The sequence below is a fragment of the Myxococcus sp. CA051A genome, assembly GCF_013336705.1.
In the GTDB taxonomy this organism is placed as follows: domain Bacteria; phylum Myxococcota; class Myxococcia; order Myxococcales; family Myxococcaceae; genus Myxococcus; species Myxococcus llanfairpwllgwyngyllgogerychwyrndrobwllllantysiliogogogochensis.
Map to the genome: position 1 here is coordinate 114,434 of NZ_JABUMS010000010.1, position 57,671 is coordinate 172,104.

The 57,671-nt window shown below is 69.8% G+C and carries 38 protein-coding genes (2 of these 38 running past the window's edge); 18 read left to right on the forward strand and 20 right to left on the reverse strand.

Features of this window, described 5'->3' with window-relative positions:
- Together treZ and HUA74_RS27490 are read right to left on the reverse strand one after the other, a co-directional pair.
- Positions 1–155: the 5' end (the start) of a malto-oligosyltrehalose trehalohydrolase gene (gene treZ / locus HUA74_RS27485; RefSeq protein WP_174456932.1), read on the reverse strand. 1,708 nt of this gene lie to the left of the window's left edge; only the first 155 of its 1,863 coding nucleotides appear in the window; its start codon is at positions 153–155; its stop codon lies off the left edge, out of view.
- 130 nt (positions 156–285) lie between these two features.
- Positions 286–783: a hypothetical protein gene (locus HUA74_RS27490; protein WP_174456933.1), complete on the reverse strand. Its 498-nt coding sequence runs from the start codon at positions 781–783 to the stop codon at positions 286–288.
- Between the two features lie 214 nt (positions 784–997).
- Between HUA74_RS27490 and HUA74_RS27495 the strand changes: the two genes are divergently transcribed.
- On the forward strand, positions 998–2,143 hold the full coding sequence (locus tag HUA74_RS27495; RefSeq protein ID WP_141648846.1) for an AAA family ATPase: 1,146 nt from the start codon (positions 998–1,000) through the stop codon (positions 2,141–2,143).
- Between the two features lie 132 nt (positions 2,144–2,275).
- Complete coding sequence (locus HUA74_RS27500) at positions 2,276–2,659, forward strand: DUF5335 family protein (protein WP_141648847.1); 384 nt, start codon at positions 2,276–2,278, stop codon at positions 2,657–2,659.
- Positions 2,660–2,796: 137 nt separating this feature from the next.
- Here the strand turns inward: HUA74_RS27500 and HUA74_RS27505 are convergent, their stop codons facing one another.
- Positions 2,797–3,618, reverse strand: coding sequence for a matrixin family metalloprotease (locus tag HUA74_RS27505; RefSeq protein ID WP_174456934.1), 822 nt, complete (start codon positions 3,616–3,618; stop codon positions 2,797–2,799).
- A 491-nt stretch (positions 3,619–4,109) separates the two neighbouring features.
- On the opposite strand from HUA74_RS27505, the gene cls reads away from it, so the two are divergent.
- Entirely contained in the window at positions 4,110–5,564 is a 1,455-nt protein-coding gene (cls, locus tag HUA74_RS27510; protein WP_141648850.1) for a cardiolipin synthase, read from the forward strand.
- Positions 5,565–5,577: 13 nt separating this feature from the next.
- Here the strand turns inward: cls and HUA74_RS27515 are convergent, their stop codons facing one another.
- Together HUA74_RS27515 and HUA74_RS27520 are read right to left on the reverse strand one after the other, a co-directional pair.
- Entirely contained in the window at positions 5,578–6,972 is a 1,395-nt protein-coding gene (locus HUA74_RS27515; protein WP_174456935.1) for an MBL fold metallo-hydrolase, read from the reverse strand.
- Between the two features lie 435 nt (positions 6,973–7,407).
- On the reverse strand, positions 7,408–12,588 hold the full coding sequence (locus tag HUA74_RS27520; protein ID WP_254625279.1) for a DNA topoisomerase 3: 5,181 nt from the start codon (positions 12,586–12,588) through the stop codon (positions 7,408–7,410).
- A gap of 401 nt (positions 12,589–12,989) precedes the next feature.
- Here HUA74_RS27520 and HUA74_RS27525 point away from each other — a divergent pair, with 401 nt between their 5' ends.
- Positions 12,990–13,355, forward strand: a complete 366-nt coding sequence (locus tag HUA74_RS27525) for a hypothetical protein (protein ID WP_174456936.1) — start codon at positions 12,990–12,992, stop codon at positions 13,353–13,355.
- A gap of 292 nt (positions 13,356–13,647) precedes the next feature.
- On the opposite strand, the gene HUA74_RS27530 is transcribed toward HUA74_RS27525, so the two are convergent.
- Positions 13,648–15,114, reverse strand: coding sequence for a hypothetical protein (locus HUA74_RS27530; RefSeq protein WP_174456937.1), 1,467 nt, complete (start codon positions 15,112–15,114; stop codon positions 13,648–13,650).
- A gap of 57 nt (positions 15,115–15,171) precedes the next feature.
- Here HUA74_RS27530 and HUA74_RS27535 point away from each other — a divergent pair, with 57 nt between their 5' ends.
- Positions 15,172–16,722, forward strand: coding sequence for an ATP-binding protein (locus HUA74_RS27535; protein WP_174456938.1), 1,551 nt, complete (start codon positions 15,172–15,174; stop codon positions 16,720–16,722).
- Positions 16,723–16,728: 6 nt separating this feature from the next.
- On the opposite strand, the gene HUA74_RS27540 is transcribed toward HUA74_RS27535, so the two are convergent.
- The 3 genes from HUA74_RS27540 to HUA74_RS27550 form a co-directional block, all read right to left on the reverse strand.
- On the reverse strand, positions 16,729–17,916 hold the full coding sequence (locus HUA74_RS27540) for an NAD-dependent epimerase/dehydratase family protein (protein WP_141649001.1): 1,188 nt from the start codon (positions 17,914–17,916) through the stop codon (positions 16,729–16,731).
- Between the two features lie 90 nt (positions 17,917–18,006).
- Positions 18,007–19,302: an NTP/NDP exchange transporter gene (locus HUA74_RS27545; protein ID WP_141649002.1), complete on the reverse strand. Its 1,296-nt coding sequence runs from the start codon at positions 19,300–19,302 to the stop codon at positions 18,007–18,009.
- 96 nt (positions 19,303–19,398) lie between these two features.
- A complete protein-coding gene (locus HUA74_RS27550) occupies positions 19,399–20,697 on the reverse strand; it encodes a pyridoxal phosphate-dependent aminotransferase (protein WP_141649003.1) in 1,299 nt (432 codons plus the stop codon).
- A gap of 410 nt (positions 20,698–21,107) precedes the next feature.
- Between HUA74_RS27550 and HUA74_RS27555 the strand changes: the two genes are divergently transcribed.
- Both HUA74_RS27555 and HUA74_RS27560 read left to right on the forward strand, forming a co-directional pair.
- Complete coding sequence (locus HUA74_RS27555) at positions 21,108–22,115, forward strand: DUF1028 domain-containing protein (RefSeq protein WP_174456939.1); 1,008 nt, start codon at positions 21,108–21,110, stop codon at positions 22,113–22,115.
- A 155-nt stretch (positions 22,116–22,270) separates the two neighbouring features.
- Positions 22,271–23,074, forward strand: a complete 804-nt coding sequence (locus HUA74_RS27560; protein ID WP_174456940.1) for a hypothetical protein — start codon at positions 22,271–22,273, stop codon at positions 23,072–23,074.
- Positions 23,075–23,467: 393 nt separating this feature from the next.
- On the opposite strand, the gene HUA74_RS27565 is transcribed toward HUA74_RS27560, so the two are convergent.
- The 8 genes from HUA74_RS27565 to HUA74_RS27600 all read right to left on the reverse strand — a co-directional run bounded on the left by HUA74_RS27565 (position 23,468) and on the right by HUA74_RS27600 (position 39,717).
- The gene (locus HUA74_RS27565; protein WP_174456941.1) at positions 23,468–25,432 is read right to left on the reverse strand and encodes a 4-alpha-glucanotransferase; all 1,965 of its coding nucleotides are present in this window, start codon (positions 25,430–25,432) and stop codon (positions 23,468–23,470) included.
- Between the two features lie 125 nt (positions 25,433–25,557).
- Positions 25,558–28,746 (reverse strand): efflux RND transporter permease subunit, encoded by a 3,189-nt coding sequence (locus HUA74_RS27570; RefSeq protein WP_174456942.1) that lies wholly within the window; start codon positions 28,744–28,746, stop codon positions 25,558–25,560.
- 39 nt (positions 28,747–28,785) lie between these two features.
- Positions 28,786–30,033, reverse strand: a complete 1,248-nt coding sequence (locus HUA74_RS27575) for an efflux RND transporter periplasmic adaptor subunit (RefSeq protein ID WP_174456943.1) — start codon at positions 30,031–30,033, stop codon at positions 28,786–28,788.
- Between the two features lie 186 nt (positions 30,034–30,219).
- The gene (locus HUA74_RS27580; protein ID WP_174456944.1) at positions 30,220–31,233 is read right to left on the reverse strand and encodes an ADYC domain-containing protein; all 1,014 of its coding nucleotides are present in this window, start codon (positions 31,231–31,233) and stop codon (positions 30,220–30,222) included.
- A gap of 192 nt (positions 31,234–31,425) precedes the next feature.
- Positions 31,426–35,235 carry an SUMF1/EgtB/PvdO family nonheme iron enzyme gene (locus tag HUA74_RS27585; protein ID WP_371817319.1) on the reverse strand — a complete coding sequence of 1,270 codons (3,810 nt, stop codon included), beginning with the start codon at positions 35,233–35,235 and terminating at the stop codon, positions 31,426–31,428.
- 119 nt (positions 35,236–35,354) lie between these two features.
- The gene (locus tag HUA74_RS27590) at positions 35,355–35,825 is read right to left on the reverse strand and encodes a response regulator (RefSeq protein ID WP_141646727.1); all 471 of its coding nucleotides are present in this window, start codon (positions 35,823–35,825) and stop codon (positions 35,355–35,357) included.
- Between the two features lie 173 nt (positions 35,826–35,998).
- The gene (locus HUA74_RS27595) at positions 35,999–37,747 is read right to left on the reverse strand and encodes an Ig-like domain-containing protein (RefSeq protein ID WP_174456946.1); all 1,749 of its coding nucleotides are present in this window, start codon (positions 37,745–37,747) and stop codon (positions 35,999–36,001) included.
- 281 nt (positions 37,748–38,028) lie between these two features.
- Positions 38,029–39,717 (reverse strand): carboxypeptidase-like regulatory domain-containing protein, encoded by a 1,689-nt coding sequence (locus tag HUA74_RS27600; RefSeq protein ID WP_174456947.1) that lies wholly within the window; start codon positions 39,715–39,717, stop codon positions 38,029–38,031.
- A 257-nt stretch (positions 39,718–39,974) separates the two neighbouring features.
- Between HUA74_RS27600 and HUA74_RS27605 the strand changes: the two genes are divergently transcribed.
- Together HUA74_RS27605 and HUA74_RS27610 are read left to right on the forward strand one after the other, a co-directional pair.
- A complete protein-coding gene (locus HUA74_RS27605) occupies positions 39,975–40,418 on the forward strand; it encodes an HIT family protein (protein WP_174456948.1) in 444 nt (147 codons plus the stop codon).
- A 60-nt stretch (positions 40,419–40,478) separates the two neighbouring features.
- Complete coding sequence (locus tag HUA74_RS27610; RefSeq protein ID WP_174456949.1) at positions 40,479–45,320, forward strand: AAA domain-containing protein; 4,842 nt, start codon at positions 40,479–40,481, stop codon at positions 45,318–45,320.
- A 3-nt stretch (positions 45,321–45,323) separates the two neighbouring features.
- On the opposite strand, the gene HUA74_RS27615 is transcribed toward HUA74_RS27610, so the two are convergent.
- Positions 45,324–45,905, reverse strand: coding sequence for a Uma2 family endonuclease (locus HUA74_RS27615; RefSeq protein ID WP_174456950.1), 582 nt, complete (start codon positions 45,903–45,905; stop codon positions 45,324–45,326).
- 180 nt (positions 45,906–46,085) lie between these two features.
- On the opposite strand from HUA74_RS27615, the gene HUA74_RS27620 reads away from it, so the two are divergent.
- The 9 genes from HUA74_RS27620 to HUA74_RS27660 all read left to right on the forward strand — a co-directional run bounded on the left by HUA74_RS27620 (position 46,086) and on the right by HUA74_RS27660 (position 57,119).
- Entirely contained in the window at positions 46,086–48,935 is a 2,850-nt protein-coding gene (locus HUA74_RS27620) for a TonB-dependent receptor domain-containing protein (RefSeq protein ID WP_174456951.1), read from the forward strand.
- Positions 48,936–48,938: 3 nt separating this feature from the next.
- A complete protein-coding gene (locus HUA74_RS27625; RefSeq protein WP_141648674.1) occupies positions 48,939–49,388 on the forward strand; it encodes a GNAT family N-acetyltransferase in 450 nt (149 codons plus the stop codon).
- Positions 49,389–49,534: 146 nt separating this feature from the next.
- Positions 49,535–50,761: a nitronate monooxygenase family protein gene (locus HUA74_RS27630; protein WP_254625280.1), complete on the forward strand. Its 1,227-nt coding sequence runs from the start codon at positions 49,535–49,537 to the stop codon at positions 50,759–50,761.
- Positions 50,762–50,875: 114 nt separating this feature from the next.
- Positions 50,876–51,286, forward strand: coding sequence for a hypothetical protein (locus HUA74_RS27635; protein WP_174456952.1), 411 nt, complete (start codon positions 50,876–50,878; stop codon positions 51,284–51,286).
- Between the two features lie 199 nt (positions 51,287–51,485).
- Positions 51,486–53,801: a hypothetical protein gene (locus HUA74_RS27640; RefSeq protein ID WP_174456953.1), complete on the forward strand. Its 2,316-nt coding sequence runs from the start codon at positions 51,486–51,488 to the stop codon at positions 53,799–53,801.
- Positions 53,802–53,857: 56 nt separating this feature from the next.
- The gene (gloA, locus tag HUA74_RS27645; protein WP_141648671.1) at positions 53,858–54,244 is read left to right on the forward strand and encodes a lactoylglutathione lyase; all 387 of its coding nucleotides are present in this window, start codon (positions 53,858–53,860) and stop codon (positions 54,242–54,244) included.
- Between the two features lie 142 nt (positions 54,245–54,386).
- Entirely contained in the window at positions 54,387–55,223 is an 837-nt protein-coding gene (nudC, locus tag HUA74_RS27650) for an NAD(+) diphosphatase (protein ID WP_141648670.1), read from the forward strand.
- Between the two features lie 77 nt (positions 55,224–55,300).
- Entirely contained in the window at positions 55,301–56,239 is a 939-nt protein-coding gene (locus tag HUA74_RS27655) for an oxygenase MpaB family protein (protein WP_174456954.1), read from the forward strand.
- A 187-nt stretch (positions 56,240–56,426) separates the two neighbouring features.
- Entirely contained in the window at positions 56,427–57,119 is a 693-nt protein-coding gene (locus HUA74_RS27660) for a radical SAM protein (protein WP_141648668.1), read from the forward strand.
- Positions 57,120–57,127: 8 nt separating this feature from the next.
- Here the strand turns inward: HUA74_RS27660 and HUA74_RS27665 are convergent, their stop codons facing one another.
- Both HUA74_RS27665 and HUA74_RS27670 read right to left on the reverse strand, forming a co-directional pair.
- Positions 57,128–57,568 (reverse strand): hypothetical protein, encoded by a 441-nt coding sequence (locus tag HUA74_RS27665; RefSeq protein ID WP_371817315.1) that lies wholly within the window; start codon positions 57,566–57,568, stop codon positions 57,128–57,130.
- A 43-nt stretch (positions 57,569–57,611) separates the two neighbouring features.
- Positions 57,612–57,671: the final stretch of a hypothetical protein gene (locus HUA74_RS27670; RefSeq protein ID WP_141648231.1), read on the reverse strand. It continues 222 nt past the right edge of the window; 60 of the gene's 282 nt are visible here — the last part of the coding sequence; its start codon lies off the right edge, out of view; the stop codon is at positions 57,612–57,614.

Genomic DNA, 57,671 nt, shown 5'->3' on the forward strand with positions numbered 1-57,671 from the left:
CCCGGCTCGCCGCGCGCGTCGTGCAGCACCACCTCCACGCGTGGGTGTCCGGGAGCCCAGACCCGCCACCTCACCCTCGGGCCCGCTTCCACCCACGCACCCAGCGAGGGAACCTTCGCCTGCTTCGCGTCCGCCTTCTCCGCCAGAGCACCCATGTTCGTGTTCCTGTAATGCGCCCGCACGCAGCAGGGGAGCACTTGTGCGCGGACGAGGCCCACTCTCCCATGAGAGATGTTCACGGGTGGGCGTTCACGCGATGAGGGGACCCTCACGTCGGCTGCCCGCTCAAGCGGGCGAGGGCTCGCGGTGCAACAGGAAGGGGAACGTGAGGCGGCGCAGCACCGGCAACTCCAAATGTGTCATCGCCAGCAGCGTGCGTCCCTCCAGCCAGCGCAGTTCGTCCACGAAGGGACGCCACTGCCACCCCACCTCCGGCGTGTACTCCACCTGGAGCGAGGTGCGCCCGTCCACCCGCGACGTCCCCTCGCGCAGCACCAGCGGCACGGCCCGCCACACGCCGCCCACGCGGTTCACCAGATTGGCCCCCTCGCGTCCCCCAGGGGCGATGTCCTTGCCCCACCAGCCGCGCATCCCCAGGACGCCGAGCAACCGGTGCGCGAAGCCCTGGAACCAGGCGGGCCCCAACAGCTCCGCCCGGTAGCGGCCCGGCAGCGAGTCCCGGGTGGGAGTGGGAAGGCGGGTGAACAGCAAGCGCCACTCGCGCAGCTTGCGGCGCTCCGTCACGAGCGCGAGGGGGGTGGTGACTGGCGTCGAAAGGCTCATCCCCGGACGCTATGCAGCCTGTCCCGGCGCGCGCAGTCGTCCGTGCCCGCTCGCCCGTCCCGCGAGGGGGCCCTCCGTGAGTCGCTCCACGGGCCGGTGTCGCGAGCGCGTGAGACACGAGGTCGTCGGCCTGCTTGTGGACGCCGCGGGCCGCCAGGATGATGCGGCCCGGCCCGGAAGCCTTCCGGTCCACCCTCCCTTGGAGCCGTCTGGAATGACTGTCGCCCGCCATGGCCTGGAGTCACGGCCCGTCCCTCGCGGTGAGGATGTCCGCGAGCGGGTCGCGGCCATCGAGGTCCTGTCCCCCCGCGAAATCGACGCGCGGCTCACGGACCTGGGCTACCGGGGGCAGGAGGAGGCGCGGCGCGCGGCCTCCGTGCTGGCCTACCGCCACCTGCGCCGCATCCGCAGGCTGCACCTGGAGGGGCTCGCGCCCGAGCCGGGCATGCGGGAGAACTGCATGTTCCTGGGGCCCACCGGCTCCGGCAAGACGTTCCTCGTGGAGCTGTTGTTCCGCGAAATCCTCGCCGTGCCCACGGTGCTGGCGGACGCCACCCAGTTCTCCGAGACGGGCTACGTGGGCGACGACGTCAACACGCTCCTGTCGCGCCTGTATGAAGTCGCGGACAAGGACTCGGACTGGGCCGCGTGCGGCGTCATCTGCATGGACGAGTTCGACAAGCTCGCCACCAGTCGCTCCGACAGCCGCTTCGCGGGGCAACAGACGACCAAGGACGTCAGCGGCTTCGGCGTGCAGCGCAGCCTCCTGCATCTGCTGTCCGCCGCCAGCGCGGACTTCCCCCCGGACTTCGGCTTCACCAGCCGGCTCCAGCCGGACACCCTGGAGCTGTCCTGTCTCACGTTCATCGCCTGCGGCGCCTTCAGCGGGCTGCGCGCCACGGCGGAGGGCATGACGCGCACCGAACACCTGGGCTTCGGCCGTGAGCCCCAACATGCGCGCGAGGAGTCCATCGCCGTGGCCGTCACCCAGGAGCAACTGGAGCAGACGACGGCCTTCGCGCGCTACGGCTTCATCCCGGAGCTCATCGGCCGCTTCAACCGGCTGGTCTCCTTCACGCCGCTGGACGCGGCCACGCTGGGCGACATCCTCCAGAACCACGTGCTGCGCTCCTACGAGCGCGAGTTCGAGCAGGAGGGCCTGCGCCTGCTGGTGGAGCCCTCCGTGCGCGAGCACATCGTGGCGCGCGCGCTCAAGCGCGAGACGGGTGCGCGCGGCCTGCGCACCACGCTGGGCCCGCTGCTGGAGCAGACCGCCTACGAGCACTTCGGCCGACAGGGCACCGCCTCCACCGTGCGCCTGGTGTTGGAAGGCGACGCGGTGCGCTCCCTCACCGAGTAGCGCGTTCGGGGCCAGCGGGCCACCGGGAGCCCGACGGCGGCTCGTGTGGCGAGCAGGAAGGCGGGCCTGCCTCTCATCCGGCCCGCACGCGCCTTACGGTCTACCGGGAACGCCAACACCGGAGGGCCACACATGGCGCACACGGACCACACGCGAGAGATTCCCCGGGAGGGCTGGGCGGACTATCTGGCCCTGCTCTCCACCATGGAGAAGGAGCACCCGGTTCGCATCGAGGTGGAGGGCATGGAGCTGGGGGACCAGCCGCTCGCCGAGGGGCTTCCGCTCGTGGAAATCAGCCTCGAGGAGAAGGGCAGCGACAAGGGCGTCGTCGAAATCATCGTGGGCGGCCCGGGCGGCGAAATCACCCACCGCATCCAGAAGCCAGAACGCATCTACGCGGACGAGAGCGAGAGCGGCGAGCTGGAGTGCCTCGACATCGAGAGCAGCGAGGACAACACCAAGACGCTCATCTACTTCGGCGAGGCCCTCACGGCCGGCGCGCGAAACATGGACTGAGCCCCGTCCTACACACCACACAGAAAGGCCGGAAGGCACCCCCCTCCGCGGGAGAAGGAACCTTCCGGCCTGGGGCCTCGGCCCCCACCGCCACTCACGTGACGAGGGGAGCCTTGGCCGGGTGAGTCGAAGTCAAATCACGGGTACAGCGCGCGAGCGCCCGTCTTGTCCAGGCTGGTCAGGATGAGGTCGCCCGTCTGCGTGCCGTTGCACTGGGGGTAGTGCATGACCGACGAACGGTCATACGCCGTCAGCGCGCGCCAGTTGTTGTCCTCGAAGCAGGGAGTGGACTGGCGGGTGTGCTCGTGACGGAAGCCGAGCACGTGGCCCAGCTCGTGGCGCAGGATGCCCGCCAGCGTCCACGGCGCGATGCTGCCGAAGGCCGTGTTGTCGACGAGGACGTTGCGGCCCGAGCGAGCCGAGCCGGGGAAGAACGCGCGCGCCAGGTACTGGCCACCGGAGTTCACCGGACGCACGTCGAACAGCACGCCCGCCTGCGACGCCGTGCAGCTGGCGTCGTAGCTGGTGCTGTGGATGAAGTTCACGCTGGCGGTGGCCTCCCAGGCCGCCGTCGCGCTGTTCATCGCGGTGACCAGCTTCGCCTTGTTGGTCGTGCCGAAGGTGTTGCTGATGCAGTAGGTCAGGTTGCCCTTCTGCGTGGCGCTCCACTTGCGGTCATTCGCCGCGCCACCACCAACGTTGTACACGGCCAGACCCTCGTGGCTCTTGCCCTGGTCCGGGGTGACGTTGTTGTCGAAGTAGGCGCGCAGCTCCTCCTCGTTGTCCACGGACTGGTCCATGTCGAAGATCCACTTGCCTTCTGGATCCTGCACGGCACTCGCGCGGAACTCCTCCCACGTCATCTTCGGCGCCTGCGTCTCGGAGGCCTCGGGGCCACCACACGCGGTACCCAGAAGAGCGACACCAGCCAGCAACGCCATGGAGCGGAACTTGAGCATCGGTATTTCCTCGGAACGAGCAACTGCGGGGGATGCGCCGTCCGCCTGGTTCCTCCACCAGCCGCGGCCCGACGCGACCCGGCCTTGAGCAACTGTCGGGCCAAGAACGGCCCATAGTGGCAAAAGCTGCTCTCAAGGTTTAATCTGGAGTATCCGCACTCCAGGTCGTGAAACCCGAACGTAAACGGACCTGACACGCAGCCGTGGAACCTGCTGTCTGGATTGGGTTTTCCGCTCGCGACGGGGACTGTTCAGGAATCGGACAGTGCTGTCCGCGAATCAGTCAGCTGCCCTGGGGTCGTATCAAACCTGGACAGGTCGCCTCGCACTCGCATCGGGAGCGGAAAGGGTCAGCGAGGATGCACCCGCCGTCAGGCTGCGTCAAGCGGGCCCAACGCAGCGCGCCCCGCGAGGGGAGTCCGCACCGCGCTGCGCCGTGGCGGGCGTCCCGTGTATAGCCGGAGCGGTCCGTGTCCCCTCTCCCGTTCGACATGTCCGCGGTGCTCACCTGGCTGGAAGCGGCGTGGCCGCATGTGGCGGCGGTGCTGACGGTGCTGGTGAGTGTGCTGGCCAGCACGCACGTGGTGCTGCGCAAGCGGGACGTGCGCGCGGCGGTGGGTTGGGTGGGCCTGGTGTGGCTGGTGCCGGTGCTGGGCGCGGTGCTCTATCTGTTGTTGGGCATCAACCGCATCCGTCGTCGCGCTCGCTCGCTGTCGCCTCGGCGTGAGCACGGGTTGTTTCCGCCCATCCGCGGCGTGGAGGCCGTGGTGGCGGAGGGCGTGTCGCGGGTGAAGCCAGAGGTCGCGCACCTGGCACCGCTGGCGCGGCTGGGGGACGCAGTGCTGCACCGGCCGCTGTTGCCTGGCAATCGCGTCACGGTGCTGGAGTCCCGGACGGACGCGTACCCGGCCATGCTGGAGGCGATTGAGGGCGCGCGCACGTCCATCTCCCTGTGCAGCTACATCTTCGACAACGACGTGGCGGGCCGGCACTTCGCGGGGATGCTGGGCGCGGCGGTGCGGCGTGGGGTGGAGACGCGGGTGTTGGTGGACGCGGTGGGCGCGCGCTACACGTGGCCCACGATTCTGGGCCGGCTCAAGCGCGAGGGGGTGACGGCCGCGCGCTTCCTGCCCTCGTTGATGCCCTACCGGCTGCCCTTCATGAACCTGCGCAACCACCGCAAGGTGCTGGTGGTGGATGGGCGCGTGGGCTTCACGGGAGGGATGAACATCCGCGAGCAGTTCTGGCCGGGCGAGCGCGCCGCGCGCGACTTGCACTTCCACCTGGAGGGCCCGGTGGTGGCGCAGTTGCAAGAGACCTTCGCCGAGGACTGGGTCTTCACCACGCGGGAGAAGCTGAGCGGGGACGTGTGGTTTCCCGAGCAGGCCCCGGCGGGCGCGGTGCTGGCGCGAGGGATTCCGGACGGGCCGGACGAGGACTTCGAGAAGCTGCGCACGGTGTTGCTCGGGGCGCTGTCCACGGCGCGGACGTCGGTGCGCATCGTCACGCCGTACTTCCTGCCGGACGCGGCGCTCATCACCGCGCTCAACGTGGCGGCGCTGCGCGGGGTGCGCGTGGACGTGGTGCTGCCCAGGAAGGGCAACCTGCCCGTGGTGCAGTGGGCCAGCACCGCGCAGCTCTGGCAGGTGCTGGCGGCGGGGTGCCGGGTGTTCCTCACCGAGCCCCCGTTCGACCACACCAAGCTGATGGTGGTGGACGGCGAGTGGGGGCTCATCGGCTCCGCGAACTGGGACCCGCGCTCGCTGCGGCTCAACTTCGAGCTGAACGTGGAGTGCTACGACGCGGAGCTGGCCGGGCGGCTGGAGGCGGTGGTGGAGGAGCGACTGTCACGCTCGCGTCCTCTCACCCGGGAGCAGGTGGATGCCCGGCCCCTGCCCATCCGGTTGAGGGATGGGCTGGCCCGGCTCCTGTCTCCGTATCTCTAGCGGACGCGGCGGCTCACAGGAGCGCGCGCCGCACCTTCCAGAAGGTCTCCTTGGCGGTGCGGAACGCCGTGGAGTCCGACGGCAGCAGCGTGCGCAACAGCTCCGCCGACTGCGTCTGGAGCGGCCTCACGCAGTGCGCCTCCACCTGGCCGCGCAGGAAGCCCACCGGGTCCCTGCGGCGGTATTCGGAGAAGTACGTCTTCAGCTCGTTGCGCGTGCGGGCCTTGCCGTTGTCCGCGTACTTGGCCACGTAGGGGCTGAAGTCCGGGTACAGCCGTCCCTCGCCGAAGTCGCCGTGCAGCGTCGTCTTCATGAAGTTGCCGATGAGCAGGTCATCGAAGACGCGGTAGCGCACGGCCGTCATCAGCGAGTTGCGCGGGGCCTCGAAGGTGATACCCCGGCGGAAGCGACGGTGGTGGAACTCGATGACGTGGTCCTGGCCGCCCACGCGGAAGCGGAGGAAGTCGAGCACCGAGCCCAGGTGCTCGATGGCCCCGAAGTACTCGCGCAGCGTCCGGGCCTCGTCCGCCTCCAGCATCTCCCCCCAGTCGTCGCCGAACTCCTTCGGGTCCACCGGCAGGAGCGCGCGCTCCTTGGGGCGGATGAGCTGCTTGTCGTCCTTGGCGAAGTCGCAGCGGACGAAGGCGGGCAACAGCGTGCATGACTCCGACTCGAAGCCGCGGCTGTAGTCCTCCAGCGTCGTCGTGTACTCGGAGGCCCAGATGGAGTCCGCGCGCTGGTACTTGTGCATGGAGCTGAAGGGCACGAAGTAGCGCGCGCCGTAGAACTCCGCCTGCCGGGCGATGGTGCGCCCCACCGGCGTCTTCGCCGCGGCGTAGGGGATGATGCGCTGCCCGTCCTCGGTGAAGTAGTTGATCATGTCCGCGTCGCCGTAACCGGACAGGGCCAGCAGGTACGACTCGTCATACCGGCGCACCATGCTTCGCACGAAGCGGCCCCAGCCCCGGTCTCCCGCGTCGTTGAGGTTGACGAGCAGCCGTCCGTCCACGTCGACCAGGAGCACGGCGTCCTGATTCATGTCGGGGATGCACAGGACGCGGATGCGCGGGGACAGCTGCGTCCACACGCGGTCCACCAGCACGTGCACGTTGAAGCCCTGCTCGCGCAGGTCGTCGCGGACGCGCCCGCCGAAGTGGTTGGGCACCAGGATGGTCTGCTCGCGCAGCTTCTCCAGGGACTCCGCGCTCAGGTGGTCCGGGTGTCCATGGGACAGCCAGACGTACTGACAGCGCTGGATGGTCTCACGCATCTCCTCGGGAATCTCGTGGGACAGCGTCCAGCTCCCGAAGTATGCGGCTCCATGAGTCCATGGGTCGGTGACCAGCACCGGTCCGTTGTCGTGGCAGATGAGTGTGGCGTTTCCGATCGTCTCGAATCCGAGTTCCATCTTCCGCTCCCCCCTCGTGCTGCGGTTGCTCGCCATCGTGGTAGCTGGGCCGAAAGGTGACGCAGGGACGGAGGGCGACACAGTGCCCTCGCGGGCAGGGAAAAGGACTTCGCGCCCGGCAGGTTGCTCCGAGCAGGAAGCGAGAGAAGACTTTTTCCATGGGCACGCCGTCACGGATGTCCGTGCGCGGCGATTGCGCGGCCTCGAGGACGCAAGCAGCCCTCTTTCGAGGGCGGGGTGAAGGCGAGGAAGTGCTCCGCGTTACCCGTCAATGGCGCGAAGCCGCGGGTCTGCTCGGCCGCCCTCGCGTGAGGGGAGGCGGGCGAGTGAGCCCGCGGCACGTCCTCCCTTGCGAGGAGCGAAGGCCGCCCTGGGCGTGTGCCGTGCCAGCCCCACGAGAGGCCGCGGAGCCTCTCGCGAGAGCCCGCCAGGTCGTCAGCGCTTGCGAGCGACGAGCGAGAGAATCTGGGAGCCGTAGCGCTCGGTGAGGGCAGGCCCCACGCCGTGGATGGCCATGAGCGCCGCGCCGTTCTCCGGCCGCGCCGCGGCGATGGCGCCCAGCACCCGGTCCGTGAGGATTCGGAACGCGGGCACCTTGCGCTTGCGCGCCTCCGCCAGTCGCCACGCCTTCAGCGCATCCACCAGCCCGGGAGGCGGCGCCTCCACCTGCTCCACCGCGCTCGCCCCACGACGCCCCCTGCCCCGCGTCGCGACCTCCTCGGGAGCGGAGTCGTCCAGCTCCACGCGGCGGCTTCGAGTCGCGCCCCAGGGCGCCTCGCTCGCGGACGACACGGCCCGCCCTGCCGGAGAAGCACCGGAGTCGGCCCGCTCGCCAGCGCCCCCCCGGGAGGCATTCCACGAGGAGCGCTGGTCGGAGTCCTCCGCTGGCGGAGACGCACGCCACTGGCGCGCACCGGCCTCTTCACCCCCGCCACGCGCCCGGCCACTGGTGCTCCGCGTGCCACTCCGGGTCGAGCGCTTCGTCGCCTTCCCGCTGCCTGCCTGGGTCTTCCCGCGCTTGCGCTTGGCCGCCTTCTCCAGCGCGAGCGGAAGGACGACGTGCCGAGGGTCCACCGCGCGGGTGCGCCGTCCCTCGTCTGTCAGCGAGAGCCGCTGGAAGGAGATGACCTGACCGTCCTTGTCGAACGAGTCGACCTCCAGTCGCGCCAGCCCGGCGCGCACGAGGCCTCCGACGAGCCGCTCGAAGTCGCGCCGGGGCAGCGCATCACCGAACAGCTCCCGGTGGAGGCGTCCGGTGGCCTGCCCATCCCGCTCCTGGAGCGACTCCAGGATGCGCTCCAGCCAGTGTCGCTCCGACGCCGAGGGCTCCGCGAAGCGCAGCGTGGCGCACGACTCCGGCGCGCACACGTCACACAGGCCGCACGCCTCACCCGAGTCCTGGGTGTCACCGAAGTGCCCCACCAGTTGCTTCATGCGGCAGCCATGGGCCTCCGCATAGCGCCCCATCTGCTCCAGGTGCAGCAGCTTGCGGTCGCGCTGCGCCGTATACGCGGCCGACCAGGTGGGCCGTCCACGCCGCACCGTCTCGTCGGGCGTCATCACCACGCCGCCGTGAATCCACAACTGCTCCAGCGCCTTGTCGAAGACCTCCGGGTCTCCGCGCACGCGACCCTGGAGTGCCTGCTTCGGCTCCGGCTCCAGCGCCGTGGACTGGAACAGTCGCTCCAGGACGTAGGCCTCGGGATAGTCGCGCTTGTGGAAGAACTCGTGCGTGCGCCGGTCGATGTACGAGTGCAGCAGCACGGCGCGAGACGGCTTCCCATCGCGGCCCGCGCGCCCCAGCTCCTGGTAGTACCCCTCCAGGCTCGCGGGCAACGCGGCGTGGATGACGGTGCGGACATCCGCCTTGTCGATGCCCATGCCGAACGCCGTGGTGGCGACGATGACCTCCAGCGAGCCTCGGAGGAACTCGGCCTGGACCCTGTCCCGGTTCTCCGGGGGGAGCCCCGCGTGGTACGCGGCCGAGGGGAAGTCCCCCGCCAGGGTCTCCGCGAGCTGTTCGGCGTGCTTGCGCGTGGCCGCGTAGACGATGGCGGGGCGGTTCTCCTCGTCCTGGAGCAACCCGTGGATGGCGTCACCGCGAGCACCAGGGTTCAGCTCACGCACCTCGATGGCGATGTTGGTGCGGCGGAAGCCGTGGATGAAGGTGCGCGCGCGGCCTCCCGCACCCAGCAGTCCGAGCTGCTGCACGATGTCCCGCTGCACGTCGGGCGTGGCGGTGGCGGTGAGTGCCACCACGGGCGCGGGGCGAAGCAGCGGGAGCCGCGCGCCGAGCAACCGGTAGTCGGGCCGGAAGTCGTGGCCCCACTGGGAGATGCAGTGCGCCTCGTCGATGGCGATGAGCGTGGGAGGGCGGCGCGCCAGCAACTCCACGAAGCCCGGCACACCGAGTCGCTCTGGAGCAATGAACAGGAAGTCGAGCTTCCCCTCCAGGTAGTCGAAGCACACCTGCCGCGAGTTGGCCCTGTCGCGTCCTGAGTGGATGCGGTCCGCCGCGAAGCCGAGCGACTGGAGCCGCAACACCTGGTCCTCCATCAGCGCGATGAGAGGGCTGACGACAATGGTCGTCCCGGCGCGAGCCAGCCCGGGGAGCTGATAGCAGAGCGACTTGCCCGCGCCCGTGGGCATGACGAGCAGCAGGTCCTCGCCCGCGGTGGCCGCGCGACAGACAGCCTCTTGGTAGGGGCGGAACTCGGAGAAGCCGAAGGCCTCTTTCAGCAGCGGGCGAAGCTTGTCCGGCGGAGTGGGCGCGCGATTCACCCGCTCGGGCCGCTGGCCCGGGGGTGGAGCGAACCCGCCCCGCGAGGACGACGCTCCTCGAGACACGCCCGCGCTCAACGAGCCCTGCGTCCCCGTACGTCGCGGAGTCGTCACCACGGCCGAGTCCGAGAAGGCCGCGCTCTGCGCACGGCGAGAAACCGGCGGCGCGCTCGAATCCGAGAACGACAGCGATTCCGTACGACGAGCACCAGCGCTCGCGCTCAAGTCCGAGAACGACGCGGCGTCCGGCCGTCGAGCACCACCGCTCGCGCTCAAGTCCGAGAACGACGCGGCGTCCGGCCGTCGAGCACCACCGCTCGCGCTCAAGTCCGAGAACGACGCGGCGTCCGGCCGTCGAGCACCACCGCCCTCGCTCGAGTCCGAGAACGACAAAGACTCTGTACGACGAGCACCACCGCCCACGCTCGAATCCGAGAACGACAGCGACTCCGCGCGCCGCCCACCACCGCTCGCACTCGAATCGGAGAACGACAAGGACTCCGAGCGCCTTGCCCCACCGCCCATGCCTGAGTCCGAGAAGGCGGCACTTCGAGCACCGCGAGGGGTCATTCCTCCGAGTGAGTCCGAAGCGATGGGCCCCGCCATCTGCTGGGCACCGCGCCCCTCGCTCACATCGACACCAGCGGCCTCGCCCATACGACGCGAGGCACCCGTGCTCGCCTCGGCGTATCCGCCACCCCCGGCCCCCGACCGCTCACGAAACGCCACTGTCCCCTCCCCGCCCCCATCCATCCCTCGCCCTGCCCCCACGACACGCGAAGTCGAGGCCCCGTACGGCACCGCCTGAGCCGGCCCCGTGGGGCCATGGCCCACCACCTCGGTGACATACTTCTCGATGCCCCGGATGAACTCGTCGAGCCGTCCTTCCCCTCGCTCGATGCGCTGAAGCCACGCTTCCCACTGGCCCGTCATCGCCGGCGTCTTCACGTCCGGGTGCACCACCTGGATGAGGTGCAGCCCCTTCTCCGTGGCCTCCAGCACCTTCCCCGAGCGGACCAGGTACTCGCGGTCCAGCAGCACCTCGATGATGGACGCACGCGTGGCGGGCGTCCCCAGCCCCGTCTCGCGCATCGCATCCGCCAGCTCCTTCTCGTCCAGCGCCCTTCCCGCCGTCTCCATCGCCGTCAGCAGCGACGCGTCCGTGAAGCGCGGAGGCGGACGCGTGCGCTTCTTCACCGCCTTCACGTCCTCCACCTTCTGCGGTTGCCCTCGCTCCAACCCCGAAGGCAACGACTGCGGCTCGTCGTCCGGCTCCGCGTCCTCGTCACCCTTGCGCGACTCGGCCTTCGGCTTCGGCGCCTTCTTGCCTCCGCCGATATCCAGCACCTTCCAACCCACCCGCTCCACCTGGGTGCCCGTGCTCTGGAAGCGGTCCACCACGGGCACCGCGCTCCGCGGCCCGGGCGACATCACCGCCGTCACCACCGTGGTGACCCGCCACACGTGGTCCTCGTGCCATGCCTGGAGCAACCGCCGGCACACGAGGTCGTAGATGCGCTGCTCGTCCGGAGACAGCCGCAGTCCTTGCGGTGACGTGGGCGTCGGAATGATGGCGTGGTGGTCCGTCACCTTCGCGTCATCCACGTAGCGCCGACCCAGGGGCCGCGCGCCCGTCCCCGGCGCCAGGTCCTCCTCGTACGGCCCGCGCACGGTACCCACCACTTCCGGCAGCGTGTCCGCCACCGTCTCGGACAGGTGCCGGCTCGCCGTGCGCGGATAGCTCAGGAGCTTGTGCTTCTCGTAGAGCGCCTGCGCGACCTCCAGCGTGCGCTGCGCGCTGAAGCCATACAGCCGGTTGGCGTGACGCTGCAGCTCCGTCAAATCGTAGAGCAGCGGAGGAGCCATCTTCTTCTCCTCCGCGTCCAGCGATTCAATCGCCGCCCGTCCACGCTTCACGCGGTCGATGACGGCCTGCGCATCCACCCCATCCGCGTCCAGCCGCCGGGACTCGCGCACGCCCTCCATGCCCGGTGGCACCACGGGCTTGCCATCCGGCCCGGAGCGGAACCACGTCCCGTCGTACCGAGCCCCCGCCGCCACGCCCTTCCCCTGCGGCGCGAAGGTGGCCACCACCTCCAGATAGTCCCGGGGAACGAAGCTCCGGATGGCCAGCTCCCGCTCCACCACCATCGCCAGCGTGGGCGTCTGCACCCGCCCCACGCTCAACATCTCCCCCTGCCCTCCGTGCGCCAGCGTGTACAGGCGCGACAGGTTCATCCCCACCAGCCAGTCCGCGCGGCTGCGTCCCATGGCCGCCGAGGCGAGCGAGTCATACTCCCGCCCCTCCTTGAGCTGCCGGAAGCCGTCCCGGATGGCGCGCTCCGTCAGCGACGACACCCACAGCCGCCGCACCGGCTTGCGACACCCCGCCGCCTCATAGATGTAGCGGAAGATGAGCTCGCCCTCGCGGCCCGCATCCGTGGCGCACACCACCCCGCCCACGTCCGGCGAGGTCAGCACCCGGCGCACCACGTCGAACTGCGAACGCGTCTGCTCGGAGACCACCAGCGGCCAGTCACCCGGCAGCATGGGCAGGAGCGACCGGCTCCACTTCTTCCAGTCCGGCCGAATCTCGTGCGGCTGCGCCAGGCCCACCAGGTGGCCAATCGCCCACGTCACCACATAGCCGTTGCCACGCAGGAAGCCGTCGCCGCGCTCCTGCGCGCCCAACACCCGGGCGATGTCGCGCGCCACGGACGGCTTCTCCGCCAGCACCGCCAGCAGGGACGCACGCCCCGAGGCCCGGCCCGCCGCGCCCTCCGTACCGCCTCGCCTGTCCTCGCCGGGCGACTCGCCCATCGCTTCCCACCTCATGAAACCAGTCCCCTCCCGCCCACCCGCCACCACCCGGGAGCCAGCCCCGAGCCCACGTCGCAACCCTCTTCCCTACCGCGTCAGGCTGACATGCCCAGCCCCTCGCTGTCCCTACCCGTCACGCCCGTCCGCCGCCCGTCCAGCCGAGGAAAACCGCGCCACTCCACCACCCCTCGCGCCTCAACGGCCCGACGACCTCCCGGGTCGCCACCACCGAGGGTGGAATCCGGCACGTTCCGCCCGCCGCCAGGTCGCCCGACAAGCTGGCGCTTTCGCGCAAGCGTTTGGCGCTAACGAGGAAAACTCATTCTACCGGCTGGGCCAGTATGCCCTGGTCGACACGCGCCACGGCGCGAGTCACGGGGGGAAGGCAGTCAACGATGGTGCGAAGGGAGAGGCGAATGTCGCACGTCGCGCAGGAGTCGGGCCAGCGGGTTCCGGGGGGAAACGCGCGGCCGGACGGTGTGAAGCGAGGGGTCAGGGGACGGGGAGCCACGGCCCGGAAGACAGGGGCTCGCATCAGAGGGGAGCGTCCGGGCGCGCTTGAAGCACCAGAGGGGGACATCGCGGTACCAGAGCTTGCCGTCTTCGCGGGGGCGAAGCGCAAGCAGTTGGCGGTGCTGACGAAGTCGAGCGCGCTGGGGTTGCTACGGGGGGAGATGGAAACAGTCACGCGGGTGGCGTCCATGCGCCCGCAGACGTTTGGCTGGGCGCAGACCCTGGCGCGATTGCGAGCAGTCTCGCGTCCCGCGGAGTACTGGCCCTAAGCCCGATTCAAAGGGGTGTGGGTGCTTGGGGGCACTCGAGACATCCCGAAAGCAGTGCAGTCAGCATGCGCACCGGGGGGAGCGCACTTTCGCTTCGCTGGAGGGGTCCAAGGCCCTCCGGAAAAGATGCATGGCGGGTAGGAGGATGGCGTCGCGGGGGCGGCGCCATCTGTGGCAGGGGGACCCGGGGGTGACGCTCTTCAGAGGGGGAGAGCGAACCTGAGCAAGGGTCATACCGGGGGGTGCTCCGAGTTCATCGGGGCATCCCCCGTTGCTTTTTCAGGGCCCCGAATCACTCCACGCGCAGCGACGCGGTGCCGGTGAGGGTGCGGTTCAGGGTGAGCCACAGCGCATCGCCCGCGTCGTCCACGGAGGCAAAGCAGTCCACGTCGGCGGCGAGGACCTGGTCGTCCAGCAGCACGCGCGCGGGCGGGGTGGAGGCGGTGTAGCCGCGCAGCACCACCACGGGGTGCACCAGGGAACCACGGCCCGCGTCGAAGCGCAGGCGCGCGCGGTTGCCCGTCACGCGGGCTTCCCACGTCGCGTAGACGGGGTTGTAGCCAGGCACGTCATAGGGCACGGCGTCCGAGCGACCGACGCCGCCAGGGCCGTGCGTGGCCACGGTGCCCTCGGTGGCGGACAGGCGCACGGCCTGCCAGGACTCGACCTCCGAGGCGCGCCGCCGCACCGGGTCCTCCGAGTGCGGCCCCAGCACCATGAAGACGGAGTAGCTCTGGTAGGGGTGGCCGGAGAGCATGCCGTCATCGCCGTAGCGCGCGTACTGGCGCCAGCCGAGCGCGCCGTAGTTGCCGCCCCAGGCCATGCGATGGGAGCGAGTCGTCGTGGGCAATTGGTACTGGTTGAGCTGGTAGGTCCAGTTCCAGTCGTCGGGCAGGGGGCCGTCCGCGTCGCGCTGTCCCCAGCCCTGTTGGTAGAGCCAGTAGCCACCGGCGGGCTTCTGGAGCCAGGGCTGCGTCTGCACCACGCCCATCTCCGCGTCCGGCGCGGTGGTCCACATGCGGGTGTAGGGGACGACGTTGGGCTCGCGGTAGTCCCAGCCGCTGGCCCTCGTCACGGGGGAGGACAGCGTCACGAAGCGGTGACGGTCTCCCCAGCCAAGGCCGGCGATTTCGGCGTTCGCGTTGCCGTCGAAGAGCAGGTCGCCATAGGGCGAGCGCACGTCGGCCTCCAGCGCATCCGGCGGGACGCTCGAGACGTCGTGGGTGATGGCGTAGAGCGGATGGTCCCTGCCGGTGGCGAAGAGATAGTGCACCGTCACCTGGACGACGTGGCCACCGAGCGGCAAGGGCCAGCGGAACTCGTGCAGCGCGTGGTGACGTCCCGCGAAGAGGGTGCGGCCGGTGCCCGTCACTCCCTCCGTCCAGTTGCCCCAGGTGGTGCCGGCGCGGAGGTGACACGTCACCATGCCCCAGCCGGGGACACCGTCATTGGCGCCGTCACAGGTGCGCGCGGCGCCGTCCGCTTCGTAGACGTAGCGACGGACGTAGCCACCGTGCCAACCCGCGGGGTCCGCGGAGTCGTTGCGCACCAGGAAGGCCGAGCGCGGCGCGCAGCCTCCATCGCGCCACGTGTAGCGGTCCGTGTGGAATCCCTCCAGGTCCACGTTCCGCTCCAGGTTCAGCGGAGCACAGGCGGAGGGCTCGCTGGGACCCTCGGGACGGATGTCCTTGCCGCCACAGGCCACGAGCGACAACGAGAGCAGCACGGCGACGCCGTGCCCGTGGAACGTGGACGTCATCGAGGCCCCTCCAAGTCCATGCCTCCCCCAGCGAAGGAGGCGTAGTACCTTCCGGACATGCCCCGCTGGTTCAACACCGCCGGTCCGTGCAATCCGGACCACCATTACATGCTGCCAGCCATGCGGAGGCTGCCCGAAGTGCGGCGGCTCGTCGAGCAGCAGGGCTGCTTCGTCGTCCACGCGCCACGACAGGTGGGCAAGACCACGGCGCTCCTGTCGTTCGCCCGAGAGTTCACGTCGGAGGGACGCTACGTGGCGGCCCTCGTCAGCATGGAGGCCGGGGCGGGTTTCCCACAGGACACCGGCGCGGCGGAGGCCGCCATCCTCTCCAGCTGGCGACTCGCCACGCGCGCCCAGCTTCCTCCCGCGTCCCAGCCTCCAGAGTTTCCCGAGGCACCGCCCGGCAACCGCGTCGCCACCGCGCTCGCGGCCTGGTCCGAGGCCACCGACAAGCCGCTCGTCACGTTCCTGGATGAAGTCGATGCACTCCGTGATGGCGTGCTGGTCTCCGTACTCCGACAACTCCGGGACGGCCACCGCAACCGTCCCGGGCACTTCCCCTCCGCCATGGCACTCATCGGGCTGCGGGACGTGCGCGACTACAAGGTGTCCTCCGACGACGGAGACAGGTTGGCGACCTCCAGCCCGTTCAACATCAAGGTGCGCTCGCTCACCCTGCGCGACTTCACCGAGGATGAAGTCACGGAGCTCTACTCCCAGCACACCACGGACACGGGTCAGCGCTTCGAGCCCGAAGCCCTCGCGCTCGCCTTCGAACTCACGCAAGGCCAGCCGTGGCTCGTCAACGCCCTGGCCAAGGTCGCGGTCGAGGAGCTGGTGCCCGAGCTGTCCCAGCCCATCCGCCGCGAGGACATGGAGCGAGCCAAGGCCATCCTCATCTACCGCCAGGAGACCCACCTGGACAGCCTCGCGGCGCGGCTGCGCGAGCCTCGCATCCGAGCCATCCTCGAGCCGATGCTCGCGGGGCAGCTCCTGGGCGACGTCCCCGAGGATGACCGCCGCTTCGCCGTCGACCTGGGGCTGCTGCGCCGGAATGAGTCCGGCACGCTCGAGGTGACCAATCCCATCTACCGCGAGATTCTCGTCCGCTCGCTGGCGTCAGGCACGCGCGACACGCTCCCCTCCATCCAGCCCTCCTGGTTGAAGCCCGATGGGCGACTGGACGTCGAACAGCTGCGAGACGCCTTCCTCGCATTCTGGCGCCAACATGGCGAGCCGTTGCTGGCCACCGCGCCCTACCACGAGGTCGCCCCACATCTGGTGCTCATGGCCTTCCTCCACCGGGTGGTGAATGGGGGCGGCACGATTGAGCGCGAGTACGCCATCGGCCGCGGGCGCATGGACCTGTGCGTGCGCCATGGGCCGGACACCCTCGCCATTGAAATCAAGGTTTGGAGGGACCGCGAGTCCGACCCGCTGACCGAGGGCCTGGAGCAGCTCGACGGCTATCTCCAGGGCCTGGGACTGGATGACGGCTGGCTGATGCTCTTCGACCGCCGCTCGAACCAGCCCTCCATCGCCGAGCGCACCCGGGCCGAACAGGCCCGGACGCCCTCGGGTCGGCGCGTCACCGTCATCCGCGCCTGACACACCTCAACCCGCGTGGGCGTTGCCCTTGTCGTGCTCCTGGTGCCACGCGGCGAGCACTTCCTTCTCCCGCTCCGGCTTGATGCCCGACCGCAGCTTCGCCTGACGCTCGGGCGGCTCCGCGTTGAACCAGGCCACCGTGTCGCGGACCGTCTCCTCCAGCGGGCGGAAGGTGAGCCCCGCCGCCAACGCCTTGTCGATGTTCACCCGCAACAGGCCCGCGTCCTCGCCCGTGGGCGACACCCAGACCGGCATGTCACCGAAGGGCTCCACCTTGTGCTTCTCCAGGAAGGACGGATGCGCCCAGACGAAGCGCGCGTCGCTGTTCAGCGCCTTCTTGCTGCGCTCCAGGAAGTCGCGCATCACCAGGGGCTTCGAGGGCCCCGTCGCGGTGTAGGGCCCCGACAGCTTCTGCTCCACCCCCAGGATGATGAACGCGGCCAAATCCCTCGCGTCGATGAACTGGGTGGTGTCATGCCCCGTGCCGGGCGCGAGCACCTCGCCCCCTCGCGCCACTCGCACCGGCCAGTACGTGAAGCGGTCCGTCGGGTCATCCGGCCCGACGATGAGGCCGGGACGGACGTTGAACGTGCGGCCGGGCATCGCCTTCTCCGCGGCCTGCTCGCACAGCGCCTTCAGGGCGCCGTAGTGCGTGTCCACGTCCTCCGTCGTCACGTCCGCCACCGTGGCGACGGGCGCCGTCTCCGTGAGGCCGGGCTTCGACGCGTCCTTGTAGACGGAGATGGTGGACACGAAGGTGTAGTGCCCCACGTTGGGCGCGAGCAACTCCGCCGAGGCCTTCACGATGCGCGGCACGTAACCCGACGTGTCCACCACCGCGTCCCACTTGCGGCCCTCCAGCGCCTTGAGACCCTCCGCCTTCGTCGGGTCCCGGTCCCCCTGCAGCTTCTCCACGTTCGGGAAGAGGCCCGGATTCGTCTTGCCTCGGTTGAACAGCGTGACGGTGTGGCCTCGCGCCTGCGCGGACTCCACCAGCGCCGGACCCAGGAACTTCGTGCCGCCCAGGATGAGGATGCTCAAGGGCTTGCTCGCCTTCGCGCCCGAGGCCCCCTTCTCCTGGGAGTCCGACTCACCGGACGCGCCACCCGACGAGCCCGACGTCGCACACCCCAGGGCCCACAGCGAGCCCACCGTCACAGCGCCTTGAATCAGGTCTCTGCGAGACAGCTTCATGTCGTGTCGTCTCCTGCTGCGAGGTTCGTCTCAACCCCCGCTCCCCGCGACCATCCCGAGGAGCGACGAGGAAGCACTGCGAGGCACACTTCAGCGGGCGGCGGCATTATCGGCGGCGACGGGCGCGAGCGCACCCCCGGCCTCCCGGGACAGTCGCCGCTGCTCCCGCCCCAGGTACAGCGACACACCGAGCCACAGCCCCGCCAGGGGCACCGCCGCCAATGACAACCCCGTCATGCCCAGGCCCAGAGCGGTCAGCCCACCCTGCAACCACGCGCTCACCGTGTCGCTGCCCCGGTACACCACCGTGTCGATGAAGCTCTTGGACTTGTAGCGCGCCTCCCGGTCCACCGTGGTGAAGAGGATTTCGCGCGAGGGCCGCTCCAGCGCGTAGTGGCTGGCACCCCGCAGCGCCTTGAACGCCACGAGCACCCCGAGCACCGGCACCGCCGCCAGCCCCAGGAAGCCCAGCCCCGTGAGCACCGGCGCCACCGCCAGCGCCGCGCCCAATCCCAGTCTGGAGATGATGCGCCCGGTGACAAGCGTCTGGAGCGCCAGCGTCAACAGCTGCACGTAGAAGTCGATGTCGCCGAACAGCGCGGTGCGCGAGGCCGCGTCCTTGCCCACCTCCGCCACCAGCTTCACCTCCTGGAAGTACAGGAAGGTGGACGTGGCCGCGTAGAGCAACACCTGGAGCCCGAGCGCGAGCAGGAGGGGCGACGCGACGAGGAGCCTCAGCCCGGCCAGCACCCCGCCACCCACGGGCGCTTCCGCCGACAGGGGCTGATGCTGGACGTCCCGGGCCCAGCGGCTCAGCCAGCGCACGCACTGCGCGCTCACCTCCAGCAGCACCGCGGACACGAGGATGAGGTTCACCGGCCCCACCGGCTCCGCCAGTCGCCCCACCAGGAAGGGCCCCACCAGCATGCCCGTGGTGCCACCCGCGGCGATGAAGCCGAACAGCCGCTTGCCCTGCTCGCCGGCGAACACGTCCGCCATGAAGCTCCAGAAGATGGAGACCACGAACAGGTTGTAGACGCTCAGCCAGATGTAGAAGACCCGCGCCACCGGCTCCCTCGCCACGTCCAGCTTCAGCAGCACGAAGAAGGCCAGGAGGCTGACGAGGAAGAAGCGGTAGATGCGCGGCAGCACCACCCGCCGGGGCCAGCGCGCCACCAGCGCGGAGAAGGCCGGCACCGCCAGCAGCATGACGATGAACGTGGCGGTGAAGAGCCACGGCAGGCCCTTGACGCTGCCCGCCGTCCCCATCTCGTTGCGGATGGGACGGAGGATGGCGTAGCCGCACATCAGCGTGAAGAAATAGACGAAGGACCCGAGGACCGCGCGAACTTCCTCGTCACGTACATCCACGAATCGCTTGAGCATTGGCACGAAGTACCCGGCTGAACTCCAGCCCTTTCCGTGTATTCCCGAACCCCGCGCCCATCCAGGACGCCGCGCGGGGCCCGGCACCGACGGCGACTACTTCGCGGCGAGCACCTCGCGCAGGGCGGCCTCCACGCGGGGCAGGGCCTCCTGGATTTCCGCCACCGACGTCGCGCCCACGGACAGGCGGAACCAGCCGGTGTCCTCGCTCAGGCCGAACGCCTGGAAGGGCACCACCGCGAAGCTGGCCTTCTCCAGGAGCAGCTTGCGGATGTCGTCATTCGTCTTCAGGCCGCCCTTGCCCACCAGGTCGAACTGGACGGACAGGTAGATGGCGCCCTGGGGCGCGATGTGCCGCACCGGCAGCCCCGCGTCGCGCATGCGCGTCAGGCCCGTGTGCAGCGCCTCCAGGCGCGCGTCCACGCGCTGGCGCATCTCCGTCAGGAAGGACTCGGTGGCGGGCACGTCATCCAGGTAGCGGGCCACCGCGACCTGCTCCGCCTTGGGCGCCCACGCCCCGACGTGGCCGAGCACGTCGCGCATGCGAGCGATGATGGCCGGCGGGCCCACGCCCCAGCCCACGCGCACGCCCGTCGCGGCGAACGCCTTGGAGATGCCGTCCACGAACACGGTGTACGGGGCGACTTCCGGCACCAGCTCCACCGGCGTTACGTGCTTCACCGCGCCGAAGCTCAGCACCCAGTAAATCTGGTCGTACATCAGGATGAGCGGCTTCCTGCCCTGCTTCTCGCGCTGGCGGTTCTCCGCGACGACGCGCTCGCAGATGGCGCCCAGCACGTCGGACGAAATCATGGTGCCCGTGGGGTTGAGCGGGCTGCACAGGCACAACAGGCGCGCGGTGCCCAGGTGCGGCGCGAGCTGCTCCAGCGTGGGCATGAAGCCGTGCGACGGGTCCGTCGTCACGACGACGCCCTTGGCGTTCATCATGTGGACGTAGTGGTTGTTGTTCCACGACGGCACCGGGTAGACCACGGTCTCCCCGTCATCGAGCACGGCGCGGTAGGTGCCGTAGATGATGGGCCGGGCGCCGCCCGCGATGACGATGCCCTCCAGCGGATACTTCAGGCCCAGGGCGCGCTCATAGAAGCGCTGCACCGCCTGGCGTAGGTCCAGCACGCCGTCGGAGGGCGGATAGTTCGTCTCGCCCGCCTGGAGCGCGGTGGCGATGCCCTGGCGCAGGCCGTCGGGGATGGGGAACTCGCGCGGGCTGAAGTCGCCCACGGTGAGGTTGCACACCTTGCGGCCCTTGGCGACGAGCTCACGGACTTCCGCGGCGATGCGGAGAATCTCGCTGCCAACGAGGCCCCGCGCCATCGTGCCAATGGAGGCGTCGTCCCGCGAGGGACGTGGGAGGGAGGTGAGGTCGAGAGCCATGGGGAATCTGTCTCCGGTTCGTGCGCGTAAGGGGGGGACGCGGGCTGCGGCCGGGCGCGGACCATACCCGCCACCCGGGCCCTTGTGGGGCGCGTCTGAAACTTCTGGGGGGAGTGCCACAGCTACAATTTTCCCGGAAGCGAGATACGCGGGGCACCCGGGCCAGCGGGCCCTCCTCGGGCCGTCGGTCCTCACCCTGAATCCGGAGCTTGACGGCCGGCACGGGTCTCCGAGTCTTCCCGATATGCCTTGAAGCGACGTGGCGTTCATGGAGCCAGAAGTTCCGAGGAGCGGGCCGGACCCGCGCCTCGGTGTCTCATCGCGCACACCAAACCCCAGACATGAAGGGTCTCATCCGCGTCGAGCGGTGGTTGCTCGGCCCCGGCGGAGCCCTGCCCCGAGGTACGTGCATGAAGCCGTTCAAGCGTGGCCTGCTCGTCGCTGCGTCCGTGTTGCTTGGCTCCACCCAGGCGTCCGCGGCGGACCGCCCCTTCAATCCGAGCATCTTCGGCACGCGCGCCGTCGTGGCGTGTGACCCGGTGGAGAAGTCGTGCGGCATGGCCGTCATCTCCTTCCCGAGCGGCGTCAGTGGACTGGTGCCCTATGGTCGCTCGGACGTGGCGGTGGCCACCATGGCGCTGCCCTCGGTGGATGACGCGCAGGCGGTCATCGCGCGCATCGACTCGGGCACCGCGCCCCAGGAGGCCATCGACACGGTGCTGGCCTCGGACCCGTATGCCCCCATCCGCCAGCTCGCGGCGGTGAAGCTCCACCCGGATGGCAGCGTGACGGTGGGCCAGCGCTCGGGCTCGGAGAACAGCGAGCACACCTGCTCCATCGAGGGCGACACGTTCGTGGTGCAGGCCAACAACATGAGCACCCCCGACATGTGCCGGGCCATGGCGGACGGCTTTCGTCAGGCGCGGGGCAGCCTGCCGCAGCGACTGTATGCCTCGCTCAAGGCTGGGGCGCGCGTGGGTGGGGACCGCAATGGAGAGCGCTCGGGCGTCATCCGCGTCTGGAACTCCACCATCGAGACCGCGTTCTATACCCACGTGCTCGCGGAGGCGGTCGTCCACGGCAGCACCCGGGCGCTGCAGGAGCTGGGCGTGGAGCTGAATCGCTACCAGGGCACGCTCGCGGATGTATTTCCCGCGGACGGGGTGACGCTGGATGCCGACACGGCGCGCGACGTGAAGCGCGTGCTGCGCAAGCTCGGCTACTACCACGGCCGCATGGATGGGAGCTGGTCCGACGCCGCCGAGCAGGCGCTGTATGACTTCAACTGGAACAACCTCTTCTTCCTCAAGCCCACCGTGGTGGAGAACGGCACGCGGAAGATTGACGGCGTGCTGGTCCACTTCCTGCGCGACGCGGACCTGGGCGCCTTCGTGCGCGCGACGCCTTCGGCAGACTGAAGTCCCGGGAGTCCAAGGACCCTTCGCCCCGAGTGCGCGGGCGGAGGGTCTGTCGTCTTCTCGTCATCGAGTCCCTGGCGGGAGGCTGGCACCGCGCCTCCTGTCGTGAGAGAGGGAGTTCCTCACGGCCACTGTGGGCCGACAGGGGAGGAACGATGAAGCGTGCCGGACGATGGCTGTCGTCGCTGTGGCTCGCCGGGTGCCTCGTGGCCACCGGTTGCTCGAAGAAAGAGGAAGCGCCGCCCCATCCCGCGGCCGAGCTGCCTCCTCCCGATGACACCCCCGCCCTGCCCTCGAGCCCGCCCGAGGGGACGCTTCCTCGCGAGGGCGAGGCCGCCGCGAAGCCTCCCGTGCATGTCGTGACGACGGGGAGCACGGGGGTGCCTGTCCGCGGTGGCGCTCAGGACGAGGAGCTTCCCGTTCCCTCCGGAGAGCCCGCCGAACCAACGGAGCCTCCTGGAAAGGAAGCACCCGGCAAGACGCCGCCGAGTGGTGGTGGGTACACGCCCGAGGACCCGAAGAATCGCGAGTGGACCTCCGGGGTCGTGGACATGAAGCGGCAGGATGCACCCCAGGCCACGCTGCGCTCGGTGCGCGCGGGGGCACATCCGGACTTCGACCGCGTGGTGTTCGAGTTCGAGGGGACGCAGCTACCCGGCTACCGCGTGGGGTACGCGAAGGAGCCGGTGGTGCAGTGTGGCTCGGGAGACCCGGCGTCGCTCGCGGGCAAGGGGCAGCTCCAGGTGACCTTCACTCCCGCGCGAGCACACACCGATGCGGGCCAGCCGACGGTGGCCACGCGCGAGCTGAAGCCGGCGCTGCCCGTGCTCCTGGAACTGGAGCGCACCTGTGACTTCGAGGGCGAGGTGACGTGGGTGCTGGGCAACAAGAGCGTCCAGGCGTTCCGCGTCCTGGAGCTGCGCGAGCCCACGCGCCTCGTGGTGGACGTGCAGCACTGAGCGGGGATGTGAAGCGGGGCAGGGAGTCCCGCTTCACTAGCACTTGAGGGCGGACGTGAAGCGAGCGTGGGACACACCTCGCTTCGCGGCCCGCCGGTCGCACGTGCGCGATGCCAGCCCCTTCACACCCATGGGGCACGTCGCGGTTCGCGGCCCATCGGTCGCACGTGCGCGATGCTGGCGCCCTCCACATGATGGGGGCACGTCACGGTTCGCTGCCCGTCGGTCGCACGTGCGCAATGCCAGCCCCGGGCGCTCGCGGAGGCGTCACGTCATGCCGCGCGTGCACCGTCGGGGCGCTCGTGGAGGCGTCACGTCATGCCGCGCGGGCGCCGTCGGGGCGCTCGTGGAGGCGTCACGTCATGCCGCGCGGGCGCCGTCGGGGCACACGCGCTACCGGCCTTCCCTCAGCTCCTCCGCGAGCCGGTCGAGCCCCGCGAGCAGCTCACGGTGTTTCTCCCGCGCGGGCTCCCCTCCTGCTCGCAGCGCCAGGGCCAGCACGCCGGGGAGGTTCATCGCGGCGTCGCCTCGCAGGCGCTCGCGATACTCCCGCATCCAGTCCGTCGGCGCGCGCAGCGACCAGTTGCGCTCATCCACCGTGCCCGGCTCGTTGTACGTCTCCGGTATCCCCAGCAAGTCCGTGAAGAACACCATGACATTGCGCGCGCGACTGGCGAACAGGTCCGCCAGCTTCGCCTGCGCGAGCTTCCCCGGGTCCGCCGCCAGCGCTCGTGCGAAGTCCTCTCGCCGCTCGGGCTCGGGACACAGTCGGGTCGCCAGATAATCCGCCTGCGCCCGCAGCGTGCCGCGCCACTGCCAGTCCCCCACCAGACGCCACAGCGACTTCGTGTCGTGATTGCCCACCATCATCCAGTCCTCGGGCGCCACGTTCTCGCTGCGATACACGTCCGCGGGATTGCGCAGGTCCGCTTTCTGCGTGACGCGGAAGCGGCCCAGCCCATAACGCGCCATCACCCGCCCCAACGGATACGGCAGCGTGCTCAGCACCTCGCCCAGCAGGTCGCCCAAATCCCGGCCGTTGCGCCGCGCCGCCGCGACCACCGTGTCGAAGAGGACGCTGAAGCGCTGCACCTGCTCGGGCGTGAGCGACTTCACCTCGCCATCCGCGTACCTTGGCAGCGAACGGTCCAACTGCTGGGGGCTCACCAGCGAGTAGCGCGCCAGCTCCAGGTGGTCCGTGAGGTCCGGCGACGAGAACAGGCGCGCCCCGTGCTGCACCGCCCCCAACGCGTCCCACTCCCCCGCGCGGTAGACCCACGGACACACCAGCCCATGGGGATGGTCCAGCCGCAGACCGTCGTACTCCGCGAGCATCTTGTCCATGCGCGCGTCCATGAAGCGCAGCACCGCTCCGGGCCGGAAGCCCAGCAAGGGACCTTCACCGCCCTCCGCGAAGTACTGCTCCGGGTCCAACACCGGATAGTTCCACGGCTGGCCCTCCGGATTGGTGCGGCTCGGCGGAGCGCCCATCAGATACGTCCCAAGGAACAAGCCCTGCCACGCCCACGCATCGCGCGGTGAGAACCCAATCTGCAGGTCGCCGTAGAGCTTCAGCTTCAGCCCTGTCGTGCGAGCACGCAGGACTTCGTGCTGCGCATGCACCAGGAACTGGAAGAAGGCATAGCGCTCCAGTACGTCCGCGTACTGAGTCTCCAGCGCCTGCACCCGCGCGGCGGCGACACCTTCGGCTCCCGGACGCGGACTCCACAGCCGTCCATCCAAGGAGTCGGCCCACGGCCTCCAGTCCAGCACGCCTTTCTCCGCGCACAGCACATCGAAGAGCGCGTCACGCAGCAACCACGCCCGGTGTCGCTGGCGAAAGGTGTTGAAGGTCTCGGCGCCCTCACGAATGGCGGCCGAGGCATCCGGACTCGCGCGTTGGAGCCGAAACGACGTCCACGCCTCGTCGAGCACCGCGAGCTGCGTGCGGAAAGCCCACCGGTAGCGCTCCCCAGGACTGGAGGAACGCGAGCGCCCTTCGACGAGCGCGGCCACACGGCCCTTCGGAAGCAACGCACCCCAAGCCTCGTCCTCCAGCTCCGCGAGCGCCACGTTGAGCACGTTGCGAGAGAAGAGCGTGCCGTCATACGGCGAGGCGTTCGACTCCGACGTCTGCCCCTGGGGCCCCAGCTGGATGCCCGTGAAGCCCAGCCTGCGCGCGGCTTCCAGGAAGCGGGCCGCGCCCTCCGAATAGGGCGAGCCTCGGCCCGTGTCCTCGTGCGGAAGACTGGGGAAGCTGGGGTCGTGGATGCTCAGGACCAGGTTGCGGACATCGAGTGCGGCCAGGGCTTGGGTGACGAGTCGACGATGGTCTTCAGGCAGCAAGGCTCGGGACATGGCGGATGGCGACCGACCCTAGGTTCCTCCGAGGGACACGCCAACCCGCTTCTCGGGCCGACGTTCAACATCCGTCCGAGGCGGACACTCCGCGAAGCTTCTCGGACACTCCCAGCAGCCCGGTGTCACTTCTGTCGGGACTGCGGCGCCGGACGGGGCTCGCCGCCTCCGCCCGTGGGGTGCCCGGTTCCGGGTGCTCGGAAGTGGAAGACCTTGCGCAGCTTGCGGCCCATCCACGTCCGCCCATCCACCAGGATTTCGTACACCGTCGGAATCACCAGCAGCGTCAGCAACGTGGACGTAATCGTGCCGCCAATCACCGCGCGGCCCAGCGGAGCGCGGAAGTCACCACCCTCGCCCGCGCCGATGGCCACGGGAATCATGCCCGCCACCAGCGCGAAGGTCGTCATGATGATGGGGCGCAAGCGGATGCGGCCCGCCTCGATGAGCGCCTCGCGCAAGGGCATCCCCTTCTCGTGGGACCACTTCGCGAAGTCGATGAGCAGGATGGCGTTCTTCGCGACGATGCCCATCAGCAGGATGACGCCGATGAGGCTCATGATGTTGAGCGTGTCCCCAGTGATGAGCAGCGCCAGCACCACGCCGATGAGGGACAGCGGGAGCGAGATGAGGATGGCCAGCGGGTCCAGGAACGAGCCGAACTGGATGACCAGGATGAGGTACATCAACAGCACCGCGACGCCCAACGCGAGGAACACCCGCGAGAAGACCTCTTCCTGGTCGGCGGACTCACCGCCCGTCGTCAGCGTGTAGCCCGCGGGGAGCTGCACCGCGACCACCCGCTCCTGGATGTCTCGCATCACCTCCGTCAACGAGCGGTCCTGCACGTTCGCCTGCACGTTGATGACCCGCTCCCGGTTGAGGTGCGTGATTTGCGCGGGACCGAGCGCCTGCCGGATGTCCGCCACCTGCCCCAGCGGCACGAGCTGGGGTGCGCCTCCCGGCGCCGCGCCCACCCGGATGGGGATTCGCGCCAGGTCGTCCGGGTTGTCACGCGCCTCGGGTGCCAGCCGCACCATGACGTCGCGAGTCTCACCAATCGGGTCCACCCAGTCCCCCACGTCCAGGCCCGCGAAGGCCGGCCGCAGCACCTGGGCCACCTGCCCCACCGTCACCCCGAGCTGCCCCGCGAGGCCCCGGTTCAGGTCCACCTCCAGCTCCGGCTTCTGCCCTCGCGTGGAGAGCCCCACGTCCACCGCGCCGGGCACCTTCTCCACCTCGCGCTGCACCTGCTGCGCGAGTTCAGTGAGCTTCTTCTGGTCGGGCCCGCTCAGCTCCAGCTGAATCTGCTTGAAGGCGCCGCCAAAGCCCGACGTGAAGACAGACACCTTCGCGCCGCCCACGCTCGCCAGCTCCTTGCGCAGCGCGCTGCCCAGCGCATCCTGGCTCACGTCGCGGTCCGCCTTGGGCGTGAGCCGCACGTACACAAGCGCCTGGTCCACACCGGGCGCGCTCAGTGGGAGCGGCACGCCGATGGTGCTGTAGGTATAGGCGACCTCCGGATGGGCTCGGGCGACGCGCGCCACCTCCTCCACCTTGCGGCGCGTGTACTCCAGGCTGGAGCCCGACGGCGTCTCCACCAGCAGCTCCACTTCCGAGCGGTCACTCACCGGCACGAAGCCCGCGCCACCCACCGTTCCCTGGAGCACCAGCGCGCCCACGAGCGAGCCCACCGCCACCAGCACCATGGCGAGCCGATGGTCCAGCGCCCAGGCGATGACGCCCTTGTAACGGTCCGCCTGCCGGTCGAACCACGTGTTGAAGCGGGCGAGGACGCGGGAGATGAAGCCGCGCCGCGCGCCCTTCTCCACCTGCGGGTCCGCCCAGTACGCGCTCAGCATCGGGTCCAGGGAGAAGGACACGAACAGCGACACCAGCACCGCGCAGGCGATGGTGAGTGCGAAGGGTTTGAACCACTGTCCGGCCACGCCGTACATGAAGGCCACGGGCACGAAGACGGCGACGATGGAGAACGTGGTCGCCGACACCGCGAGCCCGATTTCCGAAGTGCCCTCCTTCGACGCGGTGTAGTGGTCCTTCCCCATCTCGATGTGGCGGACGATGTTCTCGCGCACCACGATGGCGTCATCGATGAGGATGCCGATGGCCAGCGTCAGGCCGAGCAGCGACATCGTGTTGAGCGTGAAGCCGAAGGCCCAGACGCTGATGAACGCCGCCAGCGCGCTCACCGGCAGCGCCAGCCCCGTGATGACGGTGGAGCGCCACGAGTTGAGGAAGATGAACACCACGAGCACGGTGAGCAGCGCGCCTTCCACCAGCGCCGACTGCACGTTCTCCACCGCGCTCTCCACCCGCACACCCGCGTCGCGGACGATGGCCAGCTTCACGTCCGCCGGGAGCTTCTTCTGCAACGCCGCCACGCGCTCGCGCACCGCGTCCGCCACCTCGGTGGTGCTGTAGCCCTTCGTCTTCAGCACTTCGATGCCCACCGCTTGCGCGCCGTCATAGAGCGCCAGCGTGCGAGGCTCCTCCGAGCCCACGAAGACGTCCGCCAACTGCCCCAGTCGGATGACCTGACCGTTGCGCGTGGTGACCACCATGTCGCGAAAGGCCTCGGGGCTCTCCAGGCGTCCCTTGAGACGGATGGACTCCTCTTCGAGCTTCGAGTTGATGCGGCCCACCGGCGCGGCCAGATTCTGCGCCTGGAGCGCGGTCACGACTTCCGCCAGGGAGATGCGCGCGGCCTGGAGCGCCTCGGGCTTGAGCTGCACGGTCATCTCCCGCTCCACGCCGCCGACGACGTCGGCCTGCGCCACGCCGGGCACCGAGCGCAGCTCGCCCACCACCAGCGGGTCCGCCACGCGGGACAGCCCGGCGACATCGAGTCGCTCCGACGTGAGGGTCAGCGAGACGATGGGCGCGTCCGCCGGGTCGAACCGCGTAAGGACGGGCTCCTCCATCTCCCGAGGCAGGTCGGCGCGTTTGCTGGAGATGGCATCGCGGATGTCTTGCGAGGCCTCCTGGATGTCCTTCTCGAACTCGAAGAACACCGTGAAGGTGGCCAGGCCGTCCGTGGCGGTGGCGGTCGTCTCCTTCGGGTCCACGCCACTGATGGCGAAGATGGCGTCCTCGATGGGCTCGACGATTTCGCGCTCCACCGTGTCGGGTGCGGCACCTGGGTAGACGATGCTGACGGCGATGACCGGCGCCTGGACGTCCGGGAACTCATCCGTCTCCAGTTGCCACAAGGCGACGATGCCGAAGATGACCAGCGTCACCATCGCGGTGATGGTCACGATGGGACGCTTGATGGCGAAGTCGGAGATGAACACGGGGTTTCTCCCGGAAGGAGTCGAAGGGACGCAGCGAACTCAGGGCGCGCGTGGCGTCGCGCCCTCCGAGGACTCGCTCGGTGACGGGGAAGGACGTGCGGGCGCGGTTTCATTTCCGCCCTGGCGAGTGTCGGACTCGGCGCCGCCACCACCGACACCAGGGCCTTCGTCTCCTGCTACCGGCTCTCCCGGACGTGGCGCGTCCACCTTCACGCGCGCGCCCTCGCTCACCTCGTCGCGCGCGGAGCCGAGCAGCACCACGTCTCCCTCCTGCAACCCCTGGCGCACCTCCACCCGCTTCTCGACTTCATCGCGCAGCCCCAGCGTGATGGGCACGCGCTCCACACGCGTGTCTCGCACGCGCAGCACCGTGGGCTTTCCCTCGGAGTCATCCACCGCGCCCAGCGGCACCGACAGCGCTCGCGCGGCCCGCGCGGCCACGCGCCCTTCGGCGAACAGCCCCGCGAGGAGCTGGAGGTCCGTATTGGGAATCGCCACGTAGATGCGCACCTGCCCCGTGTTCGGGTCCACCACCGGGTTGATGCGCTCCACCTGTCCCGTGAACGAGCGGTCCGCGTACCCGGTGACCTTGAACTCCACCGGCGTGCGCACCTTCACCTGGTCCAGATTCGCGGCAGGCACCGACGCCTCCAGGCGCAACGTGCGCGGGTCCACCACGGTGAACAGCGGCGAGCCCAGCTGCACGACGTCACCCACGCTCACCTGCCGCTCGCTCACCACGCCCACGAAGGGCGCCACCACCCGCGTGCGCCCCAGTTGCTCCTGCGCCAGCGCTTGACGGGAGCGCGCCTCCGCGAGCTGTCCCTTCGCCTGCGCCACCGACAACTGCGCCCGCTCGAAGTCGCGCTGGGTGATGACTCCGGCCTTGGCCAGCTTCGCGCTGCGCTCCACCTCGGCCTCGGCCACCTGCAAGGCATTGCGCGCCGTCGACACCGCCGTGCGCGTGGCGATGACCTGGTCCCTCAACGTCGCATCGTCGATGCGCGCGAGCGCCTGGCCCTTCTTCACCACCTGCCCCTGTTGGGCCTCGATATCGAGGACCGTGCCCGCCACCTGCGCGCGGACCGCCGCCGCGGTGCGGGCCTGGAGCGTGCCCGAGATTCCAGGGCCGGAGCGCAGCTCGCTCGGCTGCGCGAGCGCCACGTTCTCCTGGCCCAATGTCACCGTGGGCTCCTCGGGCTGCGCTGGCTCGCCCGAGCTCTTCTTGCAGCCGGCCACCACACAAGCCGCCGCCAGCAGCAGGCCCCACGTCCCGCCAGCCGCCATCCGTCTCGTCCGTTGGGCTCGTCTCACCGCGCGTCTCCGTCCTCCGCCGGTCCCTCCCCTGCCCCCGGCGGGCCGGCTAAACGTGGTGTCGGCCCCTTGCCGCCGGAAGTCGCCCGCCTCCGCTCCTCGCCCCAGGAGACAGAGGCAGGCAGGACGCCCGCTCATGCACATGGCCAGCAGCCGGGCTCACCAGGCGCTCGGCTCCGGAGTCGCCAGGAGGACGGGTCCCTGCGTCGCCGCGGCCGGGATTTCGCTCATCAGCAGCGTGCCGAGCAGGAAGTTCGTCGGCAGGCCACACGTCGGCAGAATCGTCCCCGTGGAGCACGTCACCTGGCGCTCGCGGGCCCGCGTCGTCGGCGTGCGACAGCGCGCGCCCGAGGCGTCCCACTCCGCCTCCACGCTCCAACCCTCGGAGTCCTGCTGCACGCCCGAGGCGTCGTACAGGTTCACCCAGCTCCCATCCACCGTGTACGAAGTGCCGTCGCCGCAGAAGTCCGCGCGAACCATGCGCGTGCAGGCCTGGTGCAAGGGAGCCAGGCTTCGCCCCATCACGGTGGAGGCCCAGGGGCGGTAGCCAAAGCGGACGCACTTGGCGATGGCCGCGCCCTCACACGCGAAGGTGAAGGCCTGCGTGTCCTCGATTTTCGCGCCGCCGCCAGCGACACCCTGGCGATAGTCCCAGCGCCCTTCCACGGGGATGGCCCCGAGCGCGGAGCCATCCTCGGCCTGACACGCGGGCTTCCACGTGTTCTCCGCCAGGGAGTAGTACGAGACGCGATAGACCCAGACGTCCTCGCTCGCGCCCGTGCCCGGCTGGATGTCGTCCACGCGCAGGGCGACGGTGTCGCCGCTCCCGAGTTCTCCGACGAAGTGCGTGCCGAGGAAGTCCATCCCGGACATCACCGTGCCGTCATGGGACTCGCCGCGGAGCACGCTGCCGTCCAGCCACGTCCGCGTCAGCGCGCCCAGGTCCGCGCGCACGGCCCCCATGAAGCGCACCCCCACGAGCATCTGCCCCAGCTCGGAGCCATTGAGGTTGCGCCCGTTGAGATTGCGGCCATTCAGGTTGCGCCCGTTGGGCGCGGACAGCTCGGCCACCTGGGTTCCCAGCGTCTCGGGCTCCCGGTCGTCCACGGCGCTCCCACACCCCGCCAACCCACAGGCGATGACCATCGCCCCCACCATCCGCCTCGCCACCATGCCCCGAACCTCCCCGGCCCAGCTCGACTGGACACAAGGTTCGCAGGAGCCTGTCCGCTTGCAAGCCGGACTGATGATTCCAGGACACACGCATCGTCCGAACGGAGGCAGCAAGCAGTCAGGGGCAGGACTGACAGGCGGTTCCATCGTCCGGTAGCCAGGGTGCTCCCCCAGCGACCGACCAAGCGTCCCTCAAGGCGATGATGTGGGCAGGTCCGCGCACACGCGCAGGCCCATCGTCACGTCGCGCAGCGAGGGCTCCGGCAGCTCCCGGTTCGTCGCGCGCGCGGAGGTGGCCGCGAAGGCGAAGCTCCCACCCCGAGCCACCGCGCGCCCCGGCTCCAGCCACGAGCGCGTCCACTCCCAGACATTGCCAGCCATGTCGTCCACACCGAAGGGGCTGCGCGACGCGGGATGACTGCCCACCTCGTCCGGGCCGAAGCCTCCGGGCTGCTTGCCGTATGTGGCGTCGATGTTGGCGTCGTCTGGGCCCAGCCTGTCGCCGTGCGGGAACTCGCGTCCATCCACGCCCCGCGCGGCGCGCTCCCACTCCAGCTCCGAGCACAGCCGCGCGCCAGGAACGCGGGCACTGAACGACAGCCAGGACACGTACGTCTCCGCGTCCGCGAAGGAGATGCCGCTCACCGGGAAGCGCAGCCAGTCCTGCTCGCCCCGCCGCGCGCGATTCGCGTAGCGCACCGGCTCTCCCGCACGCGCTTCGTACGGCACGTTGCCGGGCTGGAAGCGCAGTCGCCAGACGTCGTCCACCCGGTCGAGCGAGAGGTGCCCCGCATACCCGCCCGTGCCCACGTGAGGCAGGCGCGAGGCGCGCAGCTCGGGAGACATCGACTCGAGGAAGGTGAGCCAGTCGGCGTACGTCACCTCGTGGCGGGCGATGAGGAAGCCCGGCACCTGCACCGCGTGCTGTGGCACCGCGTTGAAGAACTCACGGACGCTGGCATCGGCGGCGCTGCCAAAGCGCACCTCACCCGGTGGCACGAAGACGTAGCCCGCGGGAATCGAGCCCGCGCGCGGCAGCCGCAGCTCCAGCCGCCGAGCCTCTCCGCGTCGCAACAACAAGGGCTGCGTCACCGGCTCGTGGTGTGACGCGCGCAGCGTGAGCTGGTACGGCCCGGGTGGGACGGAGACGTCCATCCAGGGCTCCGACTCCAACGGCAGCGCAGGCCCTGGCTGCTCGTTGCCGAGCGCATCCCGCGTCACGGGACGCAGCTCCACCTCCACGTCGCGCGCGGCGACATCCAGGGTGAGGCGCGCGGGCGCGGTCCACCGCTTCCAGCGCTCGCCTTGTGTGTCATAGAGCCGCAGGCGTTGCAGGAGCGTGGGCAGCGCCGCGGACTCGCCGTCCTGCTCGGCCCACAGCGCGCGCTCGAACAGGAAGTCCGCGAGAGCGTCGCGCACGTCCGGCCGCTCCGGCGCCAGGGCCAGGGCCCGCTCCAGCCGTCCCGAGACACCATCGAAGCGATGCCGCAACTGCGCGGCGCGGGCGACGCTCTTGCTCCACAGCCGGTCCGCGTCGAGCTTCTGGCCACTGCCGTAGAGACGGAAGGCCTCGGCGCGCTCGGAGTGGAGCAGGTCCTTCGTCTCCACCACCGTCTCCAGGGAGTGCCGGGCCTCGTCCAGTTCCGCGCGCACCTGACGCTCCAGGCTCCAACGCTCGCGCAGCTTCAGCCCGCCGTACACCAGGCCGAGTGACAGGATGAAGCCCGCGGCCAGGGCATGGCGGACGCCGCGGCTGCGCACAAGGGTGCGGCGCGAGGCGCGCAGGAAGTCCTGCTCGCGGCGAGTCAGCTCGCCCGAGTCGAGCACCGCCGCCTCGGCGAGCTGGCGAGGCCCCCACAGCAGCTCGCGCGAGTGGTTGTGTTTCTCCCAGTGCGCCGCGGCGGTCTCCAGCAGGGCCTGGACCTCGCGACGCTCGGCGGCCTCCGCGAGCCAGCGGGCCAGCGAGTTCCAACCGGAGAGCAGGGCCTCGTGGGCCAGTTCGTAGGAAGTCCCCTCTGGTGCCTCGCGCGCCACCAGCAGTCGGGCCCGGACGAGCGCCTCCAGCGCCGCGCGGTAGCGCACGTCTTCTCCCGCGAGCTCCCGGTCCGTCTTGCGCGCCCGGGTTCCGTCGGCGGTGACCAGGCGCAGCAGCACGCCCCGCGCCGCCACGCGCTGGTCCGGCAGCAATCGTTCCACCGCCGCGTCCGCGTGCTTCGCCAGCGCGCCCGCGACGCCGCCCAGCGAGTCCAGCGCGGCCTGGGCAATCACCTGGGCCTTCGCGTCGCGGGCCTCCCACAGCTCCGCGAGCGCGAACTGGAGCAGCGGGAGCCCACCCTCGGCCGCGGCCGTGACGAGCGAGTCCACCAGCGCCTCCGACTCGAAGCGCACGCCCTTCACGCGCGCGGGGCCGGTGACGGCGTCCCGTGTTTCCTCGGACGTGAGGGCGCGCAGCAGGTACAGCGCGCGAGGGACTTCCGCGCCCAGGCCCGGCACGGACGTGAGCCGGGTGAGGAAGTCGCTGCGACTGGAGGCCAGCAGGCGCACGCCACTGGCGCCCTCCGCGAGCCCGCCCAGGGCCTGTCCCGCCAGCGCCGCCTCCAGGGGCTCGGCCAGGGTCGCCAGTTCCTCGAGCTGGTCCACGTAGACGAGCAGTCCCTCGCGGGCGCCCAGGCGCGCCCGGAGTCTGCGAACCAGACACGAGGGCTCGGAGCGGAGTGCCTCGGCCAGGGGCTCCTCGTCCACGGCCAGGAGGGGCGCGAGCGCCGCGGCCAGCGCGGCGACGGGCTTGCGGCCCGGCACCAGTCGGACGGAGTGCCAGCGCCGTCCATCCTCGAGTCCGCCCTCGGCCACGGAGGGGAGGATGCCGGCCAGACACAGGGAGGACTTGCCCACGCCGGAGTCGCCGGTGATGAGCAGGAAGGACTCGGCGCGCAGCCGCTCCAGCACGGCGCGGCACTCGCGGCGGCGGCCGAAGAAGAGGGCGCGATGCTCGGCCTCGAAGGCGCGCAGGCCCCGGTAGGGATTGCCCTCGGGCACGTGGGTGGGGGCGTCCTCGCGCGACAGGGCCTCGAGGGCCTCCAGGAGCAACGCGGCGGAGGCGAAGCGTTCGGAGGGCTCGCGGCGCAGGCAGCGGTCGATGACCCCGGCGAAGGCGACGTCGACGTGGGGGGCGACGTCCGCCAGGGGGAGCGCGTCCTGGGTGCGGACCACATGCGGGAGTTCGCGCCAGACGACGTCCCGGAAGGGGCCACGGCCCACGCAGAGTTCGTAGAGGACGACGCCGAGCGAGTACACGTCACTGCGGGCCGTCAGGTCCTCGCCCGCCCAGGCCTCGGGAGACATGTAGTAGGGCGTGCCGACCAGCGCGCCCTGGGGGAGCGAGGGCAGGAAGACGCCGTCCAGGGAGCGCGCGGAGAAGTGCGGGTTGGCCTCCGGGTCCAGGTCCGCCGGCAGCTCTGGAGGCGCGGGGTTTCGCGGAGGCGGGGCGTCATCGGCTCCGGCGGCGCTGTCCAGGAGCTTGGCGAGCCCGAAGTCGAGCAGCTTCACGGCGCCGCTCTCGGTGAGCACGGCGTTGCCGGGTTTGATATCGCGGTGGAGGACACCGCGACGGTGGGCGGCGCTCAGGCCCCGGGCCAAATCACGGCCGATGGTGAGCACGCGCTCCCAGCGCAGGGGTTTCACGAGCCGGTCCAGGCTCACGCCCCGGATGAACTCCGAGATGAGGTAGGGCTGCTCGTCGAGCTGTCCCACCCGGTAGAGGGTGACGACGTTGGGGTGCTGGATGCGCGCGGCGGCGCGGGCCTCGACGAGGAAGCGGGCCAGGGCATTGGAGCCGAGCGCGGGGATGAACTTCACCGCCACCGGGCGTTCGAGGAGCGTGTCCTGGGCGAGATACACACGGCCTGTCCGCCCACGACCGATGGGCCGCACGATTCGGTACTCGTCGAACTCCTGGGGCGGAGCCCACGCGTCCGGCTGCGGCGAGGCGGCAGGGATTCCCACCATGAGGGCGTATGCATCCCAGGTTGGAACGGCAACCCTGGCCCGGCTCGTTGCGACGCCGGCACGGCGGGGGGCTCAGGGAAGTGTCGGGTGGTGGGCACTCACCCTTCGCGAAGGACTCAGCCCTCCTGCCCTTCCCGCTTACGAGCCTTGCTCGGCTTGAGCATGTTTCGGATCTTGTTTTCCAGGTCCTGAGGCAGGCACGGCTTGGCGACGAACTCGTCGGCACCCGCTTCGCGTGCGTGTTCCGCGTTGCCGGCGAGGACGTGGCCGGTCAGGGCCATCACCGGGATGTCGCGCGTGCGCAGGTCCTGTTTGATGCGCCGGGTGGCCTCCCAGCCGTCCATGACGGGCAGGGACAGGTCCATGAGGATGATGTCCGGCTCGCTCGACTGGGCCTTCTCCACCGCCTCCATGCCATCCCGGGCGGTATCCACCTCGAAGCCGACGAACTCCAGGTACTCCGCATACATCTCCCGGGCGTCGTCGAAGTCGTCGACGACCAGGACCCGCTTGCGTCCCCCGCCTGACGCATCCGACGTCGCGGTGGAGACCCTGTCTTCAGAAGTGGGGGTGGCCGTGTGCTTCATGGAACAGGCGCCTCACGTGTGGGGAAACAGCGGTGGACAATCTATGCACGCATCCACCATCGCGCCCACCCCACTACGACTCGAGCCCCCCCTGCCCACCGTTCAATGGAGAACGGTGGGGACCGCGAGGACGAAGGTGGACGCGTCACCGCCGCACAAGCACATCGGGCTGCTCACTCGTTGGAGATGTACACCCGGATGGGCTGCACATTCGGAGCAGTGGTTTCGGCCCGAACCATGAGAACTCGACCCGAAGGCGTGACGGCGAACAAGGCACGCCTGCTCCGGGCTCCATCAGGAAGGGGCCGGAGCAGTCCTCCCCAATCCTCCCAAGCACCGTCACGCAAGCGGCGAACATAATATGTCTCCGTCTGCTCCGAGACTTCCGCTTCTCCCAGCATGGCCACTGGGTTTCCGGCCGGGTCCAAGGCCAATCCCAAGGCGGCAACCTGCGTCGCTCCCGCGAAGCGGCCCGCCATCGGTGTCCCTAGCTGAACCCAATCCATTTCATCCCAGGCGCGAAGCCGGACCCCATCCCCAGAAGCCACGAGATTGAGGGGACGCTCCAAGACATCCAACCCCCATGCACCCCCGGGGTTCTGGGAAGCCAGGGGAATGGCATGCCAGCCTCCCTCCTGCCAGCGTCGCATGTGTCCCCGTTGATTATCGACGCCTGCCCATTCGGACCACGTCACGAGAGGGCCCTGCGCACCACGAAACTCCATGCGCGACCCTATCATCGACGCTGTCGGGACCACCTTGAGCGCCGCTCCCAACTGAGCCCAGTGGTCACTCTCCCACCTCCAGACCAGGAGCTGAGACCCCTCATAACGCCCCGATGCAAAGCCCAGATGCCACTGCCCCGCTGCATTCCTGCCCAGGGAGACACCCCAGGGACTGAGCGGGCTTGGAATGGCCGCTCCCATTGCTTCCCAACCTGCTCCGTTCCAACGATGCACATAGACCACGGAGCCCAGGTCCTCGCTCCAGGCCACGACGGGCTCGTCGTTGGCATCCAATGCGAGGGCAACGCTTGAAGGGCTCTGCGCGGGAGAGGCTGTGCGCAACCCGGCTCCCAACAACTCCCAGGTCTCTCCGGTCCACCGGCGCACGTACACCCCGTTTCGTTGCTCATCAAGCCAGGCCACGACCGGTCGTCCAGCAGAGTCCAACCGGAGCGCCTCGTAGAAAGATGACGTGTTTGTCCTCGACTCCGTGAACAAGAAGTCTCCCAGAGGCAGGAAGCCAGGCAGGGACCAGCTCCACTCCTCCCCGGCCGGCACCGGGTTGCCCGCAACATCCGTTACCGAGTTACCGAACGTCACCTTCACGAGCACATCCAGCGGAGGACGCGAAAGTGGACTCACGGTCACCGTCGTCCCATCGGCGGAGAGGGACACGTCCGCGGCGATGACGTCCGCACCGCCGAACATCCGAATGGAGTTCGAATGGACCGTCGTCGGGTCCAGCGGCTCCGAGAAGACAGCCTGAACCACCTGACCGACGAGAACAAAGGGAGCCCCCGTCGAGGGAGTGCGAGAAACCCATGACGGTGGAGACCGGTCCACGGTGAGCGGATGCGGCGCGCTGAGAAACACCTTGGAGCCCAGGGTCGCACGTGCGTGAAGCTCGTATTGGCCCTCCGCGAGGACCTGGGTCTCCCACTGCATTCTGTATGGCGGGAGAAGCGTCGCGACGCGCTCCCCGTCGACCAGCAACTCCACCAGGTCTGGAACGGGTCCATTCACCTCGACCCGCACATCGAGAGCGCCGTTCGTGGCCGTCCTCGGCGTGACGAGCCCCAGCTCCAAGGATGGGGCACCCGCGTCGGGCGTCGCAGCATCTGCTGGCTCGACATGCCCCGCGTCCGTGTCTTCGGTGACCTGCTGAATTTCGGGAACGTCGATGCAGGCTCCCGCCATGAGCCCCAGGCAAATCAAACAGACGCGGAGAAGGAATGGATGCATGAGATGAAGCCGTGGCAATCCCTGTTCCAGCGTGAGTCGGGCGTCGAAAGCCCACTCTTCGCGGGAAGCAGGTGCGCGCTTCGGAGGGGCGCCAGGAATGAGTATCCCGGAACATGGACTTGAGTCCACGCGCCAGGATTCGGAGCCAGAAACACCAACGCCTCCGTGAGCAGGCTCACGGAGGCGCGGTCATGCTTCAACGAAGCAATGTCGACGGGCTCAAGCCCAGCCGGGTGCTACGGCGTAGGAGGCGTGGGAGCCGCCTGAATCGCAATGCCAGTGACCGCCAGGTCCGTGGTGATCGGCTGACCCCAGATGCTCTCGTAGGTCTGGTTGACGCCGCGCCCACCCAGCTTCGAGAACGCGACCTGGAACGGCACGTTGTTCGGAATGAGCGAAACCAGGGGCGTCGCGGTGACCGTCGTGTAGATGAACGAGTAACGGGTGCTGTAGCCCGAAGCGCTGATGGCGAAGACAGGCCGCTCAGGCTGCACCGAGCGAGTCACGTAAGGAGACGTGGGCTCGTCGATATTCAGCACGAAACCCTGGCCGCTGAAGTTGTTGACCTCGCCAAACGAGGCCCCGCCGACGGTGCCGTTGTTGTCGATGTCGAAGTTGAAGAAGACCTGCACCTTCGCGGCGTCGCTCAGGAAGAACGGCGTGAAGACGGGGGAGCTGAAGTTGATGTAGATGCGCTCACCATCGTTGAGCTGCTGCGAGGTGGGGGACGTCAACGACGTCTCCTGGTAGCGCGCCTCCGCGATGGTCACCGGCGACACGGAGCCGACCTCACCACCGAAGAAGTAGCCCACGCGAGAGTACAGCTCACCGGTCTCCACGGAGACGGCGCGCAGGTCGATGTTGTACTCCTTGCCCGCCTGCACCACCCCGTTGCCCGGGGTGATGGTGGCGCTGTAGCCGCCATTGCCCAGGGCCACCGTGACGGGCAGCGCCTCCTTGGCGTACTCGTCCGTCAAACGCGCCAGCAGGGAGCTCTGCTGCACGGGCTGGTTGAAGTACAGGTAGATGGGCTCGCCCGGCCGCACCATGTTGCGCAGCGGATGCGGATCCGCGGCACCCCGCAGCATCGCCACGTTGCTGCCTTCGACATTCAGGGAGCCCAGGGACGTATCCCGCGAGTTGGGCAGGTTGATGAGGCGCGTGGTGCCAGAGGCCACCACGTTAGAGGCCGGGTACGTGCCCACGTAGCCATTGGTCTCCGGCACGCCGTCGCTGTTGGAGTCCACCGCGGACACCCACAGCCGGTACTGGCCCTGGCTCAGACGCGCCAGTTCCTGCGCGGTCGGGATGCCCTGGAACGTCAGCACGCCCTGGTCGTCGGACGTCGCCTCGACGACCACCGTGCTCACCACGCGCGTGGTGTTGTCGGTGTTCGACAGGATGATGGTGCCCGCGGGCGAGGCCTCGAGCGTCGCGCGTACGTTCGCCGCGGGACGGCCCTGCGGCGTCACCAGCAGGAAGCGCAGCGAGCCGTCCAGCCGCGTCAGCGTCACGGGACCAAAGCTCACGTTGGCGTTGTTGATGGGCACGTTGCCGGCCGACGAGGGAATCGTCGAGCTCGCGCGCAGGGTGGCATAGCCCGTCTTGGTGAAGGTCAGCAGCACCTGGGAGCCAGCCGGGACGTCCTTGAACTCGAAGTTGCCCTTCGCGTCGGTCGTCGCCGAGAGCGGATCCGCCGAGCTGCCGATGGTGACTTCCACCGTGGCCTCGGACAACGCCTTGAGGTCCGTGCTCAACACCTGGCCCGACACCGTCCCCTTCGGCGTCGCGGGCGTCACCACCGTCACGCTGTCCGGCTCACGAATGCCGTCGGCGATGCCATCCCCGTTCTCATCCTTGAAATCATCACCGCACCCCAGCGCCAAGAACGGCACCACGGCCATGACCAGATGCTTCTTCATCATCCCCACCTTGAAAAGATTTGCTTGAGCTCTCACGCCCCCAAGAGCGTGGGGCGGACACTCTCCGACCCGGCCCCTCCACGTCAAGCAGGCGACAGTCGCACTCACACCCCTCCCACAACCGATACACCGCACCCCTAGGGATCACATCACACCCCTCCCATTCTCTTACTTTTCAGCGGGTCCCATGCGACCCGCCCTGGTGCGATGCGCCTCCGCACGCGGCTTCCCCGGCGAAAACCGACTGCTACGGTGGCTCCATGGTGGATGTGAATGAACCGTGTCTCGGCTGTGCCATTGCTCGCGGCGAGCACCGTCCCGTGGGCGGCATCCTGGCCCGAGCCCCGGGGTTGGTGCTGCATGGCGTCGCGGGCCCCAGTCCCGTTCCCGGCTGGGTCGTCATCTCCAGCGAGCACCATGCACGTGCCTGGTACGAGCTGGATGACGCCACGGCTCGCGAGCTGGGCGCGTTCGCCGCGCGGGTGATGCGCGCCCAACGCGCGGTCCTCGGCGCCGAGCACGCATATGCGTTCGCCATCGGCGACGTGCTGCGCCACTGCCACCTGCACCTGGTGCCTCGCTTCCGGGACACGCCTCAGCGCCTGTGGGGCCGCGCGGTGTTCGACGCCGCCCCGGCGGATCATCTCCCGGCCGAGACACTGGAGGCCGCCGCCCGCTCGCTCGCCGCCTCACTGACGGACTGAGGCCCCTCTCAGGGCCCCATGGTAGACAGCGACCTCCCTCCTCTGGAGAGAGGTACCGCCGTGTCGTCCGAGTCCCGCAACCGCGTCCTCGAGAAGATGCTCGAGCGGCTGTACGCCGCGCTCGCGTCCGGACCGAGCATCAACTGTCGCCCCCACCACAGTCGGCAGCGCCTGGACCTGTCCGTGCTGAGCCGGCTCGACGGCACCCCACCCCACGCGGTGCTGGCCGCCCTGCTCGGAGACAAGGCCGCGGCCCGGCTCGCCGTGAAGCCTCCGGACATGCTCCGGGCATCCCCTGTCACGGCACGCACGGGACCCAAGTCCTCCGTGAGCGAGAAGCGCGCGCGCCCGAGCCCCGAGGCTCCGGACGACCTCGCGGCGACTCGAGCCACGGCGGAGGTCGACATGGACCTGAACGAGGCTCCGCCCCTTCGGGCCGAGGCCCTCTCCACGTCTCGCACCGGGACCTCGCTGGATGACCTCACGACCTCCGGCGACACCACGGACCTCACGACCGGTTCGGGCTCCGAGGACGAGAGCCCCGCGAAGACTCGCGCGGAAGAGGAACAACAGGCCCTGCTGCGCAAGCTCGCCGCCATCGTCGAGGATGCTCGCATCTTCGAGCAGGACACCGGAGCGCATGTCCTTCACGTCGGCTTCCCGCTGCTGCACCTGCCCCCGAGCGCCAAGGACAAGCGAGGCTTCGGCACCCGGCGCATCCTGGCGCCCATCGCCTTTGTCCCCGTGCGCATCACCCTGAAAAAGGGACGCGCGCCCTCCGTCGAGCTGGCGGGGGCCGAAGAAGGCGTGGACCGCGTCGCACCCAACACCGCGCTCCTCGCCTGGCTCGAACAGCAGACAGGTCAGCGCTTCGGCGAGCTCTTCGCCGATGACGATGGCATTGAGCCGTGGCGCGAGGTCAACGAGCTGGTCGCCCTCGTCTCCAAGGCCCTGGAGCTGCCAGCCCCCGCGACCTTCACTGCCGACACGCTCCTGACCGCTGTGCCTCGCACGGATGAGGACGGCGGCCCGCAAGCCTCCATCCTCCCCTGCGCCGTGCTCGGCCTGTACCCGCTGTCCAACCAGAGCCTCGTGGATGACATGCGCGCCCTCGTGGACGGTGAGCCCATCTCGGGACCGCTGGAGAGCTTCCTGCGCGTGGATGTGTCACTCGGGCAGTCAGCTCACGCGGGCGGCGGAGAGCGGAACCTGGAGGGCCTCAAGCTCGCCGCCGAGGAGCGGCTCGTCACCATCGCGGACCCCTGTCAGGCCCGCGCGGTGCGACTGGCGCGCAGCCGCCAGGGGCTCGTCATCCACGGCCCTCCTGGCACCGGGAAGTCGCAGACCATCGCCAACGCCATCGGTGACCATCTGGCCCGGGGTGAGCGGGTGCTGTTCGTCTGTGACAAGCGCACCGCGCTCGACGTCGTGAAGCACCGTCTGGACCACCTGGGGCTGGGGAACCTGTGCGCCGTCGTGCATGACGCGCAGAGGGACCAGCGAGACCTCTACATGGGGATCCGCGAGCAGCTCGACACCCTGCCCGAAGCACGGACAGATGCCGCCGTGACGAAGGAGCTGTCGCGCGTGGACGATGAGCTCCAGACCCTCCACGACGAACTCACCACCGCCGAGCGCGCCCTCTCCGAGCGCCCCGCGGGCGGCACCGCGCCCTCCTTCCACGAGCTGGTGGGCCAGTGGCTCTCCCTCGAGACTCCCGCTGAGTTCACTCCCTCCACGGCCTCCCTCACCTCCGCCCGGCTCGCGGACGTGACTCCGCGCGAGCGAGAGACCCGCGAAGTCCTCGAGCGCGCACTCAAGGAAGGCTACCCGGACAACCCCTGGCGCGAAGCCCTGGGCGTGGACCTGGCCACGTATCTCGCCACGCCGCTGGCCACCTACCGTGAACGGCTGAGCACCACCGTCAACGCGGCCCGCGACGCCGACGCCCTCGCCTCCCCGCACATCCCGTCATTTGGAGCGGAGCCCGAAGCCGAGGGCATCGCGCGCGCCACCTTCGCCGAGCAGTTCGCCCCACTGCTGGAGGCCGCGAGCCCAGAGGTCCTCTCATACTGGAGCGCGGCTTCCGCGGACTCGGTGCGGACCGCGAAGACCCAGCTCGACGGACTGGCGCCCCAGGTCAAGGTGCTCGCCGAGGGGCCTCTCGACACGGAGCTCGCGCTGATTCATCGCGAGCAGCCCCAGTCCCTGGGCGTGCTGTCCACGGCGCTCGCCACGCTGGGCGCGTACCTGGGCATCGCTAGCAAGTGGTACGCCTTCTTCTGCTTTGCGCGGAAGGCAGGCGCTCGCAAGGTGCTCCAGCAGTTTGGCCTCACCTTGGGTGCCGACCCCGCGGAGCGCGTCAGCCGCTTCCTCACGGGCGCCCGCGCACGCGCGCTGCTGAGCGAGTTCCACCGCTCCACCCTCGCGCCGGGCGCTGCTACCGCGAGCGGCTCTCACTCCACCACGGCGCGGGGCACTGCGACCTCGAGCGGCTCTCACTCCACCATGGCGCAGGGTGCTGCTACCTCGAGCGGCTCTCACTCCACCAGGGCGCAGGGCTCCACTGCCGCGAGCCTCCCTCCACCCTCCATTGCTCCGAGTTCCTCCGCCGTGGGCCTCGCCCACTCCAGCGTGGAGCCGGGCTCCGCCGCCGTGGGCATCTCCCGCTCCACCTCCACGAGCCTTCCCGATGAGCTGCTGTCTCGGGACCTGCGCACGCACAGCGCCCTCTTCGATGTACTGGGCACGCTGGACAGCACACCCCTGCTCGCCTCGTGCCGCGACGCCGTGCGCCGGGCCCTGACGGGAGATGCCGCCGCGCGCGAATCGCTGCTCACGGGCCTCCGTCAGTCCCCGGCACGAGGCGCGGCGGTGGTGAAGCTGGAGAAGCGACTCGCCGAGACCGGACTCCTCCGCGCTCCGTGGCTCTCCACCCGCTCGCGCGAGCTGCGCGCCGGTGCCCAACTGTCCCCCATCGCCTCCGCGTTTCAATCCCGTCTGTCCACCGTGGAGGGAATGCTGCGCATGCGCTCGCTGCTGTCCGGCATGCCGCCCACGCTGGAGCCCGCCGTGGAATCCCTGGCGCGCCAGAGCGTGGACGCGGACTCCGGCTGGACGGCCGTGCTCAAGGCCACGCTCGCGGCGGAAGTCTCCTCACGCCTGCGCGATGACCCCGCCCTCCAACATGTCGACGCCGAGCGCACCCAGGCCACCCAGGCCCGCTACCGCGTCCTCGAGGAGAAGAAGCGCGGTCTGGTTCGCGACGCCATCCTCCACCGATGGACGCAGCGCCAACGGGAGCGTCTGCTCGCGACCACGGGAGGAAGACTCAACGGCCAGGGCGCGGAGCTGCGCCGTCGGCTGATGCTCCGAGGCGAGCGCGCCATGCGCGTGCGTCAGGTCATCGCCACTGGCCTGACACTCGAAGGAGGAGACCCGCTCTTCGACGCCCGCCCCGTGTGGATGGCCAGCCCGCAGACGGTGGCGCAAATCTTCCCGCGCCAACCCATCTTCGACGTCGTCATCTTCGACGAGTCCTCCCAGTGCCGACTCGAGGAAGCCCTGCCCGTCCTCACCCGTGCAAAGCGCGTCGTCATCGCCGGAGACCCGAAGCAGCTTCCTCCCACGCGCTTCTTCGAGTCCGCCGTGGTGCAGAGCCAGGACACCGAGGCCGAAACGGAGCAGGGCCTCTTCGAGGACCAGCAGTCCGAAGTGGAAGACCTGCTCTCCGCCGCCCTCAACCTGGACATCGACCAGTGCTACCTCGACGTCCACTACCGCTCGCAGAACGCGGACCTCATCGCCTTCAGCAACGAGCACTTCTACGACAAGCGCCTCCAGGCCATCCCCGCGCATCCCTCGCACCGCGCACCCCACGCGCCCCTGCGACTGCTGCCCGTGGGCGGCACCTACGAGAAGCGAGTGAACCACACCGAGGCCCGCGCCGTGGGCCAGCTCGTGAAGGAGCTGCTCGCACGCGCTGAACCTCCGTCCATCGGCATCGCCTGCTTCAACCTCTCACAGCGCGACGCCATCACCGACGTCCTCGACGAGCTGGCGGCGGAGGACGCCACCTTCGCGGCCCGGCTCGCCACCGCGCGCACCCGCCGAGGCGCCGGCTCCTTCGAGGGCCTCTTCGTCAAGAACCTCGAAAACGTCCAGGGCGACGAGCGAGACCACCTCATCATCAGCACCACCTACGGACCGGACCGACAGGGCCGCTTCTACCGACGCTTCGGCCCGCTCGGCAGCGCGGGCGGAGGACGGCGCCTCAACGTGCTCGTCACCCGCGCCCGCCAGCAGGTGCACCTGGTCACCTCGATTCCACGCGACGCCTATACGGCCCTGCCTCCGGTGGAGGCCGGACGTCAGCCCAACGGAGGCTGGCTGCTCTTCGCCTATCTCCAGTTCGCGGAAGCCATCGCCCACGCCCACGCGGAGGACTCTCGCGAAGACGCCCTGCCCACGTCCGAGCCCTCCGCCCCACGAGAGCTCGTCGTGCGCGAGCGGGAGACCGACGCGGGCTCCACCTTCGCCCGCGCACTGGCGTCACATCTCGCGCGGCGTCACCTCATCTCCTCCGACGTGAACTGGGGCAACGACGGCTTCTGCGTGGACGTGGCCCTGCATCACCCCACCGTCCCAGGCGATGTCACCGTGGGACTGCTCTGCGACGGCACGCGCTACCCCAAGGCCGCCGACCGCGTGGAGTGGGACCTCTTCCGTACCGCCGTGCTGGAGGGCCAGGGTTGGAAGCTCGTCCGACTCTGGACGCCCCACTTCTTCAGGGACCCCGAGGGCGCCACCACCCACGTGCTCCAGACGGTGGGCGACCTCCTCATGCGCCAGCACACAGCGGCACAGGCCGTGGACACCTCCAGCAAGCGCGTCATGCACTGAGCCTCAGGGCGTCTTCGGCGTCGACTCCGGCAGCCACAAGATGCCCAGCTCCAACTCCAACGCCTCGAAGGGCTCGGCACGCACGCGCTCGTCCCCTGTGTACGTGCCCAGCTCCACCCAGCGACGGCCCTCCCGGCGGAACACCTCCAACGTCCGCGCCTTTGGGTCCACCAGCCAGACATGGCCCACGCCTTCTCGGGCGTAGATGCGCTTCTTCTTCACCCGGTCCAGCGCCCCCGTGGACGGAGAGAGCACCTCGCAGACCCAGTCCGGTGCCAGGGTGAAATACGGCACGTTCGGCATCTCCGGCATCCGCTCCCGACGCCAGCCCGCCAAGTCTGGCACCAGGACGTCCTGGCCGAAGTGCAGCTCCGGCTCCACCAGCAACCACCACCCTCCAGGTCCTCCTCGGCCCCGCTCGAAGGGCCCGTAAAGCTCGCCATACAGACGAGAATTCGCTCTCGCATGCGGGCTCGCCGGCCGAGGCATGGCGATGAGCTCCCCGTCGATTATCTGCCCGACCATGTGCTCCGGCAGTGCGAGCAGGTCCTCATATGTCGCCGGCCGCTTCGGTCCGTCACCCATTCCCTCGCTCCTCTCCCCTCTGACTTCCCACCCCTCCAACATCCCCGCCACCTCCCAAAGTGGAACCTCACCCCATACCGCGTGTCCACTCCTTCCTACTCAGGAGGTCTGACATTCGGCGGCCCACCCAAAGGCCCCCATGGACCTGCCATTCCATAGAAGGAAGAATGTCACCGCCCCATGCTTCCTTCTCGCTCTGGCCTTCTCGTCCTATCGCTCCTGCTCCTGTCCGTGCCCGCGTACGCGGACAACAACGCCGACGAGGCGGACATCGCCTTCGAGCTGGGAAACGACGCCTACGCCAAGGGCCAGTACACCGAAGCCCTGCGCTCCTACTTCACCAGCTACCGGCTGGTGCCCAACCGCAACGTGCTCTTCAACATCGCCCGCTGCTTCGAGGCGCTGGGCAAGTTCAACGAGGCGTACCGCTACTACAACGACCTGCTCACCGAGGACCTGCCCACGGAGGACGCCTCGGAGGTGTCGCGCTCGTTGGACCGGCTTCGCCCCAAGGTGGCGCTCGTCAAGGTCACCACCGTCCCCAAGGGCGCGGACGTCTACGTGGACCGCATGGACCTGGGCAGCCGGGGCCGCTCTCCGCAGACGCTCGCGCTGTCGCCGGGCCGTCACAAAATCATGGTGAAGAAGGACGGCTACCGTCCCACCGAGGCCACCGTCACCGTGGCGCGCGGTCGTGAGACGGAGCAGACCTTCGACCTGTTCCTCATCACCGGCGGCGTGGAGCTCACCGGGACCCCCGAGGGCGCCGAGGTGCGCGACGCCCCCAACGGCCCCGTCATCACCAAGCTGCCCGGTCGCGCCCGCCTGCCTCCCGGTCAGCGCATCCTCTACGTGCGCGCCCCCGGCTACTCCCCCGGCCAGTACGTGGTGGACGTGCCCGCCGATGGCAGCGTCCCGCTCTCCGTCGCGCTGCGCGTGCAGGACCGCCCCTCCGGCCGACTCGTCGTCACCGCCAACCGCGACGGCGCCACCGTGCGCGTGGACGGCAAGCCCGCGGGCTTCACCCCCACCGTCGTCACCCTCCCCGAAGGTGAGCACGCCTTGGAGGTCGAAAGCCGCGAGGTGCGCCCGCTGCGCCAGAAGGTGACCGTGGTCGCGGACCAGGAGGTGAAGGTCCACGCGGAGCTGCGCTACGCCCCCCCGCCCGTCCGCGCCGCATCCAAGAGCCTGGTCGCCGTGGACGACGCGCCCGCCTCCACCACCGTGCTCACCCAGGAGGAACTGCGCGCGTTCGGCTGGCGCACCCTCGCGGAGGCGCTCTCCGGCGTGCGCGGCTTCTACATCACCGACGACCGGACCTATACGTACCTGGGCGTGCGCGGCTTCTCGCCCCCGGGAGACCTCAACACCCGCGTCCTCATCCTCTGGGACGGCCACGCCATGAACGACGTGTGGGCCGGCCAGGGCTACGCCGCCCACGACCTCAACGTGGACCTGATGGAGGTCGAACGCATCGAAGTCGTGCGCGGCCCTGGCAGCGCCCTGTACGGCACCGGCGCCTTCTTCGCCGTCATCAACGTGGTGCCGCGCGAGTCATTGGGCCCGGACAACCACCTGGAAGTCACCGGCGCGGTGGGCGCGCTGAACACCACGCGCGGACACGTCACCGCCTCGTGGGAGGACGGCAATCGCTCCATCCTGGTGAGCGCCTCGGCGCTGACGGCCTCCGGCGCGGACACCACGCGGTTGCGGCGCCTGGACCCGTCGCTGGCGGACGTGCTCGTCAACGGCCTGGACGCGGAGCGGGCCGCCACCGGCTCCATGCGCGCCCGTCTGGGCGATGTGTCCTTCCAGGCACAGCTCAACGTCCGCTCGAAGGAGCTGCCCACCGCCCCCTACGGCACCGTGCCTGGCGCCGAGGGCAACACCGTGGAGGACCTGCGCGCCTTCGTCGAGGCCCGCTACGAGCGCGAGTTCACCGAGCGCTTCAGCCTGTCCGCGCGCGCCGCGTTCGACATCAGCCGCTACGAAGGCATCTACGTCTATCCGGAGGACGCCGGTGGCTCAAACAAGGAGGGCGGCGCGGCGGATTGGGTCAGCGGCGAGGTGCGCGCACGCGTGGGCATCTTCGAGGGCAACAGACTCACGCTCGGCGTGGAGGCCCAGGGACAGCTGAGCGTGCGGCAGACGGCGAGCAACGCCCCCCTGGACGAGAAGTCGCGCACCCTCTTGTCCGCGTATCTGCTCGACGAGTGGCGACTGCACCCGCGCCTGAGCCTCTCCGCGGGCCTGCGTCTGGACAAGTACCTGGACCTGGACACCACCCCCATCACCCCGCGACTGGCCCTCATCGCCCGTCCCTATGACGCGGGGCTCACCAAGCTGGTGGCCGGCAAGGCCTTCCGCGCGCCCAACGTCTACGAGCTCTACTACACGGACGGCATCACCCAGGCGCCCCCGGGCTCGCTGGAGCCGGAGACCATCACCACCTTCGAGTTGGAGCACTCGCACGACCTGACGGACGAGCTGCGCCTGTCGGTGGCCGGCTACCACAACCGCATCTCCAGCCTGGTGCAGCTGCGCACCGACGACGCCCCCTCCACCGAGTGTGGCGGCACCCCGTGTCTGCGCTTCGTCAATGACAGCGGCACCACGCTGGCGTGGGGCGCGGAGGCGGGCGTGCACTGGCAGCCGGGACGCTGGCTGCTGGTGGACGTGAGCTACTCGTACGTGAAGCTGCGCAACGCGGCGGACGTGGTGGCCTCCGCGTCACCCGCGCACCTGGTCTCCGGACGCCTGCTGATGCCGGTGGGCAACGGCGACATGCGGCTGGCCACCCAGGCCACCTACCAGAGCGCGCGCCCCACCGGCCCGGGTGGAGCCGACAGCGGTGAGGCGCTGCTCGTCGGCTTCGGGCTCTCCGGTGACTATGGCCCGCTGCGCTACTTCGCCGGCGTCCACAACCTGCTCGACTCCGAGTACCAGATTCCCGTGTCGGACGAGAATTCCATCGCCCCCGTGCCGCAGTACGGACGCACCTTCACCCTCCAGCTCACGGGAACGTTCTGACGCATGGGCGAGGCCGACTTCGAGTTCACCTTCATCCAGCCCGGGCACGCGCTCTACGAGGCGGAGCTGGAGCTGCGCTTCCGCGTGCTGCGCGAGCCTTTGGGCCACACGCGGGACGCGGTGAAGTTTCCCTTCGAGGCACAGAGCCTCCACCTGGTCGCCCACCAGGGTGACAGCGTGCTGGGGTGCGTCCTCTTCCACCCCGAGGACTCGCACGGTGGACGCCTCTTCCAGATGGCGGTGACGCCCCACCTGCAGGGTCAGCGCCTGGGTGCTCGACTGGTCCATGCGCTGGAAGCGGAGCTGGTGCGACGCGGCGTCACCCACGTCCACCTCCATGCACGGCAGGCGGTCGTCCCCTTCTACGAACGCCTGGGCTATTCCGTGTATGCGGAAGCGTTCACGGAAGTGGGGATTCCCCACCGACACATGGAGAAGTCACTCGCGACGTAGGCCGGGGCGGGTGCTCACCACTCGACACCGCCGAATGTCTTCGGGCACCCGGGCGGACCACCGCCCCGTTGCCCCCTGACCTCAACAGGCAGGGGATGCTGGTAACCTTTCGCGAGAGGTCAGCGGGCCAGCGACACCGAGGAGACATGATGAACGGAACGAACGACGGACGCGCCGCGCCCCCTTCCCACCGGGCCGGCCCCTCGGGGGGTCCTGGGGACAGCGAGCTGGATGACGAGGGCTCGCCAGCCGAGTCAGAGGAAGGCCGCGCGCCTCGGCGTCCGCCCATCCACGTCCTGGAGGACAACACGCTGCACACGCGGCTGACGCGTGACTTGGGCGTGCACTATCCCTTCGTCAGCGCGGGCATGGCCTTCGTGGCGCTGCCGCCGCTGGTCATCGCCGTGTCGGAGGCGGGAGGCATCGGCATGCTGGGCTCGGCACCGGAGCCCGCGCCCTTCCTGCGCTCGCGCATCCAGGCCATCCGCGCCGGCACGCAGCGCCCCTTCGGCGTGGACTTCATCCTCGACCGCGCGCGAGCGGGGGACTTCACCACGCGCGAGCACATCGACACGTGCATCGCCGAGCACGTACCGGTGGTCGCCTTCCACTGGGCCCTGCCGCCCGCGGACTGGGTGAGGGACCTGAGGGCCGCGGGGACGAAGGTCTGGGTGCAGGCGAGCTCGGTGGAGTTCGCGAAGGAAGCGCTGGCGCTGGGCGTGGACGGACTCATCGCACAGGGCCGACAGGCGGCGGGTTACAACCGGGGCACCACGCCCACGCTGAAGCTGGTGCGGGAGCTGCGCGCGCTGGTGGGTGAGCTGCCGTTGCTCGCCGCTGGTGGCATCGCGGATGGGCTGAGCGCGGCGCGCGCGCTGTTCCATGGCGCGGACGGCGTCTGGGTGGGCACGCGCATGGTGGCCTCCGTGGAGGCGTACGCGCACCCGGGCTACAAGCAGCGCGTGGTGGACGGAGACGCGCGCGACTCCGACTTCACCACCCTCTTCGGCCCCGAGTGGTCCGGGCCGCGTCAGCGCGTGCTGCGCAACCGCGTGGTGCGCGAGTGGGCGGGCCGCGAGGCACGTGCGCCGACGAACCCCACGGACTCCATTGGCACCACGCGGCTGTACCCGGGGCTGTCGGGTGGCGATGCGCTCTACACGATGCCGCGCTTCAGCGCCTTCGTGCCCACGCCCGACACGCAGGGTGACTTGGAGGAGATGGTGCTGCCCGCCAGCGGCTCCAGCATGGCGCGCATCGAGAGCGTGCTGCCCGCCGGTCAAATCGTCGTGGAGATGATGGAGGGCGCGCACCGGCTGCTGGCGAACCCGTACGAGTTGGAAGCGGACGCCGACGAGAACGACCGCTCCTGAGTCGAGGTGCCCGGCGGACGGTGCCCTGGTGCTCCGCCCGCCGCCATTCCCGCTGAAACGGGTGAAGCGGCCGGGGAAGTTGGAGTAGGAACCCACGGAAGACAGGTGGGTCCCATGACGATGACGACGACACAGGCGCGCTGGCGGCGCGTGGCGGTTTCGGGCTGGATGGCCCTCGCGCTGTGTGGCGGCGTGGCGGTGGCGCGGGCGGTGACTTCGGAGGTGAGGACGCCGTCGCGGCGACTGTCCGCCGAGGAGCGTGTCCTCGTGGGCCGGGCCGCCGCGGAGGCGGAGCCCCACTGGCGTCGGCGCTCGATGCACTCGTTCCCCGGAGACCACTGGTCCCAGGACGACGACTTCGGCGCATCGGAGCGAGGCTGGGTGATGAGCGAGGCGCGCAGGCGCGACGTGCCGGTGACGGACGTGTTCGACGCCATCGACACCGAGCTGCGCTCGGCGGCCCCCATCCTCCCGCCGCGCAAGGCCTCCGCCAGCCCGTGCAAGCCCCGTCCGTTCTACGACTGATGCCCGGCACGAACTCCACCCTCGCTTCGCGAGGCCACTGTCGGCCCGCGCTCGCCACGACCCTTCGCCGAGGCCCGAGGCCCGGCCCCGTCGTCTTCCCGCGAGGTCGCCGCCGCTCCGTGCCTGACTCCTTCTGCTCGCGTCCCTTGATGCCCGGCGCGTCCCCCGTCTTCTCGCGCATCGGCGCGCTCCCTCCCGAATGACGACCTCCTCCCACGGACTGCTCCGCGCCGCCCACCGCGCCGCCTCGCTCACGAGCGTGCGCCTGGCCCTCTTCGGCGTCCTCGCGCTCGCCGCGTGCTGGCATTCCCTGTCGCTCGCCGGAGGGATGAACGACTTCCGCGACTCGCACCTGCTCGACTCGTACGAGGACGCGGGCACGCGCAGCGTGACGCACTACGGACAACTGCCCTTGTGGAACCCCTGGTCTTGCGGTGGCCAGTACGCCCTGGGCAGTCCGCAGACGCGCGTCTTCGCGCCCACCGTGGTGCTGTCCTCCCTCGTGGGCCCGCGCCGCGCGGAGCCGATTCTGCTGTGGGTCTTCCTCGTGCTCGGCATGGAGGGCTTCTTCCACTACGCCCGACGGCGCGTGGGCTCCGCGACAGGCGCACTGGGCGCCGCGCCCCTCTTCGGGTTGATGGGCTTCACCGCCCTGTCCTGGTCCATCGGCTGGCTCAACTTCGCGGGCTTCCTCCTGCTGCCGTGGCTGCTCGTGGGCACGCGTCGCGTCGCGGAGGGGAAGCTGTCTGGCGTCGCGCTCGTGGGCGGCGTCTTCGCGCTGCTGCTCAGCTTCGGTGGCACCTACCCGGTGCCCATGGGCGCCCTCTTCGTCGCGCTGGAGACCGGACGCACGCTGTACGGGATGCGCGGCATGCCTCGACGGCGCGAGGCGCTGTGGGCCCTGGGCATCACCGCCTGCTTCACCCTGGCCGCATGTGCCTTCCGGCTCTGGCCGCTCATCGAGACGATGCGCTCCTCGCCGCGCGTCATGGCGGGCACGCCGGGCAACGCGCTCGTGCCGCTGACGAAGATGTTGCTCCAGCTCCCCGCGCGCGCAGGCTACAGCGACCCGGGCAACTTCTACTTCGCGCCCGCGGCCCTCCTGCTCGCGCTGCCCGCCCTCGCCCTCGCCCGACGCCGCGCGCTCTACCCCGCCGTCATGGCGGGCCTGTGCGCGTGGATGGCGGCGGGCTACTCGGCCACGCCCTCGCTGTTCGCGGGCCTGCGCACGCTCCCCATCTTCGAGACGTTCCGCTACCCCGAGCGCTTCCTCGTCCCCACCTGCTTCTTCCTCGCGGAGCTGGCCGCGCTGGGGCTCGCCGCGCTGCTCTCGCGCACGTGGCGCGCGCCCTCCCGGTGGACCTGGGCCGCCGTGGCCGCGTGCGCCGTGGCCATTTCCAGCTGGGGCTTGCAGCTTCGCGCCTTCGACAACCTCTCGCGCTGGGCGCAGATGACTGCGATGCCCGCGGAGCGGGAGCAGCCCTTCGCCCAGGCGCGCGGCAATCGCTGGTCGCAAGGACACCTGCTCGCGCTCAACCGGGGCTCCATCGCCTGTGGCGAGGCGTGGCCCGTGCCCATGTCCTCCAAGCTGCGCGGAGACTTGAGCCAGGAGGAGTATCTGGAGGAGCCCGGCGCGGGCACCGCGAAGCGCGTGGAGTGGACGCCCAACCGCGTGTCCATCGAAGTGGACGCGACGCGGCCCACCGTGCTGCTCGTCAACCAGAACTGGCACCCGGGCTGGAAGTCGTCGCAGGGCGAGGTCATCTCGCGTGACGGACTGCTCGGCGTGCGCGTGCCGCAAGGCCGCCAGCAGGTGGTGCTGAGCTTCCTGCCCCGCTCGGGACTCGGAGGCACGCTCGTGTCGGCGCTCGCGTGGGCCGGGCTCTCCTTCCTCATGTGGCGCGAGCGGCGCGGTCATCGGCTGCCGTGGCCCGGAGCGTTGGGCGTGTCCGCCGTGCCCCTCGCCGTGTGGGGTGTGCTCGCGATGGCGTGGCCTGAGCCCGTCGCGAAACCGGACCCGCGCAACGCGGATGGCTCGCCGTTGACGGTGGCGGCGCTTCCCCCCGAGGCGCGGCAGGTGAACGCGCGCTTCGATGTGCCCGTGGAGCTGGTGGCGGCGGAGGTGCCCGCGGAGCCGGACGCGGAAGGCATCACCCCCCTGGTGCTCCACTGGCGCACGACGGGGCCGGTGCCCCGCTCGGTGGGCATCTTCGTGCACGTGGTGTCGGCGGAGGGCCAGCGCATGGGCTCGGACCATCCGGTGCTGGGCGGCACCTGGTTCTTCGCGGATGCGCCTCGGGACACGCTGCTGCGCGACGCCTTCTCCCTCTCCACGCGGGGCTGGCGGCCCGGAACGTGGAACGTGCTGGTGGGCCTGTGGCACGCGGGCGGCGACCAGTCCCGCGTCGACGTGCTCGGCACGGACGGAGCACAGGTGTCCGAGGGCCGTGTGTACGTGGGGACGTTCACCGTTCCACGGAACGTCCGGGCCAATGAGTCTTCCGTGAACCCGTAGTCCGGGAGCCGACAGCGCGCCGAGACGCGCGACGCTCCCGGGGTTATGAAGCGCGCATGCGAATCCTGCACACCATGTTGCGCGTTGGGGACCTGGAGAAGTCGCTCGACTTCTACACGCGGGTCATCGGAATGAAGCTGCTGCGCCGCCACGACTATCCCGACGGGAAGTTCACCCTGGCCTTCGTGGGCTTCGGCCCCGAGGACACCCACCCCGCGCTGGAGCTGACGCACAACTGGGGCGTGGAGAAGTACGAGCTGGGCACGGCCTATGGCCACGTGGCGCTGGGCGTGCCGGACATCCGCGCGACGTGCGATGCGATTCGACAGGCCGGTGGCAAGGTGGTGCGCGAGCCCGGGCCGATGAAGCACGGCACCACCGTCATCGCCTTCGTCGAGGACCCGGACGGCTACCGCGTGGAGCTCATCCAGAAGGACACCTAGTCCCGTCGCCAGTTCGTCACCCGCACCGTGGCCGCGCCACCGTTCACCCGTGACGCGCCACGGGTGCGCTCCGCCCCTCCCCCCGGGCGCCTGGGTGACAACGAAGCCTGCGTCGCCCGTCGCGGGCCATTAAGGTGGCCACGTGAGCCCCAGCCCTTCCTTCCTCCCCAGCCACGAGCCCCCCAGCCGACCGCGCGACAGCGCCCTGCTCTTCCTCTCGCGCGGCATGGAGCTGCTCATCATCGAGCGGGAGGGCGCCATCAGCCTGCCCACCGGCTCCACGCTCCCCGAGTTCGCCTCGGCGGCCCACTACCTGGGCGTGCTGGACGGAGTGGACTGCTACGCCGCGCCCCTGCCTCGGGACTTCGCGCCGCCTGAGGGCACCACCCTCGTGCCCGCGCGCTCGCTCTACAAGCGACTGGACGAGGTGCGCTTCGCCATCGCCGGCCGCGCGCTCGCCATCGCCGAGTGGGACATCCAGCACCGCTTCTGCGGGCGCTGTGGCCAGCCCACGCAGCTGGTCTCCGGTGAGCGCGCCCGCCGCTGCACGGTGGACAACACACCCTTCTACCCGCGCATCTCCCCCGCGATGATTGTGCTCGTCACCAAGGGCGACACCATGTTGCTCGCGCGCAACTCCACCCTGCCGGAGCCCATGTTCAGCACGCTCGCGGGCTTCGTGGACGCGGGTGAGTCACTGGAGGAGTGCGTCGCGCGCGAGGTGAAGGAAGAGGTCAACATCGAGGTGAAGAACATCCGCTACTTCGGCTCGCAGCCCTGGCCCTTCGGGCGCTCGCTCATGGTGGGCTTCACCGCCGAGTACGCGGGGGGCGACATCCAGGTGGACGGCAAGGAAATCGCAGAGGCCCACTGGTTCCACCCCGACGAGCTGCCCCGCGTCCCGCCGCGCCTGAGCATCGCCCGGCACCTCATCGACGCCTTCATCGAGCGCGTGAAGGGCCCGACGCCCAGAGGCTGACAGCGACCGGGGGTGCCAATAAGCAGGCCCTGGCGCCATCGGCTAGCGTCCCTTCTTCCTTCGCGGGAGGGACCTGGATGAATCGCTTCGCACTGCGGGACCGCACAGACGGCCTCGATGCCCGGACGCAGCACGAGGACATCGTTCGCATCCTCGCCACCCAGGAGTTCCCCTGGGACATCACCCAGGCGCTCAGCTTCGCGCTGTTCCGCACCTACGCGGTGCCGAGCATCGGGATACTGCTGCACGAGACGGGGGAGTTCACCGAGCGCACCCAGAAGCGCTACGACGACACCGTGCTCATCCTCGACGCCATCCTCGAGCACGGCATCGCCAGCCCCGCCGGCCACAGCGCCTTCCGCCGGATGAACCAGATGCACGGCGCCTATGACATCTCCAACGAGGACATGCGCTACGTGCTCTCCACCTTCGTGGTGACCCCCGTGCGCTGGGTGGGCGAGTTCGGCTGGCGGCCCTTCACTCCGCACGAGGCGGAGGCGTGGACCCACTATTACCGCGCGGTGGGCCGCCACATGGGCATCCAGGACATTCCGGAGACCCACGCGGACTTCGTCGCGCTCATGGACGGCTATGAGGCGAAGCACTTCGCCTTCGATGCGCGCAGCCAGGCGGTGGCCGACTCCACGCTGGAGCTGCTCACCACCTTCCCGCCGTCCCACCTGGCGCCCAAGAAGCTCGTGAAGCTGTTCGCTCGCACGTTGATGGAGGACGCGCTGCTGGACGCGTTCCACTACGCGCGCCCCTCCGCGCTCACCCGGAAGGTGTTCCGCACCGCGCTCAAGCTGCGCGGGAAGTTCGTGCGCTACGCCCTGCCTCCGCGAGAGGTGCCCAGGTTCGGCCGCGAGAACTCCAGCGTGCGCACCTACCCGAAGGGCCACGTCGTCGAGCAACTCGGCACCTTCCCCAAGACCTGCCCCGTGCACCACCACCGCCCGGCCACGGCTTCGGAGGAAGAAGGACACGCCCCACGGGCCCAGGGGACGGGCGGCTCCTGAGCCCGGAAGGCCGCAAGTGCTCCAGATTCCACGGACTTCGCCTCGCCCGGGCCGCTTCCCGAGGCGACGGCCAGGGTCCGGGAATCCCGGGGCGCTCCCGGGACGTTGGCTCCGGATTGGGGTGACGGCTTGACCTCCCGGGCTGACTGGGGTTGAAGCGCCGCTCCCTTCGCCTCACGAAGAAGCCATGCCCGCCGCGCGTCCCCACATCGAGCCCCGCCTCGTTCCCACCGCTGACTCCGTGGTGGTGAAGGAGATCTACCTCTCTCTCCAGGGCGAGTCCTCGCACGCCGGCCTGCTGTGCGCCTTCATCCGCCTCACCGGCTGTCACCTGCGCTGCACCTACTGCGACAGCGAGTTCTCCTTCCACGGCGGCGCGCGTCGGAAGAACGCGGACGTCATCGAGGAAATCAAGGCGCTGCGCACCCCGCGCGTGGAAATCACCGGCGGCGAGCCCCTGCTCCAGCCCGGCGTCTACCCGCTGATGCAGTCGCTGCTCGACGAGGGTTTCACGGTGCTGCTGGAGACCAGCGGCGCCATCGACGTGCGGCTGGTGCCTCCGGCCGTGCACAAAATCGTCGACATGAAGACGCCCTCCTCGGGCGAGGCCGCGCGCAATGATTTGCGCAACTTCGCGTCGATGAACGCGAACGACGAGCTGAAGTTCGTCATCGGCTCGCGCGAGGACTACGACTGGTCCAAGGCCCTCATCGCCGAGCACCGGCTGGCCGAGAAGCCCTTCGCGCTGCTGTTCTCCACCGTGTTCGAAAAGCTCCACCCGCGCGAGCTGGCGGAGTGGACCATCGAGGACCGGCTCTCCGTCCGCTTCCAGCTCCAGATGCACAAGTACCTCTGGGAGCCGAACGCGCGCGGCGTCTGAAGCCCGCGTCAGACGCCAGGCGCCGCGAAGTACAGCCAGCCCCAGAGCAGCAGCCACGCGGACAGGAACCCCAGGGTCACCCAGCCGAGCACGGACGCGACCCGCGCGGGAACCTGTCCCTTCGAGGGGCTCTCCCCCCGGCGGATGCGCCCCGCCTCCCGCATCCCCAGCACCACGCTGCCCACGCCCGCCACCAGCGGCGGCAGCGGCATCGCCAGGGTACACGGCAAGACCAACAGTCCCAGCACCCCGAGCCCCAGCGCGCCCCAGGCCGCCCGCGACGCGGGCCCGTCCTTGCGCCGCAACGACACACACGGCTCGCAGAAGGCGGACTCGCCGAAGAGCTCCAGACACTCCCCGCACAGGAAGCTTCCGCAGCGCGTACAGGTGGCCACCGCGGAGACCTCCGCGTGGCGCGCGCACAGGGCGGCCGTGCTTTCCACCGTCACCACGACACCCTGGCGTCGGGCGAGCGCACGGCGAAGCGACGCCTCAGAAGCCCGGCGGAGGAACGCGCGCCGTCAGCGCCGTCAGCGCGTGCGAGCCCAGGCC

What these genes read in the sequence shown, in the direction of transcription:
- HUA74_RS27625 (WP_141648674.1), top strand. Translation starts at nt 48,939, where the DNA reads ATGGGCGAGGCCGACTTCGAGTTCACCTTCATCCAGCCCGGGCACGCG.
- HUA74_RS27530 (WP_174456937.1), bottom strand. Translation starts at nt 15,114, where the DNA reads ATGACGTCCACGTTCCACGGGCACGGCGTCGCCGTGCTGCTCTCGTTG.
- HUA74_RS27590 (WP_141646727.1), bottom strand. Translation starts at nt 35,825, where the DNA reads ATGAAGCACACGGCCACCCCCACTTCTGAAGACAGGGTCTCCACCGCG.
- HUA74_RS27640 (WP_174456953.1), top strand. Translation starts at nt 51,486, where the DNA reads ATGACGACCTCCTCCCACGGACTGCTCCGCGCCGCCCACCGCGCCGCC.
- HUA74_RS27550 (WP_141649003.1), bottom strand. Translation starts at nt 20,697, where the DNA reads ATGGCTCTCGACCTCACCTCCCTCCCACGTCCCTCGCGGGACGACGCC.
- HUA74_RS27520 (WP_254625279.1), bottom strand. Translation starts at nt 12,588, where the DNA reads ATGAGGTGGGAAGCGATGGGCGAGTCGCCCGGCGAGGACAGGCGAGGC.
- HUA74_RS27635 (WP_174456952.1), top strand. Translation starts at nt 50,876, where the DNA reads ATGACGATGACGACGACACAGGCGCGCTGGCGGCGCGTGGCGGTTTCG.
- HUA74_RS27515 (WP_174456935.1), bottom strand. Translation starts at nt 6,972, where the DNA reads ATGGAACTCGGATTCGAGACGATCGGAAACGCCACACTCATCTGCCAC.
- HUA74_RS27540 (WP_141649001.1), bottom strand. Translation starts at nt 17,916, where the DNA reads ATGAAGCTGTCTCGCAGAGACCTGATTCAAGGCGCTGTGACGGTGGGC.
- HUA74_RS27525 (WP_174456936.1), top strand. Translation starts at nt 12,990, where the DNA reads ATGTCGCACGTCGCGCAGGAGTCGGGCCAGCGGGTTCCGGGGGGAAAC.
- HUA74_RS27575 (WP_174456943.1), bottom strand. Translation starts at nt 30,033, where the DNA reads ATGGCGGCTGGCGGGACGTGGGGCCTGCTGCTGGCGGCGGCTTGTGTG.
- HUA74_RS27545 (WP_141649002.1), bottom strand. Translation starts at nt 19,302, where the DNA reads ATGCTCAAGCGATTCGTGGATGTACGTGACGAGGAAGTTCGCGCGGTC.
- gloA (WP_141648671.1), top strand. Translation starts at nt 53,858, where the DNA reads ATGCGAATCCTGCACACCATGTTGCGCGTTGGGGACCTGGAGAAGTCG.
- cls (WP_141648850.1), top strand. Translation starts at nt 4,110, where the DNA reads ATGTCCGCGGTGCTCACCTGGCTGGAAGCGGCGTGGCCGCATGTGGCG.
- HUA74_RS27660 (WP_141648668.1), top strand. Translation starts at nt 56,427, where the DNA reads ATGCCCGCCGCGCGTCCCCACATCGAGCCCCGCCTCGTTCCCACCGCT.
- HUA74_RS27655 (WP_174456954.1), top strand. Translation starts at nt 55,301, where the DNA reads ATGAATCGCTTCGCACTGCGGGACCGCACAGACGGCCTCGATGCCCGG.
- HUA74_RS27555 (WP_174456939.1), top strand. Translation starts at nt 21,108, where the DNA reads ATGAAGCCGTTCAAGCGTGGCCTGCTCGTCGCTGCGTCCGTGTTGCTT.
- HUA74_RS27630 (WP_254625280.1), top strand. Translation starts at nt 49,535, where the DNA reads ATGATGAACGGAACGAACGACGGACGCGCCGCGCCCCCTTCCCACCGG.
- HUA74_RS27500 (WP_141648847.1), top strand. Translation starts at nt 2,276, where the DNA reads ATGGCGCACACGGACCACACGCGAGAGATTCCCCGGGAGGGCTGGGCG.
- HUA74_RS27615 (WP_174456950.1), bottom strand. Translation starts at nt 45,905, where the DNA reads ATGGGTGACGGACCGAAGCGGCCGGCGACATATGAGGACCTGCTCGCA.
- HUA74_RS27535 (WP_174456938.1), top strand. Translation starts at nt 15,172, where the DNA reads ATGCCCCGCTGGTTCAACACCGCCGGTCCGTGCAATCCGGACCACCAT.
- HUA74_RS27620 (WP_174456951.1), top strand. Translation starts at nt 46,086, where the DNA reads ATGCTTCCTTCTCGCTCTGGCCTTCTCGTCCTATCGCTCCTGCTCCTG.
- HUA74_RS27560 (WP_174456940.1), top strand. Translation starts at nt 22,271, where the DNA reads ATGAAGCGTGCCGGACGATGGCTGTCGTCGCTGTGGCTCGCCGGGTGC.
- HUA74_RS27495 (WP_141648846.1), top strand. Translation starts at nt 998, where the DNA reads ATGACTGTCGCCCGCCATGGCCTGGAGTCACGGCCCGTCCCTCGCGGT.
- HUA74_RS27565 (WP_174456941.1), bottom strand. Translation starts at nt 25,432, where the DNA reads ATGTCCCGAGCCTTGCTGCCTGAAGACCATCGTCGACTCGTCACCCAA.
- HUA74_RS27580 (WP_174456944.1), bottom strand. Translation starts at nt 31,233, where the DNA reads ATGGTGGCGAGGCGGATGGTGGGGGCGATGGTCATCGCCTGTGGGTTG.
- HUA74_RS27600 (WP_174456947.1), bottom strand. Translation starts at nt 39,717, where the DNA reads ATGATGAAGAAGCATCTGGTCATGGCCGTGGTGCCGTTCTTGGCGCTG.
- HUA74_RS27505 (WP_174456934.1), bottom strand. Translation starts at nt 3,618, where the DNA reads ATGCTCAAGTTCCGCTCCATGGCGTTGCTGGCTGGTGTCGCTCTTCTG.
- HUA74_RS27595 (WP_174456946.1), bottom strand. Translation starts at nt 37,747, where the DNA reads ATGGCGGGAGCCTGCATCGACGTTCCCGAAATTCAGCAGGTCACCGAA.
- HUA74_RS27490 (WP_174456933.1), bottom strand. Translation starts at nt 783, where the DNA reads ATGAGCCTTTCGACGCCAGTCACCACCCCCCTCGCGCTCGTGACGGAG.
- HUA74_RS27605 (WP_174456948.1), top strand. Translation starts at nt 39,975, where the DNA reads ATGGTGGATGTGAATGAACCGTGTCTCGGCTGTGCCATTGCTCGCGGC.